At 39.9% G+C, this 57,671-nt stretch carries 36 protein-coding genes, 7 tRNA genes and 1 pseudogene; 19 read left to right on the forward strand and 25 right to left on the reverse strand.

The genetic code is table 11. The features are described 5' to 3' along the window. Positions 1 to 25: 25 nt before the first annotated feature. The 4 genes from L2764_RS07065 to L2764_RS07080 form a co-directional block, all read right to left on the reverse strand. Positions 26 to 101, reverse strand: a tRNA-Asn gene (locus L2764_RS07065). Positions 102 to 163: 62 nt separating this feature from the next. Next, positions 164 to 239 (reverse strand) — tRNA-Asn (locus L2764_RS07070). Positions 240 to 301: 62 nt separating this feature from the next. Continuing rightward, positions 302 to 377: transfer RNA gene (locus L2764_RS07075), tRNA-Asn, on the reverse strand. Between the two features lie 76 nt (positions 378 to 453). Next, positions 454 to 529, reverse strand: a tRNA-Asn gene (locus L2764_RS07080). Between the two features lie 1,080 nt (positions 530 to 1,609). Between L2764_RS07080 and uvrB the strand changes: the two genes are divergently transcribed. Further along, entirely contained in the window at positions 1,610 to 3,622 is a 2,013-nt protein-coding gene (uvrB, locus tag L2764_RS07085) for an excinuclease ABC subunit UvrB (protein WP_248939526.1), read from the forward strand. Between the two features lie 56 nt (positions 3,623 to 3,678). Here the strand turns inward: uvrB and rrtA are convergent, their stop codons facing one another. Both rrtA and queC read right to left on the reverse strand, forming a co-directional pair. After that, on the reverse strand, positions 3,679 to 4,311 hold the full coding sequence (gene rrtA / locus L2764_RS07090) for a rhombosortase (protein ID WP_376708388.1): 633 nt from the start codon (positions 4,309 to 4,311) through the stop codon (positions 3,679 to 3,681). Next, positions 4,308 to 4,991, reverse strand: coding sequence for a 7-cyano-7-deazaguanine synthase QueC (queC, locus tag L2764_RS07095; RefSeq protein WP_248939527.1), 684 nt, complete (start codon positions 4,989 to 4,991; stop codon positions 4,308 to 4,310). Before queC ends, rrtA begins: the two co-directional genes overlap by 4 nt. Positions 4,992 to 5,316: 325 nt before the next feature. On the opposite strand from queC, the gene queE reads away from it, so the two are divergent. Further along, positions 5,317 to 5,985 carry a 7-carboxy-7-deazaguanine synthase QueE gene (queE, locus tag L2764_RS07100; protein ID WP_248939528.1) on the forward strand — a complete coding sequence of 223 codons (669 nt, stop codon included), beginning with the start codon at positions 5,317 to 5,319 and terminating at the stop codon, positions 5,983 to 5,985. A gap of 118 nt (positions 5,986 to 6,103) precedes the next feature. Here the strand turns inward: queE and L2764_RS07105 are convergent, their stop codons facing one another. The 4 genes from L2764_RS07105 to L2764_RS07120 form a co-directional block, all read right to left on the reverse strand. Then, positions 6,104 to 7,165 carry a PLP-dependent cysteine synthase family protein gene (locus L2764_RS07105; RefSeq protein ID WP_312018343.1) on the reverse strand — a complete coding sequence of 354 codons (1,062 nt, stop codon included), beginning with the start codon at positions 7,163 to 7,165 and terminating at the stop codon, positions 6,104 to 6,106. A gap of 747 nt (positions 7,166 to 7,912) precedes the next feature. Further along, positions 7,913 to 7,997 (reverse strand) — tRNA-Tyr (locus tag L2764_RS07110). An 87-nt stretch (positions 7,998 to 8,084) separates the two neighbouring features. Continuing rightward, positions 8,085 to 8,169 (reverse strand) — tRNA-Tyr (locus tag L2764_RS07115). Between the two features lie 65 nt (positions 8,170 to 8,234). Further along, positions 8,235 to 8,319: transfer RNA gene (locus tag L2764_RS07120), tRNA-Tyr, on the reverse strand. Between the two features lie 124 nt (positions 8,320 to 8,443). Here L2764_RS07120 and L2764_RS07125 point away from each other — a divergent pair. After that, positions 8,444 to 8,929: a VC2046/SO_2500 family protein gene (locus L2764_RS07125; protein ID WP_248939529.1), complete on the forward strand. Its 486-nt coding sequence runs from the start codon at positions 8,444 to 8,446 to the stop codon at positions 8,927 to 8,929. 32 nt (positions 8,930 to 8,961) lie between these two features. Here the strand turns inward: L2764_RS07125 and L2764_RS07130 are convergent, their stop codons facing one another. From L2764_RS07130 to L2764_RS07140, 3 genes are all read right to left on the reverse strand, one after another. Then, positions 8,962 to 9,444, reverse strand: coding sequence for a YchJ family protein (locus L2764_RS07130; RefSeq protein ID WP_248939530.1), 483 nt, complete (start codon positions 9,442 to 9,444; stop codon positions 8,962 to 8,964). Next, complete coding sequence (locus L2764_RS07135) at positions 9,437 to 9,925, reverse strand: YybH family protein (RefSeq protein ID WP_248939531.1); 489 nt, start codon at positions 9,923 to 9,925, stop codon at positions 9,437 to 9,439. Before L2764_RS07135 ends, L2764_RS07130 begins: the two co-directional genes overlap by 8 nt. 410 nt (positions 9,926 to 10,335) lie before the next feature. After that, on the reverse strand, positions 10,336 to 12,174 hold the full coding sequence (locus L2764_RS07140) for a M2 family metallopeptidase (protein WP_248939532.1): 1,839 nt from the start codon (positions 12,172 to 12,174) through the stop codon (positions 10,336 to 10,338). A gap of 202 nt (positions 12,175 to 12,376) precedes the next feature. Here L2764_RS07140 and psrA point away from each other — a divergent pair, with 202 nt between their 5' ends. Continuing rightward, positions 12,377 to 13,012: a TetR family transcriptional repressor PsrA gene (gene psrA, locus L2764_RS07145; protein ID WP_248939533.1), complete on the forward strand. Its 636-nt coding sequence runs from the start codon at positions 12,377 to 12,379 to the stop codon at positions 13,010 to 13,012. Positions 13,013 to 13,032: 20 nt separating this feature from the next. After that, positions 13,033 to 15,312, forward strand: a complete 2,280-nt coding sequence (locus tag L2764_RS07150; RefSeq protein ID WP_248939534.1) for an acyl-CoA dehydrogenase — start codon at positions 13,033 to 13,035, stop codon at positions 15,310 to 15,312. A gap of 70 nt (positions 15,313 to 15,382) precedes the next feature. On the opposite strand, the gene pyk is transcribed toward L2764_RS07150, so the two are convergent. Further along, on the reverse strand, positions 15,383 to 16,822 hold the full coding sequence (gene pyk / locus L2764_RS07155) for a pyruvate kinase (protein ID WP_248939535.1): 1,440 nt from the start codon (positions 16,820 to 16,822) through the stop codon (positions 15,383 to 15,385). A gap of 193 nt (positions 16,823 to 17,015) precedes the next feature. Next, positions 17,016 to 17,870, reverse strand: a complete 855-nt coding sequence (locus L2764_RS07160; RefSeq protein ID WP_248939536.1) for a MurR/RpiR family transcriptional regulator — start codon at positions 17,868 to 17,870, stop codon at positions 17,016 to 17,018. 308 nt (positions 17,871 to 18,178) lie between these two features. Here L2764_RS07160 and zwf point away from each other — a divergent pair, with 308 nt between their 5' ends. From zwf to L2764_RS07180, 4 genes are read left to right on the forward strand one after another with little or no spacing between them, the layout of a single operon-like run. Beyond that, positions 18,179 to 19,648 carry a glucose-6-phosphate dehydrogenase gene (gene zwf, locus L2764_RS07165; protein ID WP_248939537.1) on the forward strand — a complete coding sequence of 490 codons (1,470 nt, stop codon included), beginning with the start codon at positions 18,179 to 18,181 and terminating at the stop codon, positions 19,646 to 19,648. 13 nt (positions 19,649 to 19,661) lie between these two features. Beyond that, a complete protein-coding gene (gene pgl / locus L2764_RS07170) occupies positions 19,662 to 20,360 on the forward strand; it encodes a 6-phosphogluconolactonase (protein WP_248939538.1) in 699 nt (232 codons plus the stop codon). A 9-nt stretch (positions 20,361 to 20,369) separates the two neighbouring features. Then, positions 20,370 to 22,196, forward strand: a complete 1,827-nt coding sequence (edd, locus tag L2764_RS07175; RefSeq protein WP_248939539.1) for a phosphogluconate dehydratase — start codon at positions 20,370 to 20,372, stop codon at positions 22,194 to 22,196. A 19-nt stretch (positions 22,197 to 22,215) separates the two neighbouring features. Continuing rightward, positions 22,216 to 22,857, forward strand: coding sequence for a bifunctional 4-hydroxy-2-oxoglutarate aldolase/2-dehydro-3-deoxy-phosphogluconate aldolase (locus tag L2764_RS07180; RefSeq protein WP_248939540.1), 642 nt, complete (start codon positions 22,216 to 22,218; stop codon positions 22,855 to 22,857). Positions 22,858 to 22,935: 78 nt separating this feature from the next. Here the strand turns inward: L2764_RS07180 and eco are convergent, their stop codons facing one another. Next, a complete protein-coding gene (gene eco / locus L2764_RS07185; RefSeq protein WP_248939541.1) occupies positions 22,936 to 23,487 on the reverse strand; it encodes a serine protease inhibitor ecotin in 552 nt (183 codons plus the stop codon). A 536-nt stretch (positions 23,488 to 24,023) separates the two neighbouring features. Here eco and dmeF point away from each other — a divergent pair. Together dmeF and L2764_RS07195 are read left to right on the forward strand one after the other, a co-directional pair. Beyond that, positions 24,024 to 25,031 (forward strand): annotated as a pseudogene (gene dmeF, locus L2764_RS07190) (CDF family Co(II)/Ni(II) efflux transporter DmeF). A gap of 222 nt (positions 25,032 to 25,253) precedes the next feature. Continuing rightward, positions 25,254 to 26,876, forward strand: a complete 1,623-nt coding sequence (locus tag L2764_RS07195) for a phosphoethanolamine transferase (protein ID WP_248939542.1) — start codon at positions 25,254 to 25,256, stop codon at positions 26,874 to 26,876. Positions 26,877 to 26,897: 21 nt separating this feature from the next. On the opposite strand, the gene L2764_RS07200 is transcribed toward L2764_RS07195, so the two are convergent. Genes L2764_RS07200 through L2764_RS07225 form a run of 6 tightly spaced genes read right to left on the reverse strand, consistent with a single transcriptional unit; the run spans position 26,898 to position 35,903 of the window. Further along, positions 26,898 to 29,039, reverse strand: coding sequence for an ATP-binding cassette domain-containing protein (locus L2764_RS07200; protein WP_248939543.1), 2,142 nt, complete (start codon positions 29,037 to 29,039; stop codon positions 26,898 to 26,900). A 1-nt stretch (position 29,040) separates the two neighbouring features. Continuing rightward, the gene (locus tag L2764_RS07205) at positions 29,041 to 30,624 is read right to left on the reverse strand and encodes an ABC transporter transmembrane domain-containing protein (RefSeq protein ID WP_248939544.1); all 1,584 of its coding nucleotides are present in this window, start codon (positions 30,622 to 30,624) and stop codon (positions 29,041 to 29,043) included. A gap of 13 nt (positions 30,625 to 30,637) precedes the next feature. Continuing rightward, positions 30,638 to 32,008, reverse strand: a complete 1,371-nt coding sequence (locus tag L2764_RS07210) for a TolC family protein (RefSeq protein WP_248939545.1) — start codon at positions 32,006 to 32,008, stop codon at positions 30,638 to 30,640. A 1-nt stretch (position 32,009) separates the two neighbouring features. Continuing rightward, the gene (locus L2764_RS07215) at positions 32,010 to 34,208 is read right to left on the reverse strand and encodes an ATP-binding response regulator (protein WP_248939546.1); all 2,199 of its coding nucleotides are present in this window, start codon (positions 34,206 to 34,208) and stop codon (positions 32,010 to 32,012) included. A gap of 3 nt (positions 34,209 to 34,211) precedes the next feature. Then, on the reverse strand, positions 34,212 to 35,546 hold the full coding sequence (locus L2764_RS07220) for an HlyD family type I secretion periplasmic adaptor subunit (RefSeq protein ID WP_312018344.1): 1,335 nt from the start codon (positions 35,544 to 35,546) through the stop codon (positions 34,212 to 34,214). 27 nt (positions 35,547 to 35,573) lie between these two features. Next, the gene (locus L2764_RS07225) at positions 35,574 to 35,903 is read right to left on the reverse strand and encodes an Hpt domain-containing protein (RefSeq protein ID WP_248939548.1); all 330 of its coding nucleotides are present in this window, start codon (positions 35,901 to 35,903) and stop codon (positions 35,574 to 35,576) included. Between the two features lie 384 nt (positions 35,904 to 36,287). Between L2764_RS07225 and L2764_RS07230 the strand changes: the two genes are divergently transcribed. Then, positions 36,288 to 42,938 (forward strand): tandem-95 repeat protein, encoded by a 6,651-nt coding sequence (locus L2764_RS07230; RefSeq protein ID WP_248939549.1) that lies wholly within the window; start codon positions 36,288 to 36,290, stop codon positions 42,936 to 42,938. Positions 42,939 to 43,142: 204 nt separating this feature from the next. Then, positions 43,143 to 44,897, forward strand: a complete 1,755-nt coding sequence (locus L2764_RS07235) for an acyl-CoA dehydrogenase family protein (RefSeq protein ID WP_248939550.1) — start codon at positions 43,143 to 43,145, stop codon at positions 44,895 to 44,897. Positions 44,898 to 45,030: 133 nt separating this feature from the next. Here the strand turns inward: L2764_RS07235 and dacB are convergent, their stop codons facing one another. Beyond that, positions 45,031 to 46,464 carry a D-alanyl-D-alanine carboxypeptidase/D-alanyl-D-alanine endopeptidase gene (dacB, locus tag L2764_RS07240; protein WP_248939551.1) on the reverse strand — a complete coding sequence of 478 codons (1,434 nt, stop codon included), beginning with the start codon at positions 46,462 to 46,464 and terminating at the stop codon, positions 45,031 to 45,033. A 30-nt stretch (positions 46,465 to 46,494) separates the two neighbouring features. Next, a complete protein-coding gene (locus L2764_RS07245) occupies positions 46,495 to 46,659 on the reverse strand; it encodes a hypothetical protein (RefSeq protein ID WP_248939552.1) in 165 nt (54 codons plus the stop codon). Positions 46,660 to 47,398: 739 nt separating this feature from the next. Between L2764_RS07245 and pssA the strand changes: the two genes are divergently transcribed. The 4 genes from pssA to L2764_RS07265 all read left to right on the forward strand — a co-directional run bounded on the left by pssA (position 47,399) and on the right by L2764_RS07265 (position 52,282). After that, entirely contained in the window at positions 47,399 to 48,712 is a 1,314-nt protein-coding gene (gene pssA, locus L2764_RS07250; RefSeq protein WP_248939553.1) for a CDP-diacylglycerol--serine O-phosphatidyltransferase, read from the forward strand. 141 nt (positions 48,713 to 48,853) lie between these two features. Beyond that, the gene (locus tag L2764_RS07255; RefSeq protein ID WP_248939554.1) at positions 48,854 to 49,630 is read left to right on the forward strand and encodes a tRNA-uridine aminocarboxypropyltransferase; all 777 of its coding nucleotides are present in this window, start codon (positions 48,854 to 48,856) and stop codon (positions 49,628 to 49,630) included. Between the two features lie 170 nt (positions 49,631 to 49,800). Continuing rightward, positions 49,801 to 50,994 (forward strand): diaminopropionate ammonia-lyase, encoded by a 1,194-nt coding sequence (locus tag L2764_RS07260; RefSeq protein WP_248939555.1) that lies wholly within the window; start codon positions 49,801 to 49,803, stop codon positions 50,992 to 50,994. 61 nt (positions 50,995 to 51,055) lie between these two features. Next, on the forward strand, positions 51,056 to 52,282 hold the full coding sequence (locus tag L2764_RS07265) for a Zn-dependent hydrolase (RefSeq protein ID WP_248939556.1): 1,227 nt from the start codon (positions 51,056 to 51,058) through the stop codon (positions 52,280 to 52,282). Between the two features lie 40 nt (positions 52,283 to 52,322). Here the strand turns inward: L2764_RS07265 and L2764_RS07270 are convergent, their stop codons facing one another. Further along, entirely contained in the window at positions 52,323 to 52,805 is a 483-nt protein-coding gene (locus tag L2764_RS07270) for an Lrp/AsnC family transcriptional regulator (RefSeq protein ID WP_248939557.1), read from the reverse strand. Between the two features lie 309 nt (positions 52,806 to 53,114). Between L2764_RS07270 and L2764_RS07275 the strand changes: the two genes are divergently transcribed. After that, positions 53,115 to 54,383, forward strand: a complete 1,269-nt coding sequence (locus L2764_RS07275) for an efflux RND transporter periplasmic adaptor subunit (protein WP_376708389.1) — start codon at positions 53,115 to 53,117, stop codon at positions 54,381 to 54,383. A gap of 2 nt (positions 54,384 to 54,385) precedes the next feature. Then, positions 54,386 to 57,532: an efflux RND transporter permease subunit gene (locus L2764_RS07280; RefSeq protein ID WP_248939558.1), complete on the forward strand. Its 3,147-nt coding sequence runs from the start codon at positions 54,386 to 54,388 to the stop codon at positions 57,530 to 57,532. Positions 57,533 to 57,671 lie beyond the last annotated feature (139 nt).

Below are 57,671 nucleotides of genomic sequence, written 5' to 3' on the forward strand. Positions count from 1 at the left end.
TTTTACATTCAATGAGAATGAAAGATGGCTCCCCGGACTGGACTCGAACCAGTGACATACGGATTAACAGTCCGCCGTTCTACCAACTGAACTACAGGGGAATCGCAATTTTTACATTTTTATCGTTTCGTTGCGTCATTTTACATTCAATGAGAATGAAAGATGGCTCCCCGGACTGGACTCGAACCAGTGACATACGGATTAACAGTCCGCCGTTCTACCAACTGAACTACAGGGGAATCGCAATTTTTACATTTTTATCGTTTCGTTGCGTCATTTTACATTCAATGAGAATGAAAGATGGCTCCCCGGACTGGACTCGAACCAGTGACATACGGATTAACAGTCCGCCGTTCTACCAACTGAACTACAGGGGAATCGCAATTTTTATAATCCTATCTTTTATTCTCTTCACTTAAAGCGTTCTATATTATCTTCTTAGTGAAGAAGATATGGCTCCCCGGACTGGACTCGAACCAGTGACATACGGATTAACAGTCCGCCGTTCTACCAACTGAACTACAGGGGAATCGAATATGGCCGACTCATCGTTAAGACGGGACGCATAGTAAATCGCTATGTGAATAGAGTCAACTCGAGCGAGAGAAAAAAGTGTAATTATGCTGTTAACTGCTCATCTAATATCCATAAAGGATATGGATTCGCCACATTTTTATATTTATAGCCCAAAAACTTAATATTATTTATGTTTCTCTTTGGGTTAGTGGAAAGAAAGTAAAGAGTGATTGATTATGTGGGTGGAAGGTCGCGTGAGAATAACGTCGTTATGATGAGGATTATTGTAGGGGGTAATAAGGGTTGTTATCGTTGCTCATGAATGCCTTTATAAAGAGAGAGAACGATCTTGTTTCTATTTTGGATGATCTCACTTTCATATTGAGTGATGAAAGTGGCATTAAATCGATGCAAGCTAAAAAGTTTATAATTTATTATCTAGGGAAGCGTTCATAGAGTGGGTGTATGAAAGGCTATCAGTCAATAGTATGAGTCGTATTTTCATTTGTTGTAAAATAACATCAGGGGTTAGGTCAGATTAAGTAAACGGCAATGGCCGCAAACGCCCATGGGATAGGGTGTTGAGTGACTTATCCACTAAATCTGTGGATAACCCTGTGGGTGATATCGTTGAGTGTCTATCTAAGGCCGATGTCGTATGGGTTTTACTTAAAATGTATTCATTTTGGCAATAAATTTTATGTGTTATTTTTCAAAGCAGTATGAAATCCAATTTGCTTTTAAGTTTGAAATTCGTTTTGTTACTAAAGTGTAATCAAAAGCTGGGGTTGCTTGTGTATTAATCAGTCGCTACTGTTTGAAATATCAAATGATGCGCTATTTTTTCTTTATTTCACGCTTGTTTTAAAGTTTCATCGTACTTATATAAAAATGTTATACTTTAATGCTATTGCATTATTAAGGATAAAAATGAACTTAGCGATCAAGACGTGTTAGCAGTCGATCTGAGTCAATGCTCTTCTAGTACGCATGCTCCCAATTCGTTGAAGATGCAGAATTCAGCTAGATAAGCTTGGATAATCATGAATAGTCGCTTAAAATCATGCTGAGTCTTAATTAAGGAAGCTAATCAGTGTCAGGTTCAGTATTTCAATTAGTGTCATCTTATTCTCCTGCGGGGGATCAGCCTAAAGCGATTAATCAACTTGTAGAGGGAATAGAAGCAGGGATAGCCAGTCAAACATTATTCGGGGTGACAGGTTCAGGGAAGACGTTTACTGTTGCGAGTGTTATTAAGACTCTGGGACGGCCAACTATCATTATGGCTCCCAATAAAACGCTTGCAGCGCAGCTTTATGGCGAGATGAAAGAGTTTTTTCCTCATAACGCTGTTGAATATTTTGTATCTTATTATGATTATTATCAACCTGAAGCCTATGTGCCTTCAACCGGGACATTTATTGAAAAAGATGCGTCGGTTAACGCGCATATAGAGCAAATGCGCTTATCGGCAACAAAAGCATTATTAGAGCGTAAAGATGTGATCTTAATCGCGTCGGTTTCAGCTATTTATGGTTTAGGCGATCCAGATTCATACTTGAAAATGTTATTGCATTTACGTGAAGGCGACTTCATGGGGCAAAGAGATATACTAAAGCGCTTAAGTGAATTGCAATATACTCGCAATGACATTGAATTACAGCGGGGAACATATCGAGTACGGGGAGAAGTGATCGATATTTTTCCTGCCGATTCAGATAGAGATGCTATTAGAGTTGAACTTTTTGATGATGAAATAGAGCGCTTAAGTTTATTTGATCCTTTAACAGGACACATAGTGAAACGCTTAGCGCGTACAACAGTCTACCCTAAAAGCCATTACGTGACACCTCGAGAAGCCATTTCAGCGGCCGCTGAAGCTATTAAGGAAGAATTGAGAGAGCGTAAGCAACAATTACTTGATAATAATAAGTTAATTGAAGCGCAAAGGATCACTGAGCGAGTACAATACGATATTGAAATGATGGTGGAGTTGGGCTATTGTTCTGGTATTGAAAATTATTCACGTTATTTGTCTGGCCGAGCAACGGGAGAAGGACCGCCTACGTTACTTGACTATTTACCTGACGATGGACTATTAATCCTTGATGAATCTCATGTCACGGTGCCACAGATCGGGGCTATGTATAAAGGCGATCGGTCGCGTAAGATGAATTTGGTTGAATATGGTTTTCGTTTACCTTCAGCGTTAGATAATCGACCGCTCAAATTTGAAGAGTTTGAAGCATTAATGCCACAAACCATTTATGTGTCTGCAACGCCTAGCGATTATGAGTTACAGAAAAGCGGTGATGATATCGCTGAGCAACTGGTGAGGCCCACTGGTTTACTCGATCCGGAGATTGAAGTGCGTCCTGTCGGCATTCAAGTCGATGATTTGTTATCGGAGATCCCCAAGCGAGTGGCCGCTAATGAGCGAGTACTCGTGACAACGTTAACGAAGCGCATGTCAGAAGACTTATCTGAATATTTAGATGAGCATGGCGTTAAAGTCCGTTATTTGCATTCAGATATTGATACCGTAGAGCGGGTGGAGATCATTCGAGATTTAAGATTGGGCGTGTTTGATGTACTGATTGGGATTAACTTACTGCGGGAGGGGCTCGATATGCCTGAAGTGTCTCTAGTGTGTATTTTAGATGCTGATAAAGAAGGATTTTTACGTTCTGAACGCTCACTTATTCAGACCATTGGCCGTGCGGCGCGTAATATTAATGGCAAGGTGATTTTATATGGTGACAGGATCACTAAATCTATGCGGAAAGCCATTGATGAAACCGAGCGACGCCGAGCTAAACAGCACCAATTTAATATCGATAATAATATTACGGTAAGAGGGATAACAAAAACAATCACAGATGTTATGGATGTGGGTGATAGAAAAGGTAAATTGGATCCTTATCAAGGGGATCGAGTGGCAGAAAGATCTGCAAATTATCAAGTACAAGATGTTGGGGATTTGAGTCACGAAATAGATCAGTTAGAAAAGAAAATGTATGAACACGCTAAAAATCTTGAGTTTGAACAGGCTGCTGCCACACGAGATGAAGTTAAGCGGCTTAGGGAAGCCTTGATAAAAGCCTAGAAATAATCATTGTGTAATAGCAAGCGGTTAAATCGTACCGCTTGCGTAAAGGGGAGTTAGACTACGCTGTTGTTATTTTGACAAGCGCATTGACCATAAAAGTGCTGATAAATGAGCAGGGTTCCAGCACATAGAAGTCCACTGATAAGACCAACGAGGTGGGCTTCCGTTGCCACCCTAGCACCAATGAGTTTAATGACTTCGGGACTGGCGCCTTGTACTTGTTCATAGGCCACTTTAACGATGATCCCAAGCAATAATAGGTAACCTGATTTCATCCCCACACGACAATCTTGGATCACACCGTAACTAAAGAGGCCGTGAAGCACGCCACTTAAGCCCACATAGCCCAATAGACTGGGATAAAAGAAATATAAGCCTAAGCCTTGTAACAGACATAGCACGAGTAATAACAGTAGGAGTCCAAGGGAAGTATAATGCTGTCGGTGCAATAATAAAATGGCCCAAAGCCCCCCTAAGTTCATCGCCAAATGCCAGTCATTGGTGTGTAATAAATTACCCGTTATTAAGCGCCACCACTGATATTGTTCAATCGATACACGCCGGTAAGCGAGGAGATCATCCATATTCAATAAAAAGAGAGTGATACACACTAGACTGATTAACAGTGCGATCCCGTAGGGCGATTTCAATTTTTCTAAAACTGGATGATTGATCATGCTCGTCATTTTTGCTCAAGACGCTGTAATACCGCTTTTTTGTTATCGAGATATGTGCTTAATCCACAACGTCTAAGCTCACATGCACGGCAAGTTCCACAGCCACTACCTTTGATGCCGTTATAGCAGGTGAGGGTTTCATCTCTGATCAGAGATAAGGCATTATATTTGTCGGCTAAGGCCCACGTTTCTGCTTTATCAAGCCACATTAAAGGCGTTATTAAGGCTAAATCACGATCCATTCCTTGGGTTAATGCGAGCTCCATGGCTTTCACGAAATCATTGCGACAATCAGGATAGCCTGAAAAGTCCGTCTCACAAACGCCCGTGATGACGGCATCAGCACCAATTTGATAGGCATAAATACCGGCGAGGGTTAGAAATAAAATATTGCGGCCGGGAACGAAGGTATTAGGTAAACCATTATCCATTAATGTATGGGAAACCGGAATGTTATCGCGAGTGAGTGATGAAATGGCTAATTCGTTGAGTAGCGATACATCCAAAACTTTATGACTGGCAAGTCCTAGTTTTTGACCTAAAGATTGTGCGATCTCAATTTCTTGGCGATGGCGTTGGCCATAATCGAAGGTGATCCCGTGGACTTCATCATATTGGGTTAGGGCTTGAATAAGGCAGGTTGTGGAGTCTTGCCCACCAGAGAAGACAACAATAGCTTTTGAGGTCATTTTTATTTAGTTAGGTTTAGTATGAATGATGAGGGTAAGTGTACCTTATTACCGATTGTTCATATATAGCCTAAGGTGGGTGTTTTAGCGTTCGTTAAAGGTTTAATGCAAGGCGTATATTGACTGAATGGTATCCTTTTTATGTGTTATAACGCAGACGCGCCCGATTGATGTACTCCCAATGAGCAGACTCGGGGATAAAGGTGAGTTTTTAGGCTTAGGTTCATCATTAAAATGAGCATGAATAGAAGATAAAATAGCGTGAGACTTGCAGCTAAGATGAAAATCTACTATAAATGCCGCCTAAATGAAATAGAGGTATAAAATGAATTATCCGGTTAATGAAGTATTTGAGACAATTCAAGGTGAAGGCACCCATACTGGTGTGCCCGCAATTTTTGTCAGACTTCAGGGATGTCCTGTAGGGTGTGCATGGTGTGATACGAAACAAACCTGGGAAGTACTGGATGAAAATAAAGTGTCTGCGGAGCAGGTTATTCAAGTTGATGGCACGATTGGTCGTTGGGCTGATCATACTCCCCAATCTTTAATACATGCATTTGAACAGAAGGGTTTTACTGCCAAACATGTCGTGATCACTGGTGGTGAGCCTTGTTTATATGATTTAATACCATTAACATTAGCGCTTCACAGGCTAGGCTTTAGTTCTCAAATTGAGACCAGTGGCACCTTTGAAATACAATGTGCGGATGCGGCTTGGGTCACAGTGTCACCTAAAATCAATATGAAAGGAGGGTTAAAGGTATTGGAACAAGCCCTAAATCGGGCTAATGAAATAAAGCATCCAGTGGCGACTGAACATCATGTTGAAGAATTAGATAGATTATTGGAAGGTATAGATTGCTCGAATAAAACAATTTGTTTACAGCCTATTAGTCAAAAATCGAGAGCGACAGCGCTAGCTATGCGTGTCTGTATTGAACGAAACTGGCGCCTTTCCATTCAAACTCATAAGTATTTAGATATTGATTGAACCATATTGAATAAAAGAGGCGCCACTGATTAGGCGCCTTTTTATTGGCTCGGTCTCATTCTGAGATAATGCATAAATCAATTAACCCATTAGTGAGCGGCACTTTGTTATAGTGGGATTAATCCAAATGACCGGTCTGATTGAACTGTGCTAATTGGATTTCGTACTGCTCAAGTGAACCAATGTTATCGTTTAGCCATTGGGTATTATAGTAAGTGTCCAGATAACGTTCACCAGGATCACAAATAAGCGTCACAATAGCGCCTTTTTTCCCCTTGGCCTGCATATCGGCTGCAATTTGTAACACGCCATATAAATTAGTGCCCGTTGAAGGGCCTGTTTTACGTCCAATAAGGTGTTCAAGCCAGTTCATTGTTGCAACACTGGCGGCATCAGGGACTTTTTTCATTTCATCGACGACACCTGCAATAAACGATGGCTCGACACGGGGTCGGCCAATACCTTCAATTCTACTGCCTTCTTTACAGGTTAAGCTTTTATCATTTGAATGATAATAATCATAGAAAACGGAATATTCAGGATCGACAACACAGAGTTTAGTGTCTAATCCTTGATAGCGAATATAACGACCAATGGTGGCTGAGGTACCTCCGGTACCTGGACTCATGACGATCCAGTCTGGGATGGGATGACGCTCTTTTTTCATTTGCTCAAAAATCGCATTAGCAATGTTATTATTGCCACGCCAATCGGTCGCTCGCTCAGCGAAAGTAAATTGATCCATATAATGACCATTTAATTCTTTAGCCAGCTTTTCAGATTCGGAATAAATTTCACTAGAGTGGCTCACGAAGTGGCATTTCCCACCATAGAATTCGATTTGTTGTACTTTCTTTTTAGCCGTTTTTGCTGGCATCACGGCAATAAAGGGGAGGCCAAGCATTCGAGCGAAATAAGCTTCTGAAACGGCTGTACTTCCTGATGATGACTCAATAATAGGAGTGTCTTTTTTTATCCAGCCATTGCATAGCGCATATAAAAATAACGATCGGGCTAGGCGATGTTTAAGGCTGCCTGTCGGATGAGTACTTTCATCTTTAAGGTAAATATCTATGCCATCGAGTGACGGGATCTCAAGCTTGATGAGGTGTGTTTCGGCACTGCGTTGAAAATCGGCTTCAATTTTCTCAATGGCTTGATTGATCCAAGTATTCGTCACTATTTCTGTCCTTTATAACTATAAAAGATAAATCATAATTTAAATGCATTAGTAATGATAGCAAAGTAAGAATGACTGTTAGATTTAACCAACTTTAAAACACTTGTTGAACATAGTTTAAACCACTAATACGAAACTAATCTTATTTATTTACATTATCTGTTTTCTTCATTTGGACTAAAAGTGTTAAAAAAACGCGTTAAATCTATTGGTTAAGCATAAAGAAAATAAGAGAAAGGAACGTTAGCTTTCATTCATGATGTAAAGATGTGGCTCTCAGCTCAGAGATCATCTATAGCTGGAGTGAGAAAGGTGGATCATAGGATGAATATGAAGTGAAATTGATCATATTTTTTCTGCTCTGCCATTATACCCAAAATAAAATCAATCAGGCTTTCTCAATCTATCTTGTGCAGGAATGGGAATAATGGTGAGTCATTATACTCTACTGAGATTGACAGCCATGCAGTGGCATCAATAATGGGTGTTGATGGTGCCCATGGGGGCTGGGTGGTACTCAATGGTTTACTGACGGCTTGCTCTCTCTTAAAGTCGATGAGAGTAGCTCTAACAGGATACATGGAACAATGGAAAGGGTAAGCTATATTTTGTTCGATGAGTGATTTGAGATGAAATGTATAAGGGTGTCGAAATGGATCTGCTGTATTTTTCATAACTCAATATCATAAGTGTCTATTTTAAACCGCAATTTTCAGACGACATGGTTTGCAAAAAATAAGCATAAAATGGTGGAGGGAGAAGGATTCGAACCTTCGAAGGCTGAGCCGTCAGATTTACAGTCTGATCCCTTTGGCCACTCGGGAACCCCTCCAGATTTTATTTTTTATTGGATAGACAACAGCCTATCGTGTGAAGCATGTTGACGCTGAAAGTAAAAAAGCATCGGCCTAACATAAAATGGTGGAGGGAGAAGGATTCGAACCTTCGAAGGCTGAGCCGTCAGATTTACAGTCTGATCCCTTTGGCCACTCGGGAACCCCTCCGGATTTTATTTTTTTATTGGATAGACAACGGTCTATCGGGTGAAGCATTTTTATCTTTACGCAAATGGTGGAGGGAGAAGGATTCGAACCTTCGAAGGCTGAGCCGCCAGATTTACAGTCTGATCCCTTTGGCCACTCGGGAACCCCTCCTCAATTACGGCGGCAATAGTAGTCAGATATTTTTGCTAAGTAAAGCCCTATTTTAAATAAACACTAAAGTATTGTCCCAAGTGGTCGATTAAGTATCAATAGCTTGTTTTGGTGGTGTTTTTTTATGCAGAGTACGATTTCTTTAGTCAATGAGCTAAAACTGGGCGAGCGCCTTAATCTGGCCGTTGGCGCCAATAGGAGAGGCGAGTTTGGGTTATTATTGGCTCTTTTGTCGGCGAATACCGCAGAGATGGCACAATTTCAACATCAGAAATCGTCAACAGCACAGCATTATCGTGCTCAATTTACACTGGCCCCCGAGCAACTATTATTAGCAGATTTAAATAATGACGCCACAGTGGTGGATAATAGCGCTGCTTTTCATCATGCAGGGACAGAAGGGTTTCGTCTACAAGACGGGTTAACACAAGAGGCATTAGTGATCCGTAAAGGTGAGGGTGAAGAGATGCAAGCCGTGATGGCTAACTGTGATTACCATACCAGAAAGCGTGCTGAGAAGATGAATAATCCCGTCGGTGTCAAAGCGGCTGCGTTGATTGAACAATTGACAACGCAGCGTCAGATGAGCCAAATATTATTACAGGTATAATAACGGGGTTGGCAGTACACAAGCAATGCTGATCAGGGCTGACAACAGTGTTTAAATTTTTTGCCGCTATGGCAGATACAGCTTTGATTACGTTTGGGTAAAGGGCACTGCATTTGCTCACCATCGGAATAATACCATCGATGATTTTCGAACAAAAAATTGGAACGTTCAAAAATAACATCGAGCTTATCTTGTTGTTTATACCAAGCTTTGAAAGTGACTAAGCCTTGCTTTTCATTATATTCGGAATGAATGATTTCTAGACCTAGCCAGTCAGGCAGGGGATCTTTTGCTAACTGTTCAACGGTCAACCCCGCTCGATAGTTTGGATGTTGTGTTTTAATAATGTAATCAAATTTTTTCATCGTAAAGGCTGAATAGCGAGAGCGCATCAGTGTTTCGGGTGTGTGTGCCAACGTATGTTCTTGGTGGGGTAAATGACAACAATCTGCATAAGACTGTGCTGAACCACATGGACACATTTGTTGTACATCAAGCGTTAAAGATTCAATCATTGGTATTGATAAGACCTGAGCTAATAGGGGGGAATTGACGCCCATAATACAGATTGGGCTGAGGTTTAGCATCATAATAAAAGGCTGTATTGGCTTTATTATTCGTTTCAACGACTAAATACCAATGGCCATTAGGGGATTTTTTTGATACTCCGACAAATTTACCAGCAAATTCACTCATGGGCTCTCCATCATCCACATGAGGATAATAACGGATGAGATAGTAGCCAATATCGGTTGCACTACTGCCCTCTATATGTCGCTGTAATATACGGAAGTCAACTTCAATATTGGCTTGCTTATCATTAATTTTTTTAAAAAAAGCACGGTATTGAGCGATGATGTCGTTACGGCCCAATAAAATTTCTTTACTTTGATTATCTGAAATATAAGAGGCATCCTGAGTATAAATAAATAACATTTCTTGAGGATCGAGTGTTGCAAAGGCTTTATTAAAGTGATCGTATATGTGATTTAGCATTGCATTGTCATTATCAGATGCAAAGCTTGAGGCATTTAAGATAAATGAAAGCGATAATAGGAAAGTCAGTAAAATGCTTGATAGTTTCATGGTGTTCAGGCTCTAGTTATGCCAGCCATAACTATAATACTTGCTAAGCGGTAATGACAGCATAAGATCTTAACAAAATATGTAGATAATGTTTTCAACATAAAGTGAACCTCTTTAATCTCAGTAGGGTTTAATTCCTCGCTGCTCGCGGCGTAGAAGTATTTAGACTTTGGAGCCTTTAGATACCCCTCTTCGCGTAGCGAATTTGAGTCTAAGCGAAAAGCCTTGGCGTGGGGTCGTTGATTTAATCATAAGGTTAATAAAAAACGCCTTTTCAATACAAAGGCGTTTGGGTGGGAAAGGTTTTCTATATTATTTTTTTACCAGCCACATTGACGATTGGCAAGCTTATTTTGTTCGTTTAACCAAGTTTGTAATGGCGCAAAATATTCTAATACTGCATTGGCATCCATCTCTTGGCTGCCTGTTACGACGGCTAGGGCTTCAGGCCAAGGCTGACTTTGACCCATTTCTAGCATGGTATTAAGCTTAGCGCCAGCGTCTTTATCACCGTAAATACTACAGCGATGAATAGGGCCTGTGTTTTGAGTCATATCACAAAGGGCTCTATGGAACTGGAATTGTAAAATATGGGCTAAGAAATAGCGAGTATAAGGCACATTTGCTGGCACATGGTATTTAGCTCCTGGATCAAAATCAGTTTCATTTCGTTCGACTGGGGATTTAACACCTTGATATTTCTCTCTTAATTCCCACCAGGATTGATTATATTGTTCAGGAGTAATTTCACCACTAAACACTTTCCAACGCCATTGATCAATCATTAAACCGAATGGAAGAAAAGCGACTTTATCCAGGGCTTGTCTTAATAATAAGCCAATGTCTTTAGAGGCATCGGGGACGGTCTCTAATAAGCCAATTTGTTGTAAGTAACTCGGGGTTATCGATAATGCGACGGTATCACCAATGGCTTCATGGAAGCCGTCATTCGCACTGTTCTTAAAGATAAAAGGCTGGTTTTTATAAGCTCTTTGATAATAATTATGGCCTAATTCGTGATGTATAGTAATGAAATCTTCAGCATCTCTTTGGATACACATTTTGATGCGAATATCATCAAGATCGTCTAGATCCCAAGCAGACGCGTGACAGACGACATCTCTGTCTGCAGGTTGAGTGAAAAGAGAACGCTCCCAGAACGTCTCAGGAAGCGGTGCAAAGCCGAGAGAAGAAAAGAAATTCTCAGCTTGCTCTACCATTTTTGTTTCAGAGTAATCTTTTTCACGTAATAGTTGAGTAATATCATAACCAGGATCGGCATCAGCAGGGGCGACAGCATCATAAATATTTCCCCAACTTTGTGCCCACATGTTACCCAATAAATGTGCTGGGATAGGGCCATTGGCGGGGGCAATCGTATCACCATATTCTTGATTGAGTTCGCCTCTCACATAACAGTGGAGTGAATCGTATAAAGGTTTAACTTGGGTCCAAAGACGATCGAGTTCCTTTGAGAAGTCATCCGGCTTCATATCATACTGGCTGCGCCAGAGAACGGAGAGATCTTTAAAACCAAGATCTTTTGCGCCCTCATTGGCGAGTGCCACTTCTCTTTCAAATAATGGACGCATTGGCTTGGCAATATTTCGCCAACCTTCCCAGACTTCGAGTAATAATGCAGGATTTTTTGATTCAGCCATAATGACGGAAAGCGCTGGTTGAGTGAGGCATCGTCCGTCTTTTAAACAGTACTTTCCTTTCCCATAAAGGCCATTGAGCTCGGCATTGATTTGAGCCAGTTCCGCATTTTTATTGGGATCTAAGGGGGCGGGAAGCACCAAGGAACTGCGCAGTATATTCAGTTTTCTTTTTTCGATTTTGCTGAGAGGCGTTTGATTGTATAGTGCCGCTTGTGTGGCGAATTGTACTGACGTCGCGGTTCTTTTTTCACCGACTTTTGCGGCTAATTGAGCAGTATCATGGGTAATGAAATTATTATAAATCCATTCTGCGCGATTCTGCTCAATAGACAGTTGGCTTAGTGTGGCTTCTGCTTCTGCGAGAAATTGTTTTGCTTGAATGTTTGTTTTTTGATCTGTTACTTGATTGTCACTGCTGGCATCATCACAGGCGGACAATCCCAACATTATCGCCACAGTGATAGTAAGACGCGATTGTCTCGGTACGAATAGATTCATCAATTTTATCCATTTGTTATTTTTGTGTTCGCATTTTACCTCTTTTGTTGCAATAAAACAGCGGAAGAAAATAAATGGTTGGTTTTAAAGTTTGAAACAGCAGAAAGCAGGGGATATTTACATTAAATCTATTTGACAATAAGTGAACGAGTGTTTAATTTAAACGAGTGTTTAAATCATTACTAAGAATTAGGGTCACGGAATGGCAAACCAATCCGATACTAAAACAAAAATTCTGGATTCAGCTGAAAAACTGTTTGCAGAAAGAGGGTTTTCTGAAACCTCATTAAGACTTATCACCAGTAAGGCTGAGGTCAATTTGGCATCAGTGAATTATCATTTCGGCTCTAAGAAAGAGCTTATCCGTGCCGTTCTCGCACGTTACATGGATGTTTTTATGCCTGCGGCTGCGGCTGCTATTATACAAGTAAAACAACAAAAACAATGTGCAAGTTTAGATGATATTTTTTCAAGTTTGGTGTCACCTTTATTGGATTTGAACACTGTTCGTACTGAAGGCACATTAATTTTTTTACAATTATTGGGTCGAGGCTATATTGAAAGTCAGGGTCACCTTCGTTGGTTTATTACGACACATTATGGTCAGTATTTAACACAATTTGTTCATGCTGTTGCAGAGAGTGCGCCGGAAATACCTGCCGCAGAAATGTTTTGGCGTTTACATTTTACCTTAGGAACGGTGGTTTTCACGATGGCATCTGCTGATGCATTAACTGAAATTGCTGCCGCTGATTTTGAGGAACATAATGATATTGAAGCGGTTATTCGAAAAGTTATTCCTTATCTTTCGGCTGGAGTCTCAGCGCCCGTAGGTTAATTTAACAAGGTATTTTATCGATGGCATTTTTTATATTATTTTTAATCGTAGTGATAGTGGTTCTCTTTAGTGTTAAAAGTACCCGCATGACATTGCTAACGAAACCCGCATTTACCTTTTTTAAAAAGGTATTACCGCCTTTATCAAGTACAGAAAAAGAAGCGATGGAAGCCGGCGATGTCTGGTGGGAAGGGGAGCTATTTCAAGGTAAACCCGATTGGAATATCCTTCATGGTTATGGGAAATCAACATTAACGAGCGAAGAGCAAGCCTTTATTGATAATCAAGTAGTGACGGCGCTCAGCATGATCGATGATCATGATATCGTTCAAAATAGAAAGGATTTACCTCCTGAGCTTTGGGAATACTTTAAGAAAGAAGGTTTTTTTGCACTGATTATTGCCAAGCAGTATGGCGGTAAAGCGTTTTCTGCGTATGCCAATTCAACCATTGTCAGTAAAATTGCCAGCCGAAGTGTCAGTGCTGCGGTCACTGTGATGGTGCCTAATTCGTTAGGTCCAGGCGAATTATTGACTCACTATGGTACGGCAGAGCAAAAAGATCAGTGGTTACCGGATTTAGCGTGTGGTAAAGCTATCCCTTGTTTTGCACTAACAGGACCTGAGGCCGGTTCGGATGCGGGTGCTATTCCTGATGAAGGTATTGTCTGCCGTCAAGACGTCGATGGCGAAGAGGTTTTAGGACTCAAGCTCAATTGGAATAAACGCTATATTACGCTAGCACCAGTGGCAACCGTATTAGGTTTAGCTTTTCAGATGTGCGATCCTGATGGACTCCTTGGGGATGTTGAAAATATAGGGATCACCTGTGCACTTATTCCAACGGATCATCCGGGAGTGCAGATTGGTCGTCGTCATAATCCATTGAATATGGCCTTTATGAATGGCACAACCTTTGGTGAGGATGTGTTTATTCCATTGGATTGGATTATTGGTGGTCCTTTGTATGCTGGTCGAGGTTGGCGGATGTTGGTTGAGTGTTTATCAGCAGGGCGGGGGATATCATTGCCGGCCTTATCGGCTGCTTCTGGTCATATGGCGACGAAAACGACGACGGCTTATAGTTATGTTCGTCAACAATTTGGATTACCGATCAGCCAATTTGAAGGGGTTCAAGAAGCCCTAGCACGCATCATTGCCAATACTTATCAGTTAGAAGCTGCGCGCCGTTTAACTACTACCGGTATTGATTTGAAAGTAAAACCGTCTGTTGTGACCGCGATTGCAAAATATCATATGACAGAACTGGGTCGCCAAGTCATAGATGATGCGATGGATATTCAATCAGGAAAAGGGATTCAATTAGGGCCTAAAAATTATCTTGGTCAAGGGTATATGGGCTTGCCTATTTCGATTACCGTCGAAGGGGCGAATATCTTAACGCGCAGTTTGATGATTTTCGGCCAAGGCGCGACGCGTTGCCATCCTTATGTACTGCCTGAAATGGAAGCGGCGGCGATGAGTGATGAGAAAGATGGTCTCGCTCGTTTTGATTCTTTATTGCTAGGCCATATGGGGTATGCTGTTCGCAATGCCTTGAGTGCCTTTACCAATGCGTTAACGGGCAGTCGTTTGGCCCAATCACCCGTCAGTGGCGAGACTAAGCAATACTATAAAGATATGACGCGTCTATCATCGGCGCTTGCCTTTATGACTGATTTATCCATGTTAGTGATGGGAGGCGACTTAAAGCGTAAAGAGATGCTCTCTGCTCGAATGGGAGATGTGCTAAGCCAACTTTATTTGGGATCGGCGACATTGAAGATGTTTGAAGATAATGGTCGTCAATTTGATGATTTACCGGCGGTCAGACATGTGATGGCGACACGTTTACATCTTGCGGCCAAAGCACTCGATGACGCGATGTGTAATTTTCCAAATAGAGCCGTGGCATTATTATTAAGAGGGGTTATTTTCCCATTAGGTAATCGTTTTAATGCACCGAGTGATAAATTGTCTATCGATTTAGCGCAAAGCATGAGTAAACCTGGGCCAGCGAGAGATCGACTTACTTTCTTATGTCCTGACTTTGAAGGTGATACGGGCGGGATTGCAGAGGTGGAGCAAGCATTCTTAGCGAAATATGCTTGTAGAGGTTTGTATAAGAAATTAAAACAAGCTCAACGTGATGGTGTGTTACCGCCTAAACTTTCGCCGTTTACGCTATTTAAAGCCGCATTAACAGCTAATGTACTGTCGATTGAAGAGCATCAAAAATTAGTGGAAGCCGATAAGTTAAGGCAGGCTGCCATTGCCGTTGATGAGTTTGAGTCGTTATAACTGAAGCGATGATTGATCCATAAAAAATGGGACGCAATAGCGTCCCATTTTTTATATTGTTTATGCAGCGTTAAGCCACAATAAGAATTTTACAGGTATTCGTGCCGCCAATGGTTTCCATTGCATCACCTTTGGTCATTAATACCATATCGCCGCTTTTCAAATAACCCGCTGCAGATAATGCTGCTAAGGCTGCCTGAGGCAAGCTTTCTGCTGAGTACTGAGTCGAATCAAAGTAAACAGGTTGTACACCACGGAACAGTGCCATTTTCGCTAAGGTACTGTGATGACGTGACAAGGAGAAAATGGGCAATGAAGAACTGATCCTTGACATCAACTGTGGGGTTGCCCCTGATTCAGTGAGTGCAACGATGGCTTTGACACTATCAAGGTGATTAGCCGCGTACATTGTCGATAATGCAATTGTTTCTTCTACTGTGCTAAATTGCTGATCGATTCTGTGTTTAGAGACTTGTACACTAGGGTGTGACTCTGCACCAATACAGACCTCAGCCATCGCTTTAACGGTTTCTTCTGGGAAGTCACCCGCAGCTGTTTCAGCCGATAACATGACCGCATCCGTTCCATCAAGGACTGCATTGGCGACATCCATGACTTCAGCACGGGTTGGCATCGGGCTATTTATCATGGACTCCATCATTTGCGTTGCGGTGATCACAGGCTTATTAAGTTGGCGTGAACGACTGATTAATCTTTTTTGTACTGCAACGAGGGCCGGATCGCCAATTTCGACACCTAAATCACCACGAGCGACCATTACCGCATCTGAGGCTCTAATGACATCATCCATCGCTTCATCTGTTGCAACGGCTTCTGCACGTTCCACTTTTGAGACGATTAACGCTTGGCTTCCTGCCTTTACGGCGAGTGAGCGAGCATAGTCAAGATCGGCACCACTACGTGGGAAAGACACCGCAAGATAATCAACATTAATCGCAGCAGCTGTAATGATATCGCGTTTATCTTTTTCAGTGAGGGCTTCAGCTGAGAGTCCGCCACCTTGTTTGTTAATACCTTTATTATTTGATAAAGGTCCCGCAACCGTGACACGGGTATGGACTTTATTGCTTTCGACGCGTTCAACTTTGAGTTGGACTCGGCCATCATCGAGCATTAAAATATCACCAATAGTGACATCTTGAGGTAAGGCTTTATAGTCTATCCCAACGTGTTGCTCATTACCTTCGCCTTTGCCTAAATCAGCATCAAGAATATAAGTTTGCCCAAGGTTCAACTGCACTTTTTTATTGTCTTTAAAGGTTGAAACTCTAATTTTAGGCCCTTGTAAATCGCCTAATATTGCCACATGAACGCCTAACTCTTTTGCAATTGCTCTAGTATCGGCGGCACGTTTTAAGTGATCTTCGGCTGAGCCATGAGAAAAGTTAAGACGAACAACATTAGCACCTGCTGCAATGATGCGACGTAAGTTATCATCACGATCAGTTGCTGGACCTAATGTGGTGACAATTTTGGTTCTGCGGAACATATCATACTCCGTTAAGGTTTAAATTTGGGGGACTATATTACTAGGCTATAATACCAGACATTTTCGTATTTTGTAGGAAAATTACGAGATTTTGATGGCAATAGGATGGTGTGTTTCGTATTAAATTAGGTGATTTGTTTCATTAAAGCCGTTTTAAAGGAACAAAACGGCTTAGATAAATAACGAAAGTCAGTTACAGAATGGGATCTTTATCAATGCGAGATTCTTTTAAGGCTTCTTTAACACGTTTTAAATTTTCGCGGAAGCGGGGGCCACGACGTAAGGTAAAGCCAGTGGCTAACACATCGATAATGACGAGTTGTGCGAGCCTAGACGCCATGGGTAAATACATATCGGTATCTTCTGGGACTTCCATGGTAACAGGTAACGTACACACATTGGATAAAGGGGAGTGTCGAGCGGTGATCCCAATCACGGCAGCGCCATTTTCTCTAGCTAATTTTGCTATATCAATCAGTGATTTAGTTCGTCCCGTGTGAGAAATCAATACTACAACATCACCATCATTACTGTTGATACAGCTCATGCGCTGCATAAGGACATCATCAAAGCAAATGACAGGGACATTAAAACGAAAGAATTTATTCTGTGCGTCATGGGCCACGGAGGCCGATGCGCCTAATCCAAAAAAAGAAATCTTCTTTGCTTGAGTGAGAATATCGACGGCTTTATTGATGGCAGCAGTGTCGAGACTTTGCCTGGCGGTATCAAGAGAGGCCATTGAAGATTCGAATATTTTGGTTGTGTAAGAGTCTGGACTGTCATCTTCTTCAACATGTCGACTCACATACGGTGTCCCATTGGCTAGGCTCTGAGCCAAGTGTAGTTTGAAATCAGGAAAGCCTTTGGTATCTAAACGACGACAAAATCGGTTCACTGTCGGTTCACTCACATCAGCCATTTTAGCGAGTGTCGCAATACTTGAGTGGATGGCTGTTTGTGGGGAAGCGAGAATCACTTCAGCCACTTTACGCTCAGATTTACTAAACTGCGTCAGACTTTTTTGTACCTTTTCTAGGGTATTCATATGTATATGTCCACTCAGAAGGAATGTAGTTATATTTATACTTTCTATGAAGGTTATTTTTTGTTCGATAACACAGCGTAGAATTCAACAATAAATTATACTAGTGGAAGTATAAAAATATTTAGTAAATATAGTAATTTTATCACGAAAGCATAGCAGATCTTATAGACATCTGACTAGTGAGTTTAAGTAGGATAATTTACAAAATTTAGATGCAATTATTGAATTCTGTTGTTATATTACAACAAATGTGTGAATTCTCGTCTTTTTTAGATGAGACACCTGTAATGATAGGAGATGACGTCTCGATGGGTATAACAACAGAAGCCAAAGCCTGTGATTTTGTTCTTTTTGGCACTAAAGGGGATTTAGCGAAACGAAAATTGCTGCCTTCTTTATATCAATTAGATAAAGCCGGATTGCTCAATGAAGACACTAAAATTCTTGGCGTTGCAAAAGATAGTTTCACCTTAGAAGAATATCGTGTATTGGTTAAAACGGCATTAAGCACTTTTATTAAAGAAGAGTTGTGTCCTGAGACCTTAAATCGCTTTATGGAACGTTGCTATTATATCGGAACCAATTTTACGGAGTCTAAAGGCTATAAAGCCTTTCATACAGTGCTTGAACCAAAAAAGCGTGCGACTGTGTGTTATTTTGCGACTCCCCCGGCGATTTTTGGCGATATTTGTCGTTGTTTAAATGAACAGGAACTTATTTTCCCTGACACCCGTGTCGTGCTTGAAAAGCCGATTGGTTCCGATCTTGCTTCTTCGAAAGTCATTAATGATCAAGTCTCCGCCTTCTTTAGTGAAGAACAGATTTATCGAATCGATCATTATTTAGGTAAAGAAACCGTACAAAATTTAATTGCACTGCGTTTTGCGAATTCTTTATTTGCGTCTAAGTGGGATAATCGTACCATTGACCATGTGCAGATATCTGTCGCTGAAGAAGTGGGTATTGAAGGACGCTGGGGCTATTTTGATAAAGCGGGTCAAATGCGCGATATGATCCAAAATCACCTGTTGCAAGTGTTGACGTTAGTCGCAATGGATCCTCCCGTTAATTTGGATGCTGACAGTATTCGTGATGAAAAAGTGAAAGTGCTTAAATCATTACGTCCCATTAATGAAGATAACATTTTTGAAAATACGGTTCGTGGACAGTATTCATCAGGATTTTTAAAAGGATCCCCTGCGCCGGGTTATTTAGAAGAAGAAGGCGCGAATGTGAATTCCAACACTGAAACCTTTGTTGCCCTAAGGGTGGATATCGATAATTGGCGTTGGGCTGGCGTGCCGTTTTACCTTAGAAGTGGTAAGCGTATGCCGTTTAAGAGTTCGGAAATTGTCGTTTATTTTAAAAATCCGCCGCATAATTTATACCGTTCAAATTACCGTAACTTACCGCCTAATAAATTGACCATTCGCCTGCAGCCTCATGAAGGGGTCGAAATTCAGATGATGAATAAAGTGCCAGGGCTTGAGCAAAAACAACGCTTACAAACAGCGAAGTTAGATTTAAGTTTTTCAGATACGTTTAAAACAGAACGGATTGCTGATGCTTATGAACGTCTTTTGTTAGAGGCCATGTTAGGTAATCAGTCATTGTTTGTTCGTCGTGATGAAGTCGAGCAAGCCTGGAGTTGGGTTGATGGTATAATCAATGCTTGGGAAAGCAGTAGTGAGAAGCCTAAATCTTATCCAGCTGGCACATGGGGGCCTGTCGCATCGGTTGCCTTAATTGCAAAAGATGGTCGTTCTTGGGATGAATAGAGATAAGATTAATATGATTAAAGAAACAGTGTTTAAAGCCTTCGACAATAAAGCGACTTTAGAGCGGCAATTAGCTGAACGTATTGGCGATCAGTTGCAAGAAGCCGTTGACGCAAGAGGGCAGGCCAGCCTTGTGGTCTCCGGCGGTTCGACGCCTTTAGCCTTATTCGAGACATTAAGTCAACGGGGCATTGATTGGAATAAAGTACATATCACACTCGCTGATGAACGTTGGGTAGAGAATGAGCATGCTGATTCTAATGAAAAATCAGTTAAGCGACATTTGCTTATCAATAAAGCCGCCAGTGCGAAGTTTCAAGGGTTGAAGAATATGTTCTCTACCCCAGAGCAGGGGACCGCGATGGCTGCTGAGCAGCTTGCTCATTTTTCGCGTCCATTTGATGTGGTCATTTTAGGCATGGGTAATGATGGTCATACCTGTTCTTGGTTTCCTTGCTCTGCAGAGTTAACCCAAACGTTGACCACTGACGATCTTTGCGTTGCAGTGAATCCCACCACTGCACCCAATGCCAGGTTATCCTTGTCTAAATCCGCTATTTTAGCGAGTCGTCAAATTTATCTACACATAGTGGGTGAAGACAAATTATCTGTTTATCGCCAAGCACTGACAAGTAAAGCCGTCGATGAAATGCCGATCCGTGCCGTATTGGATCAGCATAGAACCCCTGTTGATGTTTATTGGAGTGCTTAAGGAGTTATTATGCAAGCCGTTATAGAAGTTGTGACTCAGCGTATTATTAAGCGTAGTGAAGTCTCCAGAGCGAAGTATTTATTAGCATTAGAAGATGCAAAGACCAAAGGTGTACACCGTAGCGCGCTTAGCTGTGGCAATTTAGCTCATGGTTTTGCTGCTTGTAATCCTGATGATAAATCATCTATTAAGCATTTAAACAAGGCTAATATTGGTATTGTGACCGCATTTAACGACATGTTATCTGCCCATCAGCCTTATGAAGATTACCCGACGTTATTGAAAAAGGCCTGCCAGGAAATCGGCAGTGTTGCTCAAGTCGCTGGGGGTGTACCTGCCATGTGTGATGGTGTGACACAAGGTCAGCCGGGTATGGAGCTCAGTCTATTGAGCCGTGAAGTGATTGCGATGGCGACCGCTGTGGCTTTGTCACATAACATGTTTGATGGCGCATTATTACTGGGGATCTGTGACAAGATTGTACCTGGGTTAATGATTGGTGCATTGAGTTTTGGGCATTTACCGATGTTATTTGTGCCTGCGGGTCCGATGAAGTCGGGGATACCGAATAAAGAAAAGGCGCGTATTAGGCAGCAATTTGCTCAAGGTCAAGTGGATCGCGCTACGCTGTTAGAAGCCGAATCGGCGTCTTATCACAGTGCAGGTACTTGTACTTTCTATGGCACGGCGAATAGTAACCAGCTGATGTTAGAAGTGATGGGTTTACAACTCCCTGGTTCTTCTTTTGTTAATCCGGACGATCCACTTCGACTTGCATTAAGTCAAACGGCAGCTAAGCAAGTTTGCCGTCTCAATGAAATGGGGACGCAATATACGCCTATTGGCCATATTGTGTCTGAAAAATCCATCGTCAACGGCATTGTGGCATTGCTGGCGACAGGTGGCTCTACGAATCTGACCATGCATATTGTTGCCATTGCACGTGCGGCAGGCATTATTATTAATTGGGATGATTTTTCGGAGTTATCCGATTCAGTGCCATTATTGGCGCGAGTGTATCCTAATGGACACGCTGATATTAATCACTTTCATGCTGCTGGTGGCATGGCGTTGCTCATTAAAGAGTTACTCGATGGTGGCTTATTGCATGAAGATGTGCAAACGGTAGCAGGTCCTGGGCTTAAGCGATATACCCAAGAACCTAAACTCATAGAAGGCGAATTACGTTGGGTCGACGGACCGACTGAAAGTATTGATAAAGAGGTCTTAACCAGTATCAGTGAGCCTTTTCAAGTTAATGGTGGCTTGAAGCTCATGAAAGGGAACCTCGGCCGCGCGGTGATTAAAGTTTCAGCGGTTCCAGAAGCCAATCGCGTAGTTGAAGCACCTGCTGTGGTGATTGATGATCAAAATAAGCTGAATGCTTTGTTTAAAGCCGGTGAATTAAATAAAGATTGCGTTGTGGTAGTCAGAGGACAAGGACCCAAAGCGGTAGGCATGCCTGAGCTGCATAAGTTAACGCCAATATTGGGCAGCTTGCAAGATAAAGGCTTTAAGGTTGCGCTACTCACCGATGGTCGTATGTCTGGCGCTTCAGGTAAAGTGCCTGCGGCCATTCATCTCACTCCAGAAGCGTTAGATGGAGGGTTAATTGCAAAAGTACAGCAAGGCGATATCATCCGCTTAGATGCATTGTCTGGCGAGTTGAGCTTACTGGTCGATGAGGCTGAACTCAATACTCGGGTGGCAGAGCCTGTTAACTTACAACCTTCAAGTTATGGTATGGGTCGTGAGTTATTCGGTGCATTACGATCGAATTTGAGCAGTCCGGAGACGGGTGCGCGTTGTACCCAAGCTATTGATGAAAACTATTAAGATTAGGAAGAATAACCCCATGCTTGAGAATAATTGGTCTATACAGTCACAAGATATTTTTAAATGCAGTCCTATTGTTCCTGTGATGGTGATCAATAAGATTGAAGATGCTGTTCCTTTAGCGAAGGCGTTAGTTGCTGGTGGTATTAAGGTGCTTGAAGTGACTTTACGCACCCCTTGTGCGCTTGAAGCCATTGCCAAGATTGCTAAAGAAGTGCCAGAAGCTTTTGTGGGAGCAGGTACGGTACTCAACGAGGAACAGTTAAATCAAGCGGTTGAAGCGGGTGCTCAATTTATCATAACTCCGGGCGCTACGCCTGAGTTATTAAAAGCGGCGATGTTGGGGACGGTGCCTTTAATTCCGGGGGTGGCGAGTATTTCTGAGGTCATGACGGGAATGGAATTAGGGTATACCCATTTTAAATTTTTTCCTGCTGAAGCCTCTGGTGGCGTTAATGCATTGAAAGCATTCTCTGGACCATTGGCTAATATTCGTTTTTGTCCAACGGGTGGCATTTCACCTGAGAGCTATAAAAAATATTTAGCATTACCCAATGTTGATTGCATTGGTGGTAGCTGGATTGCGCCGACTGATGCAATAGCTGCGGGTGATTGGGATAAGATCACTGAGTTGTGTAAAGAAGCACTGATGGGCCTTTAATTTTTGTGATTTTTTATTAAGTTGTTGAAGAAAAAGGGAAGCATAATGCTTCCCTTTTTTTGTTATGTTTTTATATAATTAGTCGGTTGTTTGAAAGGGACTTTGTGCTGCCCAAACTCGATAATGTAATTGTGCTCTTTCAGGTAAGTAAAAAACAAAGGGGATTTGACTGTTATAACGCAGCATAAGATCACTGGGAAGACGAACAAAGGCTTCACGTTTGTCAAATTTCATACAGGCTTTCATCGTGCTTGGCCCCGGAGACAGCGTATCGACTTGATAATAATTGTACCCCCAGCCTTTGACTGAATGCTGCTTAATTTTTCCGGTGAGACTGTGTTTATTGCAGTCTATGGTTTTTGTTTGGCCGATTTCAAATTCAATTTTATAGTTCGATTCATTTTGTTTTTTAGGTAAATAAATTAAGTGTTGAACCATGCCTTTAGTGGGGGCGGGAAACATTTTACTGGCTTCTTCAATTTGGTAGTTTTCGCTGGTATAGCTGTGTCCGATAACCTCGTTATTTTCAGCATGGGCTGCGGGTACGGAAAACAGTGCGAAAGAGGCGAATGTTAAACTGAAAAAGTGGCTGAGTAATAAGGGGGAATAAGGGTTTTTTATTGTTTTCATTATGACTCCAAAGGCTGTTTGTGCCTTATTTTGTATCAATGTGATTATTTTAGGTGATAAAAGAGAAGCTATATTACGTTTATATTTTTATACCTCAACACTAATCAAATCGTGTTAATTGAGAATGAACTTAGCAACCATTAAGATACGTTATATGCTTTGAAGTAACAAGGAGGTTACATTAAGCTGGCCGTTATTAAAATTAAAAATAATTAATAAAATCACTGTGTTGTTATCAATGCTGTTTTTTTTTGTGCTTAATTTTTAGTGTGTATAGCTATTTTTGAATTATTTTCAGTGTTATCTGTGTTGTTTCGGCCTAAAACTGGCAATATATTCTCCCTATTAATCTATTTTTATTTTTTACTGATCATCCTTAGATTATTCAAATGTACGCATGTCAAAAAATGATAACATTTTTGTAAGGTATCGCTATTCTTGATTAAGAGTATGGTCAAAACAATAAAAGTTTTGCATACGATGATGAGTGGAAAGAGGTGATGTCAGTAAGGTTATTTTATTAAGGTTCTATCTCTATGACGATAAAGCAACATTCGCTAGCACCGTGGCAGCATAAACACCAGTATATGAATACCCATCGCTCAGGGGAGCGAAATACCCGTTATGTATTGTATTTAACGGTTGTGACAATGTTTGCTGAGATTATTGCGGGGACATTTTATGGGTCGATGGCGCTATTAGCCGATGGCTGGCATATGGGAACGCATGCAGCTGCTTTTATGATCGCTTTATTTGCTTATTGATACGCAAGAAAGCATGCCGATAGCCCAAATTTTTCTTTTGGTACGGGGAAGGTGAGTGTATAGGGAGGCTTCACGAGTGCTATAGCGTTAGGTTTTGTGGCACTTATTATGTTATTTGAGTCAGCTTTTAGGCTCCTCAATCCTGGATCTATTCAATTTGATCAAGCTATTTTAGTGGCCTTTATCGGTTTAAGCGTTAATGTATTAAGTGTCTTTTTATTAAAAGATCACCATAGTCATGATCATGGTCACAGCCATCATCATACGGATCAAGAGCGGCATGACACGCACAATCATCGACATCGTCAGGATACTCAAGAGCAACAAGGAGCACACAGGCATGATCATAATCTCAGAGCGGCTTATTTTCATGTACTGGCGGATGCCTTGACATCATTACTGGCTATTGGCGCTTTGTTAATGGGCAAGTTTTTTGGGTTAAACTGGCTCGACCCTGTTATGGGGGTGGTAGGTAGTTTGATTATCAGCCGGTGGGCATGGGGCTTACTACGGCAAACGAGTCCTATTTTGTTAGATGCGAATATAGATAAGCGCTATCAAGCGCAAATTGTCGCGCTAATTGAAGATGTTGTCGATCATCAAGTGAGTGATATTCATATTTGGGCGATTACGGCCGATCATTATGCAGCGATTATTTCTATCGTTTCTCATGAACCGAAAGAGGTCGAGTACTTTAAAACTCAACTGGCAAGATTTGATAAACTGTCACACATTAGTATTGAGATTAACAAATGCAAACAAGTCGAGTGTATCGTGTGAGCTTTTTATTTTTTATTTTATTGTTTGTTTCTTAGTTGTATTTAAAAGTGTAAACGTAAAGGTGAATTGAAAATTGATCATCAATTTAATATAGGCATATAAAGTAAAGTAAAGTAAAGTAAATGAATGCTTTTATAGTATCACTAAGACTTTATTCATTTGTATATTGATTAATATCGATGTACAGCTTTATATTACACTTTGTTGCATTGGTGGTTAATTTTGTTTGATAATGTTAGATCAATCTCATCAAATAAGTTTGTATTATTACTTTCATTTTATTATCTCGTTATTTTCAATATTCCTTTTTTTGAAGCGGTAAAAACAGGTATTGATAATCAAGGTGATGTTAACTGGTTATTTGTTTTATCTATTCCGTTGTTATTATTAATGTTACTTAATGTGTTGTTTTCTCTGTTCACGATAAAGTATATTACGAAGCCTTTTTTCATATTATTGACCATTATCTCATCTTTGGTTTTTTACTCCAGTGTTAAGTATGGGATTATTTTTGATACGAATATGATCCAGAATATTGTTGAAACAACGCAATCGGAAGCATCAACTTATTTTAATACGAGTTCTATTGTTTATTTTTTTCTGACGGGTGGAATCCCTTGTTTTTTGATTTATAAAGTTAATATTGTTTATCAGTCTTTTTTTAAAGAAATGTTGATAAAACTGGGCTGCCTTTTCTTTTTTTTGTTAGGGATAGTGGCTATTGTTGCCGTGTTTTATCAAAATTATGCCGCATTTGGCCGTAATAATGATCTCTTAAAACGGTTAATTATTCCAACCTATGTCGTAGGCTCGACCATAAAATATGTGAATGAACATTATTTTACTCAGCCAATTCCTTATCAAGCGTTAGGGACTGATGCTGTGGTGAGTCCCCATCAAGGTAAAAAGCCTAATTTAATTGTGATGGTGCTAGGGGAGACGGCGAGAGCAAAAAATTATGAATATTATGGATATGATAGGCCAACGAATGCATATACAAAAGAGATGGGCTTAATCACGTTTCAAAATATGACGTCTTGTGGTACCGCGACAGCCGTATCGGTCCCTTGCATGTTTTCACATTTTGATCGTTCTGATTATCAATTAAGAAAAGCACAAAGTCAGGATACTATTCTTGATGTACTCACTTATGTCAGTATTGATGTGCAATGGTTTGATAATGATAGTGGTTGTAAAGGGGTATGCAACAAAGTAAATCACATGATGATCACAAAAGAGAATTCCCCCAAAGAATGTACCACTCAATCTTGTTTTGATGAAGCCTTGTTAACACAGTTAGATATCGCTTTAGCAAAAGCGAAAAAGAAAAATACCCTAATAGTATTACATTTGATGGGTTCACACGGGCCGACTTATTACTTACGGTATCCAAAGGCGTTTCGACAGTTCCTTCCTGATTGTCAAAGGAGTGATATTCAAAACTGTAATCAACAAGAATTAGTGAATACTTATGATAATACAATACTGTATACAGATTATATAATTTCTAAAGTAATACAGAAACTTAAAATATATAATCAATCATTCGATACTGGGATGATTTACATGTCTGATCATGGTGAATCTTTAGGTGAAAAAGGGCTGTATTTACATGGTGCACCTTATAGTATTGCGCCCACAGAGCAAATTCACATCCCATTTTTATCATGGTTTTCGGATGCATTTTATCAGAAAAATAGGCTCGATAAGACATGCCTACAAGCGTTATCGCAAAAAGGGACTTTTTCTCATGATAATTTATTTGATAGCTTACTCGGTATTTTTAATGTTAAAACGCAAGAATATCATCAAAAACAAGATGTATTTAGCCAATGCAGGCTGTGATTTTTGTAAAAGAAAGCAATATTAGGTATTCATACTCTGTATGACCTTATCGGGGAAGCCAAAATATTTTTGGCTTCCGTCGGTGTCGAGTAATAAACAATTGCTCGATGCAGCGATAAAGTGTCGGCTATTGGTGGTATAAATGACGGTAGAGTGAGCGAGTTTATCTGATAGCAATTTATTCATGTAGGTAATATGCTCTTCCTCTACGCCACAAAAAGGCTCATCGATGATAATAATTTGTGCATCACATGCGCCTACACCTAAGGCTAATCTAATAGACTGTTGCTTACTACTGGATAGTTGTTGAATAAATTCGTTATCAAGTATAGTGTCAAGACCTTGAGGAAGATAAGTATTTAAGTCGAGAGAATTGATAATGTCTTGCATTTGTTCGCGGGTGATCATGCCATTATGTAAAATGAAATTAGAAGCTAAGCTTCCTTCAAAAAGCCTGAGTTCAAAAGGAATGTAATTAATGGCTTTTCTATAGCGATAATTATTGAACTGTTTTATGTTATACCCATCCATATAAACAACGCCTTGGTATTTATCTTCTAAGCCTGAGAGAATAGACAATAAGGTTGTTTTTCCGGATCCAGAGGGACCGACAATGGAGATTTTATCACCCATCGTAAATGTAAAGCCAAGGTTCGTCAGACCTGTTGCAGCGTGTAAATGACGATGAGTCAGTCCACTGACAGTAATTTCGCCATTAAATGTGCGGATAGGCGGACTTTTTTCAAGTGAAGTTTGATCATCATTTAATGACATGAGTGCATTGATTTGTTTTGCTGATGATTGAATGGATTTAAATTTAACGATGGAGTTATAAATGCCCATGATCGGGCTAAGGGCCTTCCATACCAGAATAACGATAGCGAGCATTGCACCTACGTCAGATGTGCCATCCATAACGCCTAAGACCGCTGTGACAATACTGGCTGTCCCAATTGTTTGTATTAATGCTTGACCCATTCCTTGTACTTTGCTGTTAGTGACAGAAACATTTTCTCCATCTTCTAAACTTTGGGAATGTGCAGCAGAGAAACGAGACTGAGTGATCCGTAATAAAGGGAGCCCTTGCATACTGCCCACTCCCCTTAATAGCTCATTCCATTGATAAGATACCATGGTATTAGCACGTGAACTTTTAGAGGTTGCATGAACGTATAAATAACGTGCATAAATGCAAAAGAACAACATTATCACGATGCCTATTAATACCGTCAATGCAGCGGCTCCGGATAAAAGGGTAATAGCGAGAATGAAGACAATAACGAATGGCATATCAAAGTAGCTAAGCGTCGACTCTGCTGTGACGAGTTTTCTAAATTGATCAATATCCCTTAAACGGGCTAATTGGCTGGAAACCCCTGCTGAGGATGTCATTGGATAGGGAAGCCAAAGTAATTTTCCGATGACATTTTTAGAGATGTGAAGTGCAAGATCTTTACCTGATGTTGTTAATATATTCATCCGCATTCGTTTGAAAAAGAATTCCGCGATAGCAAGTGAGATAGCAAAACTCCCTAACCAATATAGGGTGCTGACTGAATCAGAAGTGAGAGCGAAGCTATAGACACTCATGATAAAGAAGGGTTGGAGAGCACCTAATATATTAACAATAAAACTTAGTAAAATTAGACTCTTAAATTCATTATTGTACCGATGAAAGGCATACTTTATCCAATTTGATTTATCCTGTGATTCAGGTGATGGTTCTCTGAAAATTTTTGAGTACTCAGAAATAACACATGCAGTGCAAGGAATAGCATCAAGTGAATGTTCTATTAAGGTATTATTAATATAATCAAATAAATATGCGGTTTCATTTTCAATATTTACGAGGATCCCTGAAACATTCTGAAAGGCAATAAAGGCAGGGAAAGGAATGTTATTTAATTCTTTCATATGTTTTAGGTTTATGATGTTGCATTGATACCCTAAACGTATGAGTGTTTCTTTAAACGAATCGATGTCATTATGGGTTGGAATAAAGGCATCAGATAAAATATCTGGAGTCCCTTCCCATTGTAAAGTAATTAAACTATAGGCAATACCTTTTATCAATGGTGATTGGCTATACCGAGCATGCATTTTTGGACTTTCAAAATCGTTTAGACGCTGTCCTATATTTCCAAAGTCGATAAGAATACTCATATTAATATCCTTTTATAATATGAATGTACTGCGTGGATGGATCACGATAACTAAATTTGTTGGAAATAATGATAAAAATAAGATTGCTTTTTTTAGATAATATGGTTGAGGACAACATTTTCTCAAATACCATATCATGGATCGTATCAATATCATCCAGTATAATGATAGATTTGTTACTGAGTAATGCTCTGATGATTAAAAGTGAGTAATTCACTTTTCGAGAGAATGGATGTTGTTGGTTTCCTGATATGAGTGTGTAGAAACCATTTTTTAATGCATCTATCTCACTTTTTATCAATAAGTTTTCACACAGGGCGAATGCGGCGTCATTTAAGTGATGCCTAAAGCAAGTTAGGTTATCAATGATGCTTCCTTCTATGAGGGCACTTTTATTATCGATTTTAATCGATTTATCTTTCCAAGTATTGTAATCGAGGGAAGACAATAATTTGTCATCAATGGTTATTTTTATGTCACTATCGATTATTTCCATTGTTAAACATTGAGTTAAATACGACTTACCGGAGTCTGCTGAACCATGTAGGATATATAAATTCCCTTTTGTTAAGGAAAGTATTTTGTCATTATTTAAAGAGAGTAAAACGTTATTGACACTAAACTCTTTTATATTGATTGATTTTTCATTAGTGAGATAAAAAAGAGCGCTTATTCTAGCAATATTGAGTTTATTTACTTTCCATCGACTCAGTGTTCGGATGACCTGTTGATAGGGAGAAAAATAGCGATTGGTTAATAGAATGACTGCTGCCATTACCCCTTGGCTGATCTCCTGAGCGATAACGGATAGCGCTAAGATCACCACGACGGCGGCAATCGATAACTGCTGTATAAAGGATAGAATGAGCCCTAGCATAGAATCGAGTTTTTCAAATGCAATACTTTGATCTTCTCTTTCATTTATCATGACATTCATGAGACTTTCTATTCGGTATTCCATGGTTCTACTTTTTATATCCAGAGGGCTTGAGACAATTTCAATAATTTTAGAATTAGTCCTTCCTTCTATGTCTGATCGTTTTTCAAGTACTTTAACTTTTTTCGTTGATATAGTGATAGCAGAAATAATTAAAATTAAGGATGATATTAATAATAAGGTACCTGATCCAATATTAATGACTCCAATGATAAGAATAGTAATGATGCATGTTAATGTGTTGATGACAGCTTTTACAGATTCTCCACCAAAAAAACTTTTTAACTCTGGAATGATCGATATTCGTTCTAAATATTCACCAGGAGAATATTTTTTATACTTGTGAATATCAGAGTAACAAATATCTTTAAAAATCTTATTGGTTAAGTCGCTGTCAAAGTATTTCATGACTAAAGATGTAATCATCTCTTCTTTATTTTTAAGGTAATAATCAAAATAAATAGCTATTATAATGATAAATGATAATAGAAAGAGTGAGTCCTTAGACTGGTTTGGCAAAATACGATCGAAAATTATCAATATAGAAAAAGGAAGGGCTAAACCTAGAAACGTGGTTATTATTGTCGAAACGAATAAATAAAACTTATCTGCAGTGCTTATATTTCGAGTGAACTTCTCTGATCTCATATTGTATCCTCATCTATTTAATTAAATGGAGTGGAATAGGAGATGAAGATAAATCATCAGTAAGCGGCACCATATCATTCATAATACTTTTAATTGAGTGGGTGTTAAGTAGGCCAACAGTTTTGTTTAAGTTAATAATTTCAATTATATAGTTGTATCTTGCACTTTCATAATCCCTAATGCTATTAAAAAGTTTACTTTCTGCTGAAAGTAAATCTGTAATTGTTCTTGTTCCTAGCTTATGTGCTTTTTTTATTCCATTATAGGATGCGTAATTAGCTTTAATAATTAAGCTGTAACTGTCTAAAGATCGAGAAAAGTCATTTATGTTAGCGATATAGTTATTGAATGATTGTAAGCTATCTTCTCCAGATTTTATGAGATCTAAGTGTGTTTTCTCATATCCAATTTTATTTTTTCTATAGGTATATAGGTCGCTTCCACCTGTTGATAAAGGAAGGTGGAAATTGAGAGAGTATACAATAGACTCATTAATGCCAAAGTCGGGTGGACTGTTAGAGGAAGGATTGTTGCTATTGTCTTTACGGTAGCTAACATCGCCTGTTAGTGTAGGGCTAAACTCTGCTTGTGTCTCTCTAATGTTTTGTTTACTCTGATTTAATTGTTTTTTTGAAATTAAAATGCTGGTATTGAGTTCGTACATGGCATTCTTTAGGAAAATTTTTTTAGGTTCTTTAATTTGAGGGAATGTGGTCAGTTTATTTAAGTCGAAAGTAGGTGTTTTATTGATTTGTAGTATGTTATTTAGGTCATTTAATATAACTTGTCTTTCTTTTTTTAAGGTGAATAGTTTGTTTCGTATGTTTTCCTTTTGAGCAATGACTTCATAGATTTCGTTTTTTGCTGTATTCCCTAATTGAATATTTCTTTGCATTTTCTTAAACCTTGACTTAGATGAGGAAAACTCTGATTCTGTTGCTTTAATTTGTGAGCGGTTTTTTAAAAAGTCAAAGTATTTTGTTGCAGCTTGCTTGATCACTTCTTGTTCCGTTTGTACTGTTTGGAGGTGACTAATATCAACATCAATTTGGGTGGATTTTATCGTGTAAATATCATTAAGATTAAAAATATTTTGGCTTAATGAAAGACTATAGCTATTAGAATTGTAATCATTAGTAATATGTTGATCTGTTGTTTGAAATTCTTTATTTTCATTCCAAGTGGTATCAGCATTCAGTGATAAACTGGGTAAAAATTTAGAACGATGAATATCGATATCATATCGATTGGCTTCATAATCTTTTTTGGCACTTTTTAGAGACAAATTGTTATCAATTGCAATATTAACAATATCAATTAAACTCGATGCTTCGATAGGGATTGAAAATACAGTGAATACAGTGATGATGAACGTTGTTTTCATCTTATGAAACCCTTTTGTCATTGATATAAATATATTTTTTTATAGTTTTCAATATCTCATCACTTTTATAAGGTTTACTTATGACATAGTTCATTCCGGCTTCTAAACAGACCTTATGTTCTGATTTACTGGTCAGTGCAGTGGCACCAATAATGATTGATGGTATGATTGTTTTGTTTTGTTTTTCGTATTGACGAATGAGTTTAGTGGCTTGTATTCCTCCCATGCCCGGCATAATGCAGTCCATAAAAATGATATCGATTTGTTTACTCTTAACTGCATTAACGGCTTCTAAACCACCATTAACTATTTCGGCATCATATTCGGATTGTTGTAGGATTTTTTTGAGTATAAACTGTTGTATACGATCATCTTCAACAATCAAGAATTGATGATTGACTTCTTCTTTTTCTTCTTCTATTTCAATTGCACTGACGACTTGCGGGATAAAATCATCGGGGATAATAGGGGTGTAAAATATATGATCGACATAAGGGGCTGAATTTTTAGCGACCTCATTAGAGGAGACGGTTAATAGCAGTTTTGTTTGTTTTTCCTTTGATATTTTTCCATATAATGTTTTACAAAATGAAGTAAGCTGGATCCCTTCAATAGTATCAGTAATGATAATGGCGTCATACAATGCTAGTGTCGAAATTGATTTAAAGATATCATTAGGGGAGCGTGCAATTTTTACTCTTGCTCCGTGTGATATAAAAATATTTGACATGATATTAATTCTTAGCTCAGAGTCTGCGCAGATCAGGAAAAATTTACCTTTTAATAAAGGTGTTTTTTTACTATAAGATATCGGTGTTACACTCATTTTTGTTTCGAATTTTTGTTGCTTTCCAGATTGATACCAACAGGTACTAAATGAGCTGACTTTATCAAGAATTGACATTGACCATTCATCATTTTTCATGGCATTAACTTGTGTTTTATCCCAATGTAAATGATCTATTTTTTTGATATTCACATTTAAGGTCGTTAAAAAAATGAGTTCTATAATGACCATCGATTCTGCAATATCCGATGCTGTTTGGCTATCGACTCGGATGAGAATATTATTATTGTTTTGAGCACTAATAGCATTGGATAATTGTAAAAATAAAATCCAGAATAATTTTGTTGGATTTCCAATCAGTTCATTGGGTAAGTTATTCTTGATGTCACATTCTATGTTGAAAATTTTACTGTTATTTTTATTACTTAGATGGATAATTATTTCAGTTAATAAATGAATGAAAGAATAGTGTTCCGTCTTTTCTTTTATCCCTTGAGAGAATAGTTCATTATAGTTTTCTGCGAGGTTTGATAGTGTTGTCGTTGCGATAGTGACATCTCTTGCTAGATCAACTGAGTTATCATCATGTTCATGCACCAGTAATTGTATGCCTCCTTTTATGATATTAGTGATCCCCCTTATTTCATAACCTATCATAGAGTAGAGCTGCTGAGATAGATCGGTATTACGTTTGCTACTCTCTACTTTGCAATGTAACTCTTTGAGTTTTGAGTAAATTTTTCTTTCTTGTCGGCTGATGTTTAAATCGTTAAGAATTGACTTTGATGAGTTCGAATTCAAATCATCAATAATAGATAATACCTTTTTTAAATCATTGATTTTTTCATTTATACGATAGGTTAGTTTCTTGTTTTTTAATTCAATTGAAAACATAAAGTACAAGGATGATGATAAAATAAATATAATGAATAATATTATCATTATGCTTTTGTTTTTATTTTTATAATTAACTTCAATTTTCATTTTTGATATTATATTGTTGTGTTTTTTTTGCATCTCAATAAGAACGGGTATTAAGTTTCTTATTGTATCTGTTTTTGAAGGGACAGTTATATATTTGTCTAATATAATATTGAGTTTAGAGTATTCAGTTGCACCTACTAAGCTAATGGATTGTTTGTCTCTTGATGCCATTAATTTGAAATTATTGAGTCTTTTCTTTATTGACATTATCTGACTGTCGTCTTTTAAACAAGGATTTTCTTGGCATGCAGTGAGCGTTAGTAATAAGTTTTCTGTATCTAAAATTAACTCATTTGATTTTTGTAACAAGGACAATGTTAAATTGTTTTTGGTGTTATTTTCAAATAATATAATAGAGGTAATAACAAGGAGAATACTCGAAACAAGCAATACTATTGATGTATAGATAAAATGATTAGATGTTTTCATATGTTACCTTTCATCAAAGGTATCTTCAATGGCGGACATGATAGGTTTTACTGCATAGTCAAGAACGGTTCTAGAACCTGTCTTTATTTCAGCAGTAAATTCCATATAGGGTGATAAATTATATTTTATACCAGATCTCTCCAAGTAGGATTGGTTAATGGTAATGTTGGCGAGATAAAACTCTGATTCTTTTTCTTCATATGAAGAACGACTAATGGATGAAATTACAGCTGACAAACCACCGTATTTAGCCGAGTTATAAGTATCAAACTTTAGTTTAACCTCTTGTCCTACTTCGACAAACCCCATATCTTTTCTTGGGATTTTGGCTTCGCCATGCAAGGTGTTTTTTAATGGAGCAATATCGGCAATACTTTCTCCTGGAGGGATCACTGCCGATTTAAAATTGAAATGAATTTTATCAATCACGCCATCAACAGGGGAGTAAACTACGAGTCTGTCGACTTTATCTGACAGCTGAGGTTTCTGTGCTTTTTTTATTTGCAGCTGTTTTGCATGTTCATTTATTTTGGATTGATATTCAGCATTCCGGTTAGAGATCAAATCCGTTAACTGTTTCGTTAATCTTTTTTGCTGAAATGTCTCATTAAGTGCCGCTTCTTCAAGGTTTTCAATTTCTCTCAGCATATTCATCTCTTGCACTTGCATGTTGAGTACATCGACATAGGAGGCCATTTCTTCTTCATGTAAAGTTTGCTTGATTGAAAGTTGTTTTCTTATGAGTGTGAGTTGCTTTTGGGAACTGCGAATTCGAGACTGCATAGAGTTGAGGAGTTTTTCTTTGTGGTCTATATCATGAGTGATTAACCCTTGATTAGAATTGTTTTTATTGAACTCAGACTGCCATTTTTTTTGATAGTTTCTTACAACATCAGCATATTGACTGTATTGAGAAAAATCAGGAGGAAGCATATTGGATAAAGCACGATAGGTAATTAATGCTAATTCGAGCTCAATGATTTCAAGAAGGGTGGTATTGAGTGTGGAGTTTCTTTCTAACGATTTAAGTTTAGCGATAGCTTGGCCCTCATAAACGGTATCACCTTGTGAAACCATGAGTTGTTCTAAAATACCTCCTTCTAGGTGTTGCACTTTCTCTATGTCTGAATCGAGAAGTAACTCTCCTCTTGCTGACACGATAATATCGAGTTCTGCTTGTGAAGCTAGAATTATGAGCATAATTATAGCTATAAATGCAAAGAGTAATGATTTATGCGTGCTTGTCATTACACTTTGAATTCGTATATGGTCGGGCATTTCATTGAGGTGGTTTGATTGAGTCAGCGCTTTTTTTATATGTTTTTCTATTTCACTCATCTCAGATACCTACCTTGAGAGCTTAGATCAACTCATTATTATTTTATCAATTTGATTATTAAGATCTTCAATTTTATCACAAGCGGATTCAATAATATCTGAAGGGGGAGTTTCTCCTGACTTTGAGGTATTTTCGATTTTTTCGAGTAAATCGCATATATCTTGCTCAAAAAAATTTGAGATTACTCCTTTTAATGAATGAGTTAGATGAAATAATTCATCTAAATTATTATTTTCATAGCATGATTTTATTTTTATAATATCCTCACCATGCTCTTCTTTATACATGTTGAGGATGATGTTAACCATATCGGTGTCATTGTCTAATGTGTCTAAAAACTGTTGATAATGTTCCATAATGCTTCCTTGGTTTAAAATTATGGATGAAAAAATGACATTCTGATTCTTATTGCTTCTATATACTGTAGACCAATAAGTTAAAACTTGTTATTTGTGACATTGATTTTTAGGTTTTAATTGAGATTTAACAGTGAGCTATATTAAGAGTGTGAATGTCTATTCTGACTTCAGTCTTGCATTATTGACCTATCTCTTAGGATTTTTAAGAGGGCGTTATTTAACGCCACAAACTACATTATTTATCAGATACACCTTTTCGCTACTGAATATATATTTTTCTTTCTGATAAATAATCCAGTTTAATGCCCATTAAGCTTGTAATTCATATCATCCTAGTCTTTGCTTAAAACCATAAAATAGTATTTGCATGGAGGCGATATAATGGCGACCGATAGTGACTCTAAAGATGATTTAAATAAAGCCAAAGTTCAGATAGACACTGAAGATGGTCGTGTTGCTTCAACAGATGCGAAGAATCAGGAGAATACTGTATCCAGTGCAGCAGCCACAGCGGTTGATTCGGTTAATCTTGCCGATGCAAGGAATGAAACATTGGATGAGGGGATCACAGCCGCTGGCAGTGAGGATGATCCTACGACCCGAAGCAATGCGGAGCAGATATCCGATGAGGGGAGTGGTGCTCAAAGCAACGAAAATGCGCAGTCTAATGTTATTGATAGTCAAGCCGCTATTGAAGAAGACGAAGAGGCTAATGCAAGTGCTTCCTCCAGTGTCGGTGGGCAAAGTGTGGGTGGGGGGAAATTAGATCCTGCTGGTGTGTCAGCTGGGAGTGTTGAAGGGAATGATATGACACCGGGTGTTGCAGGAACTGCAGCATCAGGGACTTCAGGTGCTGGTGGCGCTATTGGTCAAAATACAGCCGAAGATGATGTTAGCTCTCGAACAACAACAGAAATATTTGAAGTGGATGTATTGGATACCGATGAGGATGGTTTGACCCCCAGTTTAGAAGATGATTTTGATAGCCAAACCACATCAAAAGTGTTTGAAGTTCAAGTTGATAATGTCAATGATGGGCCAACAGTAGAAAATCTGCAATTTACGATGCGAGAAGATGGCACACTACTGATCACTGCTGAGGCGTTATTACTCCATTGTGATGATATTGATGGTGATGATATATCCGTTATTTCAGTTAGATATGATGGTCCTTATGGTGTGTTATTACCTATTCCAGGGACGGATGATTATCGTTTTTCGCCTAATACGCATTTTAATGGTGATTTAAATCTTCATTATGAGGTCACAGATGGAATCGAAACGGTTTCAGCAGCCATTGATATTTATGTTGACGCGGTGAATGATACGCCGATTATATCAGGTCCTTTGGCATATAGTATGGATGGAGATGGTCATCTTCGTGTTAGTCAAGCGCAGTTACTCGCCAATGCAAGTGACATTGAAGGTGATAAACTGACAGCAGAAAATTTAACGATTGGTGAAAATGGACACGTTACTGAAAATGAGGATGGTAGCTTTACTATCGTTCCCGATCCTCATTTTAGTGGTGAATTATCTCTCGTTTTTGATGTGAGTGATGGAAACGCTCAAACGCAGCAAGTGATGAATATAGAGGTCGAAGCGGTAGCCGATGCGCCCGAGCTGACCGTGACTGACAATGAGGGTAATAACCTTGGTGATACGGTTATTGTTATCGATCCTGACAATGCTCTGGAACTTAATATTGACGCCGCTTTAGTTGACCAAGATCTTTCGGAAATATTAACGCTGACGTTAGACGGGGTGCCAGAAGGGTCCGTGGTACGGTTTGATGGTGATTCTCTGCTACAAGAACAAGACCATGGACTGCAATCATTTGCAGATACCCAAGTCACTGTGACTTTTGAAGGAGAAGGTGCGGGTTTTAAAAATTCAGTTGGGTATTATAAGGTGGATGAAGAAGGCAATATTTACGATGTTGAAGTGGTTTATGGAAATGCCTCTGCTCAAGGCAGTGGAGGCGATTTAATGCCAGGTGAGTCTAACTTTACTTTTGATATTAATGCAAGTGAATCTTTTAATCTCTTTACGATACCTAATGGCGCAAGATCAATTGAAAATCTGGATTATGTTCCAGGCGAATTTGTTTTTAGAGATGATGATGGTAGCCCAGCCACTATGGGTTCAGCTTCACCTCAATTAATCTTCATTGATGCAAAGGGTGATGAGACCGTGATTAAAGGCCAGTTTGGAGATGCCGTATTTCATGGTGGGAATAACATTCAGTTAAATGCAGATGATATTAAACATACCCGAGCAGAAATGAATGAAGACGGGGAAATTATTATTGGTTTTGAAGATCTCCTTAATGGTGGAGATAAAGACTTTAATGATTTTACTTTTAGTATTGATATGGGAGAAGTGAATCAACAAATTTATGGGGGCGAAATTCTTGTTGATGAAACGGGCTCTAGTGCCATACCAACGACAGCGATTAGTGACACGATTAGTATTCAATTACCCGAGGATTACAGCGGAGAATTTAATGTAACGGTCAAAGCTACGGCCACAGAGTTGTCAAATGATGATGAAGCCTCTGTTATTCAAAAGGTTCATGTCGATGCTCGAGAACATGCCCCAGAAAGTGAAGCCAAAGAAACGGTTATTGATGAAGATGGCAGTTACATTTTTACGTTAGCGGATTTCCCTTTTAGCGATCAAAATGTAGCTGATAGGTTAGAGAGTATCACTGTACTTGATTTGCCTAATGAGGGGGTGATGCTCTTATCTGAAGAACCGATTAATGAAGGGCAAGCGATTAGCCGTGTTGATATTGAAGAAGGACTATTAAGTTACCAGACTGAGCCTGATTTTCATGGTGAAGTGAGCCTGACTTATACCGTCTCTGACGGTGAATTAAGTTCGTCCCCACAGACTTTCACAATAGATGTGACGCCCATCAATGATCCGGTCATTGCAAAAGATGATCGGGTTGAGAGGCAAGAAGACTCTCGAACGGTGTTTACCGCCAAAGAGTTATTGGCGAACGATTTTGATGCGGACGGCGATAAGCAGCATATCATCGAGGTGATCCCTGGGCCCAATACCCATGGTGAGGTGTACGTCAATGATCATGGAAATGTGGTGTTTGTGCCCGAAGCCAACTATTTTGGTGAGGCGGTATTTGAGTATGTGGCTGCCGATGAGCGGGGCAGTACCGACACGGCCAACGTGACAGTGAATGTGACTGCTGAAAACGATCCTGTGATCGCTAAGGATGATTTTGGATCAGCGCCTAAAGAGCCGATGATCCGGCTGGATGAATTATCGGAATACGGGGTCATGCAATATCTTGATGGTGTTGAATGGAAAGAAATGGAAGTAGGAGTAGAATATTCGGCTCATACACAAGTGCAGTTTATCACTAACACTGAAGAAGTCAGAGAAATAACAAGAGATATCAAGATTGGTAGTTTTGATGGGAATGATGATAACAGTACTTTTATTGGAACAGTTAAAACCAGTGATTGGGGTAATGTTGATGGCAACAGAGCTGTTTTTGAGACTGGTGATGGGGCAAAGATTACTACCAGTGTGTCGGACGGGGATTTAACCGTCTGGAATGGAGAAGGGCATATTGGGTCGGGGGTAGGAAATGCAACATTTAATGGTTTAAGTGGTAATGAAGTGCTGACAGTAAAGATTGAAGCAGAAGATATTAATCAGGTGACTTTTGCTTTAGATGGATTAGGCGGCTATTTTGATAAAGACAGTGGGCATGCAACTGAAGTTGTGATTACGGCATATGATATTCATGGAAAGGTCATTGATGTTCAGGGCGACTTCAGAGAATCAAGAACGGAATTTGATGAGTATCAGTTTACGACAGATAGACCCGTCGATCATTTTACTTTAGGGACCGAAGGGGGGAATGGAACTTATGTCGTACAAAGTATGACGGTATCCCGGACGGCATCAGATGAAGTGAAAATGATTACAATACAAGGTGATGGTAGTGAAGCTCACAATATTGTGCATCTGGAGCTTAATTATGACAATGCAGATACCCCTTTAAACCTTACCGATCAATTAATTGATATAAATGATAATATTGAAATAAATCCATTTGCTTTACTTGAAGATTCCGAGTTTACATTTAGTCCACAAGATTTATTGCGTAATGATCTCGACGCCGATGGTGATGCACTGAGTATTGTTGATGTGCGATCAATCGATGATACTCACGGTGAAGTCATTATCGATGATAATGGCCAAATCGTGTTTACACCGGATGCTGATTATCATGGTCCGGCCAGTTTCGAATATACGGTTACTGATGGTAATGGCAGCTTTGATACAGCCACGGTCAATGTGACGGTGACGCCAGAAAATGATGTGGTGATTGCTCACGATGATTATTTTGGAGGGGGAGAAGATCGTGCTCAATTGTTTACATTTGATGAGTTGTTACGCAATGATTTTGATGTGGAAAGCGATGAGTTAACCATTACTCAAGTGCAGATGATTAATGACAATCATGGCGATGTTAAAATGACAGACGAGGGGGTTTTCTTTACGCCAGCTCCCGATTTCAACGGCATGGCCTCTTTTAAATATACGGTTGCTGACGAAGATGGACTGGAAGATACTGCGACTGTGCATGTCGATGTTGCCGCCGTGAATGATGCGCCAAATGCGCCAATGTTAACGTTGAATGGAGATGAAGATCAAATATTGGTAATTGATCCTAAATTCATAACGGATCAAGTACCTGATATTGATAATGACGATATTACCTTAGAAAACCTCATTATAAAGCACCCTGATAATGCGACACTGCAGCAGCAACCTGATGGTATGTTCCATTTATTAACCCCTCCGGATTTTAATGGGCTTATTGAATTAGGTTACCAAGTGTTTGATGGTACCGATTCAGTTGAGGGCTCATTGAATGTCGATATTATCCCAGTCAATGATAGGCCTTTTACAGAAGGGAATGCGCAACTTACCACCCACGAAGATGGTGACTTTAGCTTTAATGCTGATGACTTGTTAAATCTATTTGATGATATTGATACTGAACATTTGATCGTATCACGTATTATTACCGCGGAAGGAGAAGATGGAGGTGAGCTGATTGATAATGGCGATGGCAGTTGGACCTTTAGTCCTGCCACAAATTTTGCCGGAACCTCCGATCTGCAAGTTATCGTCAGTGATGGTGAATTTGAAACGACCTTAGATGTACCTATTTATGTTCGTCCTGTTGCAGATGGCGCCGTTATCACGACCGATCACGAAGGGCCTTTGGTATTTAATGAAGATAGTACAGGACATTTAGGCCTGAATATGATGATGGTTGATGATTCTGAGACGTTAAGTCATCTCATTATTACTGGCTTCCCGGTCGGCTTCGAAGTGTCAGATGGAGAGAATACTATTTTCATTACTGAAGTGGGGCAAGTGCTTAATGTGACAAATTGGAATGTTGACGATCTCGCATTAACGCCCCCAGATAATTTTTCGGGTAACTTCTTTTTAACGGTCTCAGCCACGACAGTTGATTATGGTGATGAAGCTTCAGAGCCTGCACCGATAAGTACTGCTGAGACATTAGTACCGTCGGGCGATTTTGAAACTGAGGTAGATGAAGCCTTATTACTCACAGCTGCTGAGTTATTAGAAATGACCGACATTATTGAGGCTAAAGATGGCGATAATGTGCATATGTTGAGCTTTACGAAACCTGATCAGGGTGAGATTGTCAATAATGGCGATGGAACGTGGCTTGTGAGACCATCTGAAGGGTTTACGGGGGAATTGGATTTAGCGTATGTCGTAGATCAAGACGGCATATTACATGATGCGCAAAGCTCGATTGCAGTGAAAGGCGAAGGAGGTGATAACCAAGCACCGGCAATAGAGGCGATAGTCACCACCGAACTGGAAGAAGGCAATACGCTCTCTTTCACTGACGCTGATATGTTAGCTCAGTTATCTGATAGGGATGAATTGCATATAGAATCAGTCAGTTTGTCATGGGGTCAAGGGCTATTAGAAGAATTGCTCAATGGTGAGTACCGTTTTACGCCAGCCGAAGGATTTATAGGGGAAGCCCATATCGCATTTGTTGCTTCTGATGGGACACAAAGTATAGAGAGCTATTTTAATGTTAATTTAGTGCCACCTTCAGAGTCTCACCCTTTAAGATTAAGTGATGACGGTTCTGTGTTAGTGAGTCAAGAGATATTAGCCAAAGAATTAGGCTTAATGTCAGCAGATTTGATCAGTGGGGTGGCTTATGCTGAAGAGCATGGCACCATCATTGATAACGGTGATGGCACACATCATTTTTGGCCTGATGCAGAATTTACGGGTGAATTAAACTTAGAGGTGTCGACGATTCATGAGGGGGGGATTGACATTCAACCACTGCATTTTAATGTACCAATAGAAAATCAAGATGTGACTGAAACTGATGTTGATGATATTGAACTACCTGTCGGTGGAAGTGATAAGCTTACTGACGAGGCTACTGTTTCTGAAAACATGGGTGTAGAACAAACGGCAGTGGAAAGCCCTGATATCACAGCGGCACCTGGTGCCGAAATTAGTGTTCCGATCTCTGCTGAGATTGCTCATGATGACGCTGTTGATCATATCATTATCTCGAGCTTACCTGACGGGGCCTCAGTATCTGGAGGGCTTGAGCAGCCTGATGGAAGCGTTATGCTAACCGGTGATTTATTGATACCGGTTAAAATGAATTTGGGGGATAATTTTGAAGGTGTAGCAGAAATCCACCTACAAGGTTTTGATGGGCATGATAATGCGATTTCAGAAGCTTCTGTGAATGTGAGTCTTGAGGTGAGTGAGCAATATGCGCTCGATTCGAGTAGTCGACCGGATGTGGAGGATATTGATAAGCCAACTTCAGAGCAAAGAGGGGACTGGACTGACTCTAATAATACTCATATGGATGTGGATGCCATGGATGACAGTACGGGTTTCGATGCTGACTCGCAAGGTGTTGGTGCATCTCCAACCGATATAGATGATAATTTATTATAATAGCGTGATTTATTTTCTTGTAAATGGAGGCCCAATAGTGTGTTCGATATTGGTGCTTAATGTTTTTCGTTTTCTTGCTCATCTTTTCAATTTAGCATTTCAGCTTATTTTTTATTGAATTTGTAAAAATATTACTTTCTTTTGGGACTCAATTTGTTATAAATTAAAACAACTGTTTAAATCTAACGTTTGAGAACCTTGGTCATGAATCCATATAATGCCCCTTTAGCGGATATGCAATTTTTACTTGAGCGAGTATTTAACGCGCCAGACACCTGGGCATCACTGCCTGCAATAGCTGAAGCTGTTGATATTGACACGGCTTTAGCTATTTTAGATGAAGCGGGTAAAATTAGTCGTGAGTTAATTCATCCCATCAACCGCAGCGGTGATGAAGAAGGAGTAACACATGAAAAGGGTAAAGTGATCACCCCTACAGGATTTAAAGCGGTTTATAAAGAGTACGCGGAAGGGGGCTGGGTAGGCTTATGTGGCGATCCTGAATTTGGTGGTATGGGAATGCCTAAAATGTTAGGTGTTCTTGTTGATGAGATGGCTTACAGTGCTTCTAATGCTTTTACATTGTATGGTTCTTTGACCGCTGGCGCCGCTTTGTGTATTCATGCTCATGGCAGTGAAGAGATTAAAAACACTTATTTACCTCACCTTTACAGTGGTGAGTGGGCCGGTGCTATGGGGATGACAGAGCCTCAATCAGGTTCAGATCTACGCACTATTCGCACTAAAGCGGAGCCCCAAAATGATGGTAGCTATCAAATCAGTGGCAGTAAGATTTTTATTACTGGGGGCGAACATGATCTAACGGACAATATCATTCATTTAGTGTTAGCAAAACTACCTGATTCTAAAGGTATTTCATTATTTCTCGTTCCAAAAGTGGCTTTAGATAATTCGGGACATTTAGCAGAAGGTAATGGGGTAACAGTGGGCTCGATTGAACATAAAATGGGTCTTAAAGCGTCATCAACGTGTGTGATGAATTTTGATAATGCGACGGGGTATTTAATTGGTGAGCCTGATCGCGGTTTAGTTTGCATGTTTACTATGATGAATTATGAGCGTTTGGCTATTGGGATCCAAGGGTTAGGTACGTCGCAGGCGGCTTATCAAATGGCCTCTGAATATGCTAAAGAGCGCTTGCAGGGGGTTGCCGCGGGAACTAAACCGGGCCCACAGAGCGATCCTATTATAGTTCATGGGGATGTCCGCCGTATGTTGTTGACGATAAAAACGATGACAGAGGCTGGCCGAGCATTATCCATGTATACTGGACAACAATTGGATTTTGCTAAATACGGTGAGGGTGATATTCAAGCCAAGGCACAACAATATGTGGGGTTATTAACGCCAGTGGCTAAGGCATTTTTGAGTGATCGTGGTTTAGAGGCCGCGATTATGGGCCAGCAGGTTTTTGGTGGGCATGGTTATATTCGTGAAACGGGCATTGAGCAACTCGTGCGTGATACTCGGATTGCCCAAATTTACGAAGGCACCAATGGCATACAAGCCATCGACTTTCTGGGTCGTAAGGTGACGGGTGATAATGTGGCGGCGCTTAAGCGCTTTGTTGATGAGCATAAAGCCAATATGGAGCTGATGGCTCATGTTTCGTCATCTTATAAACACAAGGTCATTGCACTATTTGATGCGTTATTAGCATCGGCTTTGCAGGTCAATGAAAATAAACTTACCCATCCTGCGTTAGTGAATGCTTGTGCAGTGGATTTCCTCGATGCCTTTGGCTTCATTCTTTATGGCTATTTCTGGTTAGCCATGGCCAATGCGGCTGATGATCATCCTGATCAACAATTTAAAGCGCAAAAACAACATTTAATGCAGTTTTATTTTGATAAACTGATTGCGAAAGCAGATTATCATTTAAGCCAAGTGAATGCTGGAGATAGTGCGATCATGGATATACCTGAAGTGTTATTTTAATGTTTATTGTATAAGAATACGTTTAGTTTTCGTTTACTCAGAAGGTAATAAATAAAGGTGACATGACTGTCATGACACCTTTTTATTGCATTTTTTGGGACGTTCGGCAGTGTTAAATAATAGCGTTTTTCACTTATTGCTTGACTAATAATGTGGCTAGAGCAAGGTTGAAAGCGATAGGCTTTTCTGATGGTAAAGGCTCACTGATACCATTTTCTAAGCTAACAAAAAGTAATAACTTACCAGTATCAGTTTTAATAAAGCCGGCTAAATTATTAACGCCTTTCAGCGTGCCTGTTTTTGCTATAACATGTTGTTTTATTGGTTTTTTATCAAATCCATAGCGATGTGATAATGTGCCTTTTACCCCTGAAATAGGTAAAGAATCTAAGAGGTACTTAAATCGACTGTCAGTACTGATTAAGTGTAAGATTGAGGCGAGTTGTGAAGCGCTTAATAAATTATAGCGAGAGAGACCTGAACCATCGACAATAGTGGCGTGAGTGAGATCTATACCAAGGCTGTTCAGCTCTTCACGTAGGATCACTATCCCTTGTTTTAATGCGTTTTTTCCTTGGGTATTCTGCCCCATTTTCTTGATTAAGCTATCTGCTATAAAATTATCTGATTTAAGTAATAAAGTATTGAGCAATTGGCTTAATGGCTTAGATTGATGCGTGACTAATAAACTGAGCTTATTCATGTCTTGTTGTTTATTGATGAGTTGACCATTTAATTGGATGGCTAATGAAGACATGAGCTGTTTAAGGGTTTGTTTCGCATAAATGAGAGGATCAGAGACCGCTATTTGTAGTTTGACGCCTTTGGGGTTGGAAAAACAGCCAGTAATATGGAATTGATTATTGGGTAAAGAAATCAGATTGAGCTCACAATCCTTATTTTGAGGTGAAAAGGTGGCGGCGGTGGTAATGCTAATCGGTTCGTTCTCATTGAATGTTAGTCCACTCGACGCAGTGGTTGGACTCGGAAGCAGTGTCGCTTTAATGCAGTTTTGATTAATCGCATATTGAGAAATAGGCGAAGCATAACACATGGTTAAGTCTTCCCATGCCCAACCTGGGGCATGTAGTGTTTCTTCATTAGCGCCGAGTAAATAGAGATTGCCTGTTATTTTATTGAGACCTTGAGTTTTCAATTTTTGTAGTAGTATGAACAAATCTTGCTTAGTGAAGCTAGGATCACCTGAAAACGCAATGAAAAGATCACCTTCAATAATCCCTTTAACAATAGGAGCATCACTATAAATACGCGTTTTAAAAGTGAATTTTGGACCCAAGTATGAGCTCGTGGCAACGGCCGTTAATAACTTCATGGTACTGGCGGGCAAAAAGCGTTTATGCGCATTTCGCTGATATAATATGGGGGGGGGATTGGTTCGATTAGAAGGACTGATATCTTGAATTAAAACAGCTGTAAGCGAATCAAAAGGCTCGATTTTTGCAATTTGGGCGGCTAAGGGCTCACTGGCATAAGTGGAAAGGGAGATTGCAACGCTAAAAAATGCAATACTTGCCGATCGGTTGAAAAAAGTACGGTATTGTATCATCGTTGAGTTAACTTATTGATTAATTAATCTTTACTTTGTGGGGCCATCTTTTACCATCATTCGATAAAGACGTAATGTGATATAGACCACTAAAATGAGAAACAGAGGAAACAGAAAAATACCGAGTATGGATTTAAAATGGAATAAAGCCCAAGCGGTTAAGAGAATGATGAGTAACGTGATGAGTGTTTTCATAAGGTAATGTGAGTCATTAGTTTTAGAGTGACAACGTTAAGAGCACACTAGTTTTATAATACAGTTTACGCTAAAAGCGAAATTTTTTATTATTCAGACTGCATTTAATGGGGTATTTACTGTTTGTCAGCTTGATAATGTTAATGATAGTCGCTGATAAATTAACAATGAATGATGAATGTATGTTATTGATGCGTATATTGTACACTTATTCTTGCAGCACACTGAAATGCGTATTTTTCATTGGATTTGTTTTAGTCTATCCGTTTAATCTTCCTCATGAGTGAATACGCTATTTTCTTTAGTGATCGCTTTTTCATCGAACGATGACGGTATCGTAAGTGTGATGAGTTTAGAGGGGGCAGTCCGAGCGCTAGAGTGATAAATAGCGATAATTCACTCAAAGTGATGATTAAACGACCCGATACTGTCATTGTATTCATCTAAAAGAAAATAACGCTTGCTCAGTGGCACGTAAATCGGTAATTTCAATGGCTTCATGTTTTGAGAACGCCATTGGATGCGTGGTCCTTATATTGGAAAAAGGTGCTAAATTAAGCAACGTTGAAAGGATAATCGATTTTGTTCTCATGACGTTAAAATTATAGATAGTGAGTGGAATAGGCCGTTTCTGAGTCGATGAATGTTGACTTTAAACTGATTAATAAAATCATTTTTATTTTGATTGTTATCCAGTGTCTATGACTGACTAGAGTCCATTGATTAAAGGAGACAGACCTTGCTGAAAAAGCTAGGTGGAATACCCATCCAACCAGAATCATTACGCTGGTTGTTAACGCCATGCGCTTTAAAAGAAACCTTATTGTCTCATATTGCCAATGCGATGCACTCTATTTATATTGCAGCGCTTTATCTTGAAGATGACGAAGCGGGTGGAGAGATCTTAGCAGCATTAATGGCCGCTAAAGCGCGTAATCCTCAACTTGATGTGAAAGTTTTAGTGGATTTTCATCGAGCTCGGCGTGGTCTGATTGGTGAGAAAGGCGATAGTGGCAATTATTTGATGTACCGTAAGGTGATGCAAGAAGCTGAACATGGTATTGATATTTTAGGGGTGCCGGTTAAAGCGCGAGAATTTATGGGAGTGCTGCATCTTAAAGGTTTTATCATCGATGATACGGTGATTTTTAGTGGGGCAAGTATCAACAATATTTACTTACATCAACATGAGAAATATCGGTTTGATCGATATCATTTGATAGAGTCAGCAGCATTAGCTGATAGTATGCGAGACATGATCCAAGTGTATTTAGTCAATGATGTGGCTGTTAATTCGCTATCACAATGTCAAGACACAGAGCGGCTCCCGATAAAAAGTGAAATCACCAGTTTAAAACAGCGGTTGAGCCGGGCCAGTTACCGTTTTGATAAGGTCACGACCGGGAACAGAGTGACGCCGCTTGTGGGTCTCGGGCGTAAGAAAAATAGTCTGAATAAAACGGTGATCGCACTCATTGAAGAATCTGAAGAATCACTGTTTATTTGCACGCCTTATTTTAACCCGCCTTATATTCTTTCAAGGGCGTTATCGAAGCACTTACATAAAGGCAAAAAAATTGATATTGTCGTTGGCGATAAAACGGCGAATGATTTTTATATTCCACCCGAAGAACGTTTTTCAACGATTGGCGCATTGCCGTATATGTATGAACAATCTTTGCGCAAATTTGCCAAAAGGCAGCAATGGGCCATAGATAAAGGATTGTTGAATATTCATTTATGGAAACATGATAGAAACAGCTTTCATTTAAAAGGGATCAGTGCTGATGGTAAACAGCATTTAATCACTGGCAGTAATCTAAACCCAAGGGCTTTCGCATTAGATCTTGAAAATGGTTTGTTATTTCAAGATGAAATGGGGGTTTGGAAAACACAATTTGAGCAAGAGCAGACGCATATTTTAGAATTCACCGAGCGTCTTTATCATTATAGTCAGATCCAAACATTGCAGAATTATCCACCTCCGGTGAAAAAGATAATGAAGCGGATTAAGCGCCTAAAAGCCGATTTTTTATTGCGGCGTATTTTGTAATTAATAATATGAGAGCCGACTTATAAAGTCGGTTTTTAGTTTTATTGCCTCGCACTTTTTTAAGTTTCTGACACTTTTTAAGTTTTTTATATAAGTGTTTACATTAGCTTTTATATTTGTTCTCAATATTAAGTGATAGTAATGACGTTAGGATCACACGCAGTCCATAGGTTGTATCAGTATCGAAAGGCGATTTCGACCAAGGCGTATAATGCCAGAGGGAAAAACGTGGTGCGTTGTGAACAATGTTTACTTTGCCAGACGTTATGTACTTGTGCATGGCGAAAACGGTTGTCGACTGAAGCACATTTTTTATTAATAATGTATGATGATGAAGTTTTAAAGCCCAGCAATAGTGGCCGTTTAATCGCTGATTTAGTCCCTAATACCCATGCCTACATTTGGTCTCGAGTGCAAGCTAACCGTGAAATGTTGGCACTAATTCACGATCCGAATTATCAAGCTTATGTCATTTTTCCGAGTGAATATGCAGTAAAAAATCAGCCGGTGGTGAGTCTGTTACCCACTGAAGGGAAGTTCGGTGCAGATGACGGTAAAACACCTCTATTTATTATGCTTGATGGCAGTTGGCGTGAAGCGATAAAAATGTTTCGTAAGAGTCCCTATCTACATCAACTGCCTCTGTTATCATTTAGTGCTGAACATACTGCTCAGTACATGTTGAGAAAAGGCAGCCATGATTTTCAATTAGGGACGGCAGAAGTGGCTGCATTGGCGTTAGCGGCAAACGGTGAATTTGCTAACGCTGAGGCGTTAACGGCTTGGTTTGCTTTGTTTGTCGAATCGTCTCTTTATGGGCGTAGTCAAAAGAGTCACAATGCATTAGTGCCTTTATCGATAAGACGAGAGGCTTTCGAACGGACTCTTAAAGTGGCTTTAGGTTCAGCCAACGATTGACGGTGCTGATGATCCACATTTTTTTAAAGTAAGCACCGCTGGAGTGGCGTACTCTCATTATTCTACGTAATGTAACGAAAATCTTTAAATTCTCCGTAAAAATCACCGTTATCCCGCATCTCATTCAGGTACCCTTTATCGATGACTCACGATTTAAGGTATCACGCTGAATGATTAAATTAACGGGAACGCTCTCTTATTTCAATAATCCATTGGCCCATAAAGATAACGACTACAATACGGCACAGAAACAGATTGTGAGCGTGGAAGGTTCACGCCAAGCCATTAGTGATATTAAAACTTGGCCTGCTTATGCGCAGACGCCATTACATGCGTTAGAGGGATTGGCAAAAGGGTTAGGGTTGGATAATATTTTTTATAAAGATGAATCCGAGCGATTTGGTTTAAAAAGCTTTAAAGCCTTGGGAGGCGCTTATGCTGTCGCGAGGCAGCTACAACTGCAATTACAACATCGTTTAGGTATTCGTCCCAGTATGAAGGATTTATTGGGGGGTCATTTAAAAGAAACGTTAGCGTCCATGACTGTTAGCTGTGCAACGGATGGTAATCATGGTCGTTCAGTGGCTTGGGGGGCGCAAATGTTTGGTTGTTCTTGCGTTATTTATATTCATGAAGGGGTCTCTGAAGGACGTCAGCAGGCTATAGCAGCATTTGGTGCTGAGGTGGTTCGTATTTCAGGTAACTACGATGAGTCTGTTCGATTAGCAGACAGAGATGCTAAAGTTCATAATCGTATTATTGTGTCAGATACGAGTTATGAAGGCTATATGGATATTCCTAAAGATGTTGCATTAGGCTATACGGTTATGTTGTCTGAAATTGTGGAACAGCTTGCAGGCAAAATACCGACTCATGTTTTTATTCAAGCAGGGGTAGGAGGCTTAGCGGCAACGCTAACAGGCTATTTCTGGGATTTATGGGGTAATGATCGTCCTCGGGTGGTGATTGTTGAACCTGAGCAAGCGAATTGTTTACAGCTGAGTGCAAAAGCGGGTAAGCCCGTCGTCGTTGGTGGCGAGTTAACGACGCTAATGGCAGGCCTCGCATGCGGAGAGGTATCGGCATTAGCTTGGGACATTCTTAAAAATGGTGCTGATGATTTTGTGACTTTGAGTGAAGGTGCTATTGCTCCTTTGATGTGTTTACTGGCAAAAGGGGTGGGTGGTGCGCCTAAGATAGAAGCGGGTGAATCTGGCGTTGTGGGATTAGCGGCGGTTATGATTGCATGCCAAGTAACTGAATTAATTCCAAAATTACAGCTTAATAAAGAGAGCCGTATTTTAGTCATTGGTACAGAAGGGGCGACCGATCCGATCTTATATCAAACGTTAGTGAAGGGTTAAGCCAATGCGAGCTTATTTCATTAACACATTTTTTACTCATGGTTGAAGGCAGGTTTAAACGATGACGATAAATATTCAACGATTACTTAATCGACTCAATACGTTGGGCAAGATAGGTCGTGATAGCCAAGACAGGCTTGCTCGTATCGCGCTGACGCATGCTGATAAAGAGGGTCGAGATCAAGTATACCAATGGTTTGAATCTGCTGAATTGGATATAAAGATTGATAAAATTGGCAATATTCATGCTATTTGGTCCCCTGAGTCGGTGCAAGAAGAAGAAGCCATCATGATGGGTTCCCATATTGATACAGTGCTAAATGCGGGTATTTATGATGGAAACTACGGTGTACTTGCTGGTCTGGAAGTCATTCAGCACTTGCAAGAAATGGGCTTCCAACCTAAACGCCCTATTGTTGTGAGTATTTTTACTAACGAAGAAGGGGCTCGTTATACGCCAGATATGATGGGTTCATTGGTTTATGTGGGGGGATTAGCGTTAAACGATGCGCTTAAGACACGAGGAAATGATGGTTCTATTTTAGGTGATGAGCTTGAGCGCATTGGTTATTCAGGGGATCATGAAGTCGGTTTTATTCCTGCTAAGGCTTATATTGAACTGCATATTGAGCAAGGTCCTGTTTTAGAGAAAGAAAATATTACTGTCGGTGCAGTGGAAAATTTGCAAGGTATTTGTTGGCAACAAATAACGATTAATGGTACGGCAAACCATGCTGGAACAACGCCGATGTCAATGCGTAATGATGCTGGAATGGCCTGCGCGCGCGTGATGACATACATGAGAGATTATGTTGAGCAAACCTGTGATCGTATGGTAACAACTTTTGGTAAGCTTAAGTTCGAACCTGACATTATTAATGTTGTTCCTTCTCAAGCCTGCTTTACCATAGATTTAAGATCACCAGATGAACTTAAACTTAAGCAAGCAGAAGCTGTTTTAGTGGATTACTTGAATTTAATCGCTGAAGAGGAATCGGTAGAGATCGGTATGACTCAGATGGCAAGGCTTGAGCCTGTTACCTTTGATCTTGACTTAGTTCAACTTATTGAAAAATCAGCAAAGGAGTTAGAATTGACGGTTTGTCGAATGACTTCCGGTGCTGGACATGACGCACAAATGATGGCTAGGATCTGCCCAGCAGCCATGATCTTTGTCCCAAGTGCAAAGGGAATTAGTCATAATCCCAGAGAATATACATCAGCTGAAGATTTAAACGCGGGAGTAAAAGTGCTGCTCAGAACTATCAAACAGCTTGCTTGTCATTAGCTTATCTAACAAACTGACTTAGGTGGTTATTTCACTTATGTTATTTAGGGGCTACATTCAATATGGGAATGGATAAGCCCACTTTAGTGGGATCCATGACCACATTGGTTGTAAAGCTACGGACATTATCGTTATCAAAAAAGGCTTCACGAGTAAAATCTTCATAATCAGTCATATCCATTGCTGTGACAATTAAAATAAAGTCTGTATTGCCTGTCACGTAATAGCATTGTTGCACGTTGGGGTGTTGTAACATGGCTTTTTTAAAGCTATCCATCAGATCGACTCGTTCTCTTTCTAAATTCACTTGTACGACTAAGGTAAGATGTTGCCCAACAGATTTTGGGTTGACCACTGAAATATCAGCTTGAATAATCTGCTGTTGGCGTAATCGCTTGATACGACGTTGTACCGCAGCAGCGGATAAGCCAACTTGCTCGGCAATCACATCAGAAGTGGTACGATTTGATTGCTGTAAAAGATGAAGAATATGGCGATCAAAATTATCAAGTTGTTGATTCATATAAACTCATATTGGATAAGATGGAGAGAGGTTAGTGTTTAAATCCTGCAAGTGGGATCTTTTATTTGGGCATCGGCGATGTCATATGACTTAATTCTTCCATATCTTTGTTAATAAATAGATAAAGAGACCGAGGACAGTCTACACTTTATCCAAGTCAATACAAACTCCAGAATAGAGATCACCAAGGAGAGCACTTAGCTTACCTTTTAATAAGTAACGAATTTTTGTCGTTAAATTCATGCAGTATTACTTCGCTTGTGAGCTTAGGCTTAATGCTTGTTCGTTGATATTTGCAGGAAGCGATTAATGACATTCGTTTTATCGATTACTTGTGCCCACCAATATCGATTCCCTTTACAAAAGAGAGGAGGCCAGTGGCTGTTCTTTTTTGTGCTTATTATTATGTTGTCGGCATGCCATAAACAAGAAAAAGCTTTCCAGCCTAAAAGAGTGGTTGTGGCGAATGTGGTTGAATCAACCGTGCCCATCTATGGTTATTATGTGGGCGTAACGGAAGCCTCACTGAATGTGGAAGTGAGAGCGCGTATTGATGGCTTTGTTGAACAACGAGCCTTTGTAGAAGGTAGTGCAGTTAAAAAAGGGGACTTACTGTATCAAATTGATAGTAAACCTTATGTCGTTGAGGTGAATAGGGTGAAAGCTCAACGAACCGCTCAACAGGCTGTGGTTGATAAGGCAAAAAGGGATGTGGAGCGATTACAACCCTTGTATGATCAAGATGCCGCGAGTCAATTAGATTTAGATAATGCTCTTTCAAATTTGGCTCAAGCCAAATCAGCGTTAGTGGCGAGTCAAGCGGCTTTAGAAGCTGCTGAATTAGAGCTGAGTTATACTCGGATCACCGCGCCAATTAGTGGATTGGTGAGTCAAACGCAAGTGGATGTTGGTGCACTTGTGGGCAGTAAAGGCCAATCTTTATTGACAAAAGTACAAAAGGTCAATCCTATCTATGTCATGTTTAATATGTCTGCGCTTGACTATTTAAATGCGCGTCGGCGAATGGTAAATCGCTCTGAAGAAAAGGAAGCCGAATCTGAGGGAAAAGTGCTTGCTGGTTTTGTTCGTGTCACTTTGCCAGATTACAGTGAGTATACTTATCCAGGAAAAGTGAGTTTTACCGAGCCCTCGGTCAATCCAGAAACAGGCACTTTTGAAGTGAGGGCTGTATTGCCTAACCCAGATAAAGAGTTATTGCCTGGGCAATATACCAATGTACGGATTAAATTAAGTGAGCTGCGTGATGCCATTGTTATCCCACAAAAAGCCACCCAAGTGGATCAAGGGGGGGTTTATGTCATGGTGGTATTAGCCAGTAATCGTGTTGAGCGGCGCTTTATTGTGATAGAGCACCAAGGAAAAGAAGGCATGATAGTAAAAAGTGGCTTAAAAGCGGGGGAAAAGGTCATCGTAGAGGGAATGCATCGAGTGAGGCATGGCCAATTAGCTCGGCCTTTATCTGAGGCTGAATATTTAAAGCTAGAAGATGCGGACGAGAAAGATACAGCGAGGAAAGTACAAGTTCAAGAGCAAAGTAGTGCGAATAAGGATGGTTGACTATGGCACAATTTTTTGTTAACCGCCCTGTTTTCGCCAGTGTTATTTCTATCGTAATTGTGCTTATCGGTGTGGTTTCTATGTTCTTATTACCTATCGATCAATATCCTTATATTACGCCTCCTCAAGTGCAAATAACGGCATCTTATCCAGGTGCGACATCGACGACGGCTGCAGATTCTGTTGCCACACCATTAGAAGAGCAAATAAATGGTGTGCCCAATATGATTTACATGGAGTCTAAAAGTACTAATTCTGGGGGCGTTAGTATTTTAATTACTTTTGATGTTGGAACTAACCCCGATTTGGCAGCGGTAGACGTACAAAATGCCACACAACAATCAACTGGTGATTTACCGATTGAAGTCCAGACGGAAGGGGTGTCTGTTTCAAAAAAAGCATCGATTGAATTATTAAAATTGGCGCTGACATCTAAAGATGCTCGTTATGATGAAATTTACTTAAGTAATTATGCCAGTATCAATATTGAATCGGCTTTAAGAAGGATCCCTGGCGTGGGGAGTACGCGTAATACAGGTTCTCGCAGTTATTCTATGCGGGTTTGGTTAAGGCCCGATCAAATGGCGGGTTATAAGTTAACAACAAATGACGTCGTTAACGCCATTGAAGCGCAAAACACCGAATCGCCAGCGGGGACAATTGGTACTCAGCCCAATACTGATGACATCAGTGTGACTTTACCTATTACTGCACCGGGGCGATTAAGCAGCGTGCATGAGTTTAATGAAATAGTGGTACGGGCGGCCCCCGATGGTGCCTTGATCCGCCTTAGAGATATTGCACGAGTAGAGTTGGGTTCAGCAGCTTATACGTTGCAGTCGGCATTAAATGGCGATAGTGCCACTATTTTACAGGTGTATTTGCTGCCTGGTTCCAATGCGCTTGAGGTGACTAAGCAAGTCAAGCAAACCATGGATGAGCTGTCCACTAAATTCCCGCAAGGGATGGAGTGGAAAGTGTTTTTTGATGCGTCTATTTTTATTGAAGAGTCCATAAAAGAAGTGGTGATGACGCTGATTGAGTCCCTTATTTTGGTGATTTTGGTGGTGTTTATCTTTTTACAAAATTTTCGAGCTACCTTAATTCCAGCGATTGCTGTCCCAGTGTCTCTTATTGGAACCTTATCGGCTTTACTGGCTTTTGACTTTACGATTAACACTGTGAGTTTATTGGCATTAGTATTGGCCATAGGCATTGTTGTCGATGATGCGATTGTGGTTGTAGAAAATGTTGAGCGTTTGATTAATGAAGAAGGGATGGATCCCGTACCGGCCACACGTAAAGCGATGAAAGAATTATCAGGCGCGATAGTGGCCACCAGTTTAGTGCTAGCGGCGGTCTTTGTTCCGGTCTCTTTTTTACCTGGCATTACCGGTATTATGTATCGTGAGTTTGCTATTGCGATAACGGTGTCTGTGCTTATCTCCACTTTGGTTGCATTAACATTAAGTCCAGCATTGTGCGCTATATTATTAACGCGTACTCCAGTGGCTGAAAAAGGTTTTTTTCATTGGATGAATAAAAAACTGGACTTGAGTTCTCGACGTTATGTTCTGGGGGTGATTTTAGCTAATCAACATTATAAACGTAGCTACGCTATTTTTGCGTTAATTATTATCTGTGTTTATGTATTGATGAGTCACTTACCCAGCAGCTTTATGCCGGATGAAGATCAAGGACGCTTTTTTATCGATGTGACCTTGCCAGATGGTTCAACCGTTAATCGAACTCAAGATGTGTTACAGAAAGCCGAAAAGTATATTTTGGGTCATGAGGCTGTGGCATATTCTTTTTCATTAGCGGGGGAGAATAAGCGATTAGGTTCGAATCAAGCTAATGGCGAATTTGAGGTTATTTTACAACCGTGGGATAAGCGTAAAAAAGATAATGATACCGTGACGAAAGTGATGAAGGACTTACGGGAAAAGTTGGCAAATGTATTAGAGGCTGATTTTAACTTATATCTTCCCTCGGCAGTGCCGGGGCTGGGTAATGGGGCTGGGGTTGAGTTCGAGTTGCAAGATAGCTCAGGTGCTAATTTTGACGGAATGTTAGAGTCTGCAAATGAGCTGATCGATCAGTTAAATAAACAACCTGAAATCGCGAGTGCAACGCTTGGATTACAAGATGCTATCCCGCAATTAGCCTTAACAGTCGATAAAACCAAAGCGTTAGCTATTGGCGTTGAATTATCGGATATTTATAGCACCATTAAAACCTTTACTGATTCAACGACTGTGAATGATTTTAATTTATTTGGTCGTGTTTATCGAGTCAGGCTGCAAGCGGAAGCTGAGTACCGTCGTTATCCTAATCAAATTGAAAATTATTATGTGCGTTCTAACACGGGCTCTATGGTGCCTGTTGGCGTGCTGGCTAACTATGATTATGCGGTAGGACCTGCTGCGGTGACGCACTATAATTTATTTTCTAGTGCGGCGATTAATGCGACACCAGCTTCGGGTTATGCAACGGGGGATGTCATTGATGCGATAAGGCGAGTGGCAGCACCATTACTCCCTAATGAATTTAAATATGAATGGACGGGGATCACTTTTCAAGAAGTCAAAGCATCTGGGCAAACGGCCATAGCGATATCACTTGCCGTGGTGTTTGTTTTTCTTTTTTTGGCGGCACTCTATGAAAGCTGGACGACACCTATCGCAGTATTGCTGATCACCCCGATAGCCATGTTTGGTGCATCGTTAGGTACTTGGATCAGTGGCATGGACAGTAATTTATTTTTTCAAGTGGCTTTTATTGCGCTTATTGGTATGGCAGCTAAAAATTCTATTCTTATTGTGGAGTTTGCCGTGCAACAAAATAAGAAAGGGCATAATTTATTGAATTCTGCCGTGAGAGCGGCGCAAATGCGATTCCGCCCTATTTTGATGACCTCTTTTGCCTTTATATTAGGCGTATTACCCCTTGTTATCTCAAGAGGTCCAGGGTCTGTGAGTAGGCAGTCAATTTCTATTCCTATTTTTTATGGGATGATTTTTGCGACAACAGTGGGGATAACCTTTGTGCCATTATTTTTTGTGACGGTTAAAAGTTGGGTCAAAAAGTTACCCATAAAAGTGGAGGGAAAGGCTGATATTAATCAAGATCCAAGCCAACAGAGATAATATGTCGGGCTAATTGTTTTTGGTGATTGATATCGTATGGGTCAAGGTCATTAAGGCTTAGCGTAGAGAGGTTAGATACTAATAGATTGATAGGGCAAAGGGATGGTTTATCGTTAAGGTTGGCGGTTAGACAAGGAGG

The sequence above is a fragment of the Shewanella surugensis genome, from assembly GCF_023284005.1.
GTDB classification, from domain to species: Bacteria; Pseudomonadota; Gammaproteobacteria; order Enterobacterales; family Shewanellaceae; genus Shewanella; species Shewanella surugensis.

Excerpts from the sequence above, each read along its gene's own strand:
- rrtA (WP_376708388.1), bottom strand. The coding sequence starts at position 4,311 with ATGACGAGCATGATCAATCATCCAGTTTTAGAAAAATTGAAATCGCCC.
- queC (WP_248939527.1), bottom strand. The coding sequence starts at position 4,991 with ATGACCTCAAAAGCTATTGTTGTCTTCTCTGGTGGGCAAGACTCCACA.
- queE (WP_248939528.1), top strand. The coding sequence starts at position 5,317 with ATGAATTATCCGGTTAATGAAGTATTTGAGACAATTCAAGGTGAAGGC.
- L2764_RS07125 (WP_248939529.1), top strand. The coding sequence starts at position 8,444 with ATGCAGAGTACGATTTCTTTAGTCAATGAGCTAAAACTGGGCGAGCGC.
- L2764_RS07130 (WP_248939530.1), bottom strand. The coding sequence starts at position 9,444 with ATGATTGAATCTTTAACGCTTGATGTACAACAAATGTGTCCATGTGGT.
- L2764_RS07135 (WP_248939531.1), bottom strand. The coding sequence starts at position 9,925 with ATGCTAAATCACATATACGATCACTTTAATAAAGCCTTTGCAACACTC.
- L2764_RS07140 (WP_248939532.1), bottom strand. The coding sequence starts at position 12,174 with ATGAATCTATTCGTACCGAGACAATCGCGTCTTACTATCACTGTGGCG.
- psrA (WP_248939533.1), top strand. The coding sequence starts at position 12,377 with ATGGCAAACCAATCCGATACTAAAACAAAAATTCTGGATTCAGCTGAA.
- L2764_RS07150 (WP_248939534.1), top strand. The coding sequence starts at position 13,033 with ATGGCATTTTTTATATTATTTTTAATCGTAGTGATAGTGGTTCTCTTT.
- pyk (WP_248939535.1), bottom strand. The coding sequence starts at position 16,822 with ATGTTCCGCAGAACCAAAATTGTCACCACATTAGGTCCAGCAACTGAT.
- L2764_RS07160 (WP_248939536.1), bottom strand. The coding sequence starts at position 17,870 with ATGAATACCCTAGAAAAGGTACAAAAAAGTCTGACGCAGTTTAGTAAA.
- zwf (WP_248939537.1), top strand. The coding sequence starts at position 18,179 with ATGGGTATAACAACAGAAGCCAAAGCCTGTGATTTTGTTCTTTTTGGC.
- pgl (WP_248939538.1), top strand. The coding sequence starts at position 19,662 with ATGATTAAAGAAACAGTGTTTAAAGCCTTCGACAATAAAGCGACTTTA.
- edd (WP_248939539.1), top strand. The coding sequence starts at position 20,370 with ATGCAAGCCGTTATAGAAGTTGTGACTCAGCGTATTATTAAGCGTAGT.
- L2764_RS07180 (WP_248939540.1), top strand. The coding sequence starts at position 22,216 with ATGCTTGAGAATAATTGGTCTATACAGTCACAAGATATTTTTAAATGC.
- eco (WP_248939541.1), bottom strand. The coding sequence starts at position 23,487 with ATGAAAACAATAAAAAACCCTTATTCCCCCTTATTACTCAGCCACTTT.
- L2764_RS07200 (WP_248939543.1), bottom strand. The coding sequence starts at position 29,039 with ATGAGTATTCTTATCGACTTTGGAAATATAGGACAGCGTCTAAACGAT.
- L2764_RS07205 (WP_248939544.1), bottom strand. The coding sequence starts at position 30,624 with ATGAGATCAGAGAAGTTCACTCGAAATATAAGCACTGCAGATAAGTTT.
- L2764_RS07210 (WP_248939545.1), bottom strand. The coding sequence starts at position 32,008 with ATGAAAACAACGTTCATCATCACTGTATTCACTGTATTTTCAATCCCT.
- L2764_RS07215 (WP_248939546.1), bottom strand. The coding sequence starts at position 34,208 with ATGAAAACATCTAATCATTTTATCTATACATCAATAGTATTGCTTGTT.
- L2764_RS07220 (WP_312018344.1), bottom strand. The coding sequence starts at position 35,546 with ATGAGTGAAATAGAAAAACATATAAAAAAAGCGCTGACTCAATCAAAC.
- L2764_RS07225 (WP_248939548.1), bottom strand. The coding sequence starts at position 35,903 with ATGGAACATTATCAACAGTTTTTAGACACATTAGACAATGACACCGAT.
- L2764_RS07230 (WP_248939549.1), top strand. The coding sequence starts at position 36,288 with ATGGCGACCGATAGTGACTCTAAAGATGATTTAAATAAAGCCAAAGTT.
- L2764_RS07235 (WP_248939550.1), top strand. The coding sequence starts at position 43,143 with ATGAATCCATATAATGCCCCTTTAGCGGATATGCAATTTTTACTTGAG.
- dacB (WP_248939551.1), bottom strand. The coding sequence starts at position 46,464 with ATGATACAATACCGTACTTTTTTCAACCGATCGGCAAGTATTGCATTT.
- L2764_RS07245 (WP_248939552.1), bottom strand. The coding sequence starts at position 46,659 with ATGAAAACACTCATCACGTTACTCATCATTCTCTTAACCGCTTGGGCT.
- L2764_RS07255 (WP_248939554.1), top strand. The coding sequence starts at position 48,854 with ATGACGTTAGGATCACACGCAGTCCATAGGTTGTATCAGTATCGAAAG.
- L2764_RS07260 (WP_248939555.1), top strand. The coding sequence starts at position 49,801 with ATGATTAAATTAACGGGAACGCTCTCTTATTTCAATAATCCATTGGCC.
- L2764_RS07265 (WP_248939556.1), top strand. The coding sequence starts at position 51,056 with ATGACGATAAATATTCAACGATTACTTAATCGACTCAATACGTTGGGC.
- L2764_RS07270 (WP_248939557.1), bottom strand. The coding sequence starts at position 52,805 with ATGAATCAACAACTTGATAATTTTGATCGCCATATTCTTCATCTTTTA.
- L2764_RS07275 (WP_376708389.1), top strand. The coding sequence starts at position 53,115 with ATGACATTCGTTTTATCGATTACTTGTGCCCACCAATATCGATTCCCT.
- L2764_RS07280 (WP_248939558.1), top strand. The coding sequence starts at position 54,386 with ATGGCACAATTTTTTGTTAACCGCCCTGTTTTCGCCAGTGTTATTTCT.